The sequence below is a fragment of the Desulfosporosinus youngiae DSM 17734 genome (assembly GCF_000244895.1).
GTDB lineage: Bacteria > Bacillota > Desulfitobacteriia > Desulfitobacteriales > Desulfitobacteriaceae > Desulfosporosinus > Desulfosporosinus youngiae.
This window is the reverse complement of sequence record NZ_CM001441.1, coordinates 5,478,354-5,536,024: the sequence shown is the minus strand read 5'-3', so window position 1 is coordinate 5,536,024 and position 57,671 is coordinate 5,478,354. Positions and strand designations below refer to the sequence as shown.

Here is a 57,671-nt window from a genome sequence, read left to right as displayed (position 1 = left end):
TATTACCCGGAGGTTTGGCGGAGTCCCGCACCGGCGAGTGGGTGAGCCTCGGAATGCTGCGGTGAGCGGATGTGGGCGAAACTGCCCGACCCGAGGGACCTATTTTCATCCTCTGCTGGTGCTATAGCAACAGCATGAGCGACCACTCTAAAAAACAACACAGTATTTACCAAGTGAGGACATCCTTTTATGGATGTCTTTTTTTGTTGAGAATGCATATAAATGTACTACAGTTGTGGACGAAGGAGGGCTCTGCGTGCAAGAATACATACGCAAACGGGTGCTCGATATTGGGACTTACATATTAGAATCGAGTGCAACCGTTCGGCAAACGGCTGATGTCTTCGGAGTATCAAAAAGTACAGTTCATAAAGATGTCACAGAACGTTTACCATTAGTCAATGAAAAGTTATCCATGGAAGTAAAGCATATCCTTGAGACGAACAAAGCAGAAAGGCATATTCGGGGAGGAGAAGCAACTCGGAAAAAATACCAAGAAAGCTAGAGAAAGGAAAAACTTGGCTGAAAAAGGGTGAAGAAGATAAGTATTTCAAAAAAAACTTAGAAAGCAAAAGGGATTAGGGATTTTATCACGAATGAATCTATACGGATGATAAGTAGCGAATCTCCCGAGAGGGAGATTATGCTATTTGTTTATAGTATTATATAAATGGACAAGCTATTGATGACGAAAGGGGTATCTTCGGCAATGTTTGGAATCGATTTTGGGATAGATTTAGGAATAGATTTAGGTACGGCGAGTGTTTTAGTTTATGCAAAAGGAAAAGGGATTGTTTTACATGAACCTTCCGTAATTGCGATTGACCGAATTACGAATAAACGAATTGCTGTTGGAGAAGAAGCCAGGCTAATGATTGGCCGGACTCCAGGTAATATTGTAGCCGTACGACCAATGCGTGACGGGGTCATTGCAGACTATCAGACGACAGAGCTGATGTTAAAATATTTCTTGGAGAAGGCAGGCGCTAAGAGATGGCCATTTTTCAGAACGCGTGTTGTTGTTTGCATTCCTTCGGGAGTAACAGAAGTAGAGCAGCGGGCAGTTAAACAGGCAGCCTACCAAGCCGGAGCCAAAGATGTAAAAGTGGTCGAAGAACCATATGCCGCCGCCCTGGGTGCCGGTTTGGATATTTCCGGGCCGACTGGCAGCATGGTGGTTGATATAGGTGGCGGAACAACAGATATCGCGGTTCTGTCCCTGAACGGGATTGTCGCAAAACGCAGTCTTCGAGTTGGCGGAGACAAGTTTGATGAAGCTATTAGCCGTTATATTCGGCGGGAGCATAATCTTATGATTGGAGAACGCACTGCTGAAGAAATAAAGATAGCAGTTGGTTCCGCTGTTTCTGAGGGTAAGCCGTCCGCATACATTGATGTCCGGGGACGGGATCTGATCTCGGGTTTGCCCAAAACGATCAATGTGAATTCCCATGAGTGTTTCGTTGCCCTTGAAGAATCGATTGATGCGATCGTCGCTGGAGTTAAGGAAGTTTTAGAACGAACACCACCGGAATTGTCCTCAGATATTCTTGACAAAGGAATTATTATGACGGGCGGAGGAGCCATGATGTACGGCTTTGACACACGTCTGTCTCGCGAAACAGGGCTGCCCGTCAGCTTAGCTGAGGATCCAATTTCCTGTGTAGCCTTAGGAACAGGTAGGGTATTAACAGGAAAGTTTTAGGTGCAGTGAAACGATAATAATCAGATATGAATTAAACAGTCCGAGGTTACTAGTCAATCCGAATACAATTCTTTCGGATGTGGACTCTTTCCTTGGACTTTAACATTAGAGCCGGGATCCAAGGAGTTTGTGCAGGTGAACATCGGGAATCATGTGTAAAGCGGAAAGGAAAGAAATTATCGTGAGGGTCGATATTCTTGGTATCACCGTAGATAACTATTCTATGCAAGAAACCATTGAGAAAATCAGTAAGGCGGTTGAGGAACATGCTGCAATACGTGTGGTTACCGCCAATCCTGAAATGATCTATGCAGCCGGCCGGGATCAACAGCTTAAGAAAGTCATCAATTCGGCAGATATCGTAACAGCTGATGGGATAGGTGTCGTTTGGGCTGCCGGCTGGTTAGGGAACCCCCTAAAAGAACGAGTGACTGGAATAGATCTGGTTCAAGCTTTATTTCCCGCAGCGGATCAGCATAAATGGCGGATTTTCTTTTTAGGCGGGAAACCGGGGGTAGCTCAGCGTGCAGGAAACCAAGTTGCCCGGAACTATCCCGGAATCATTTGGGAGGAGTTCCACGGTTATTTTAACTTGAAAGAAGAAGTGCAGCTCTTGGAAAAGATCCGATGCTTTCAACCAGATATTCTTCTCGTCGGATTAGGTGCTCCGCGTCAGGAATATTGGATTGCAGAGCATCTCGAATTAGCAGCTGTAAGTGTGGGGGTCGGCGGCAGCTTGGATGCCCTGGCAGGGGATGTTGTTCGAGCACCTGAACGGGTTCAAGAGTACAAGCTGGAATGGCTGTATAGGTTGTGGAAAGAGCCCCGGCGCTGGAAACGTCAAAGCGTGTTACCCCGCTTTGTGATAAAAGTACTTTGGCAGAAGTTGATGCCTAAGACCCCCTAAAAGAGAGAATTTGTTTCGTAGAGGTGAGTAGGAGGAAAGAAAACATGCCAGAATGGGAAGATGGATGTTCTTGGCAGCGTTTGAAAGAGGACTCAGAAGCCAGAGAGGCTTTCTTAGCCGAATCTCAAGCGTTTATTCGTCATGTTGCTAGCCAAGCATGTTTTCGCTCTCTGGAATGGGGTCGAGATGACGAATTATCAGAAGCGTTGATTGCTTTTAATGAAGCGATTGACCTATTTGCAGAAGATAAAGGAGTACCCTTTTTAGCCTATGCACGGGTATTGATGAAGCGAAGGCTAATTGATTATTATCGAAGGCAGCGTTTGCGGCAGTCAATATCTCTCGATCAAGATGATATTGGGCGCCGGGTCGATGTTCATCTTGGTTTAGATGATTTTCGAGAGCAAGAACAAAACTTTGAGCGAGCGGAAGAAATTCGACAATTTTCTAAAGCATTGGCTGTTTTTCAGCTTAACTTTCAGGATTTAGTAGAAGTATCCCCTAAACATCGAGATTCCCGTGAGACATTACTGAGGGCAGCTAGAGAATTGGCCTTTGATCCTGAGCTGTGGCTTCAGGTGGAACGTAAAGGAAAAGTTCCTATGCAGGCCTTAGGGCTGAAAACCCAAATTCATCATAAGGTATTGGAACGGGGGCGGAAGTATATTTTAGCGGTAGCCTTACTTCTTGCGAACCAAAATGATTATGTCTATTTACGGGAGTATGTCCTCCCGCGGGAAAAGGGGGCGATGGGATGAGTAAAATAAAAGCTGTAGTTTTAGAAAAATCCGGATCCCGTTATACAGTCCTCGATAAAAATGGAACATTTCGTCATGTTAAAAGAAAACAAGATGCAGAGGTAGGAGAAGAAATTGAACTGAAACTTGGCTTTGAGTGCTTTAAAGGATGGCGTGCCTGGGTTGGAGTTGCGGCAATTTTTCTTATGGTTTTAACGACAATAGTTGGCTGGAACTTGTATCAAGTGCCCACTGCAGTAGCCTTGCTTTCAGTCGATATTAATCCCAGTTTGCAATTTACGATAGATGGCAAGAGGAATGTACTTGAAATTAATACTCAAAACGAGGATGCTGAGCGCCTGATAAGTAAGATTGACCTAAAAGGAAAACCCATTGATGAAGTCTTGGGACAGATTGTAACCGAGGCCTACAATCAAAAGTTTTTAAAGCCTGAACAACCTTGGGTTGTAGTGGGTTATTCTTCGCTGATTGATGACGGTTTAGAGCAAGCCGCTAAAGGTCTTAACGAGAATCAAATCATCTCTTGGCTGTCAGTAAATACTAAAGAAAATGGATTTACCCCGCAGGTTGCTTTCTTCTCTGTAACAACTCAAGATCGGGAGCTTGCCGAAAAAGGAGATCTGACCATAGGTGAGTATGCATTATGGCAGACTGCTGTAGAAGCGGGAGTAGAGACTCAACCGGAAAAATTAAAAGAGACGACAGAACGGGTCCGGTTGCTTGAAGACTCAAAAGTTCGTGCTAAGGTTAAAGAGAAGAAGGAGACAGATGCCTATGCTGCTTTATCTAAAAAGCAGATTCCTGAGCAGGATAAGGCTAAGTCTAAGGATGCAGTATTGCAGAAATACAAACAGGGGATAGATCAAAGAAATAAACGTGACAAAGCTAAAGAGGAAACTAAAGGAAACGGGATAAATAGAGATAAGAAAGCCGACAGGGATAAGGACAGAGACAGCGACGAGGATAAGCAAAGATCCAGGGGAAGCCAGAGAAACGATAACAAAAATAAGGGGGAAGACTCAGAGAGAGGAAAGGAAAAAGGACAGGAGTCTAGGAGAAAAGAACCGGAGTCTATGAAAAGAGAGCAGGAATCCAAGAAAAAAGACGTTCTGATAAACACGGGTGATAAAGCAAGAAACCCTTGGCTTAATGATCAAAGCTTCTCTAGAGAGAGGGTATCTCCCATAATCCCGGTTCCTAAAACTTCAGATAAGAAAGGTAGCATTGGAAAAAACTCTCAATTGAGATGGGAAACTTCAAGATCCCAAAAGACCTACGGTCAAACCAGGTAGACTATCTCCCAAACCGAGAATGGCCAATGGGATTGGCCTTAGCAGAAGGAATATGACTGCATGTCAAAAGGTTGAGCAAACAGCTCAACCTTTTGACATTTTAAGAGCATCTCCCCGAAATCTTCTTAGCTGACCGGCTGTGCTCAGGTCAGGGAGCTGTCTTAGCAAGCATACGAGTGTATACTTGCTCTGTTGCTCTGACCATACTATCTATAGAAAACATAGGCCAGCGGTTTTGCCCCCCATGAACAAGAGACTCAGCCAAAGCAGGATTCTCAAGAATAGAAGCACATGCTGCGCTTAATTTCGGTACGTCCCCTGGGGGAAAGAGCAGCCCGTCTACGCCGTCGCGGATGAGCTCCGGAATTCCTCCGACAGCACTTGCTGCAATCGGGACCCTGGCTTGCATTGCTTCGAGCAAAACCAGCCCCATACCTTCACTAACTGAAGGCAAAACAAAAAGGTCCATGGCGGGTAGTGCTTCATAGGCTGAAGGGAGATAGCCGGTAATGGTATGGGGAAGATTACTCTCTTGTAGTGCCCGGGTTAAGTTTTGGCGCAGGGGACCATCTCCTATGAGCAAGAGGTGGAGGTTGGGAAATTTAAAGCGCAGTTGACCGGCGGCCTGGATCAGATATAGTTGCCCTTTAGTGGGATGAAGGCGGCCGATGGTTCCCAGAACAAGAGCATCCGTCGGGATACCCCATTGCCGGCGAAAACGATGTCGGGAAGAAGAGGGGTCGTCAAAGGTAAGGGAGGGATGACCATTATAAATGGTTAATGGATTTCTCCCGCCTCTCAAAGCAACTTCTTTTGCCAGGTGCTCTGATACAGTGATAATCCCGGATGTTAAGGGGAGAGTCAGACGATCAAGAAGCAGAGCTATTTGAGCAGACCAAAGAGAGAGGTAATCGTGAGCTAATGAACTATGAACGGTGGTTAAGCTGGGGATACCTAACCATTTAGCACTCAGGCGCCCGAGAAGATTGGCCCGGGAGCCATGGGTGTGAATCAGGTTTATGCCTTGTCTCCTTGACCAGCGAATGAGGGCGGGAATGGGAGAAATGTCAAGTGGGAAGCGCATCGGGAACGTATGGGTTGGGATCTTATGATCAATGGCCAGGTCAGAGAAAGGACCTTGAGTCAGGCAGACAAGATAGGGATCAAAGCGAGTTTGGTCTATACCATTAAGCAGAGATAACACATGTTGTTCCGCCCCACCAATTTCTCCGCCGCCAATAATATGTAGAATCTTGTATTTTTTTTCATACACCGGCTATCTTCCCTTCAGGCCAAAACTTGGATATACTGTTTTCATGAGTTAAATGCCTTGTATATACAATCATCATAAGACATAATGGTCCATATCTGCAAGCCGTACTCGTGGCTTGAGGTTTGAGGTTAATAAGGAGGAATTTTTCAGTGTTAGAAAACCAAGAAATTCAGGAGATTATTCCACATCGTTACCCCTTTCTATTGGTCGATCGAATTCTAGAAATAGAAGTAGGTAAAAGGGCTGTAGGAATTAAGAATGTTACCATAAATGATTCGTTCTTTCAGGGACACTTTCCGGGTCATCCTATTATGCCAGGAGTTTTGATTATGGAAGCACTTGCTCAAGTCGGATCTGTCGCGATCCTTAAACAACCGGAATACGAAGGCTGCTTAGGGTTGTTTGCCGGCTTAGATGATGTTAAGTTCAAAAGGCAAGTCATTCCAGGAGATCAGCTTCGCTTAGAAGTGGAACTCGTCAAGTTAAGAAAGACATACGGAGTCGCCAAAGGCGTTGCCTATGTCGGAGATGAGCTGGCGGCAGAAGGAACCCTTAAATTCTTCCTGGAGAGGAAGAAGACTGCCCAGTGATTGGGTTATCATTACAACATGACAGCAGAGCTAGGAGCAGTAAAGCACGCCTCCTGGCTCTTTTTTTAGGATTTAGTGTTTTCATACACGGCCTATATTACCCCCAGGAATGGCTTTTATTTGGATTTGTTCTATCGGCTTACGCTCTATGGGTTCATCTGCCTAAAAGGTCAGATCTTGGCTTAAAGAAACCGTTTGCGTTTGGCCAGACAGATTATCTGTTTTTAGGACTGCTTTTTTTTTCGTTAGTGGGAATTCTTCATCCTGTCAGACTTGTGGATGGACTGCTTGAAGCCTTGCAGTGGGGAATTCTTTGGTTGGTCTATCGTTTGGGGATTCAAATTTCTTCCGACGAAACCGTAAAGAAGCAGCTAATGCAATATATTGAGTGGCTTGCTGTTGGGATAGCTCTTATTGGCTGGCTGCCTTGGGTGAGCAAAGTAGGGGGCAGATTAAGTTCTGTCTTTGGTTATCCCAATGCAGCTGCTGCATTCCTGGGAGCGGTGCTCTTAATTCATCCACGCAGAAGGTTAATTTTTATCTGGCTGGCAATTTCTCTTTTAGGAACAGGATCCCGCGGGGCAGTTGGCTTGTTCCTTATAGTTTTTATTGGGCGATTGTGGATTGGCCGGACATTTCAGAGTAAAGTGACAGGAAGGATAAACTATTTTAAAGGGATGGTCAGACTTTTAGTGGGGGGCGCAGGAACAGCTCTTATGCTCTGTTATTATAGACCAGCTTGGGAGAATCTAACTGCTTGGGGCTTTTCTACTTCAAGTTGGCAGGAAAGACTTATTTATTTTAAAGATGGGCTTAAGCTGGCTTGGAATTCCGGTGGTCTTCCCCAAGCCGGTGGATGGTGGGCGTTCCCTACAGTTCAAACCTTTCCATATTGGACAGCGGATCCCCATTCGGGTTTTATCCATATTTTGCTGAACCAGGGAGTTCCCGGACTTATGGGGGTAGGGATCTGGGGTGGTCTTGTGTTGGCTCAGGCTTGGATGACCTGGAGAAATAATCGAATGCCGGCTAACTCAAGGCTGGAATTGGAAGAATCTAAAACTCGTCTTCAAGTATGCAGCGCTTTAATTTTTTTAGTATTACATAGTTTGGTCGATGCAGATTTTTCCTTTGGTGCTTTAGGAAGTTTGTTTTGGCTGCTTTTCGGCAGTCTGCAGATAGGAAACGATCCTTTTAAAACGAATTTTTCAAAACCAAACCAATTACTCTACTCAGTTGGCAAGATGGGGATTTTAGGCCTGAGTCTGACCGTCTTTCTAAGTTGTGGGGCCGGCCTTTTGAAGCCGGCACTCCTAAAGAGTGCACAAATTTGGAATGCACAGGCCGTTCAATACGGCGAGCAGAACCCTAACAAAAGCAGCGAACTTTGGGGCAGAAGTTTGAAGTGGGATCAAACTCAAATTGAGGCGCGTCGGGAGGTTGCAGAGTACTTACTTCAAACAGGGAACCTGGAGGCCGGATTAGAAAGCGTCAAAGAAGTTCTTAGCTGGCAGCCTTTCGAGTTAGGAGCGTATGAATGGGGCCAGTCAGTCGTTTGGGATGCTGCGGAAGTATATCGTCAGGAGCATCCCGAAACCGTAATGCTCCTTTATCGCTGGGTTGAAAACGTGCCCGGAACGATTGAGGGGAGGTTGGTTAACCTCAATAGTTCGGAGCGAAGGCTTTGGCAGGGACACAAGAATTTTTTGCCCTCTCAACATATACAACTTCTTGCAGAATATGCTCGGCAAAGACAACTCACACAACTCTTGCCCTGACATAAGTTGTGAGCAGGGGGTGAGAATTTGATGTTTTGGATGGGATTTGTCATAGTTTTAGCAATTCTTTCCTGGACAGTGGGCCCATCTTATGAGTGGGTAATCCCGCTAAAATGGCAAACATCCATTGAGGGATGGAAGGAAAGGTTTAGCAAGAGATCCTGCAGCTTAAACTTCGTTTGGAAGCTGAGTCAGGAGAATGGGGAGCTGGAGAAGCGGGTTTGGCTGCTGAGGAAAGAGCTGCCTGGCCTCCAGAAGATGAACAGGCTCCCGTTAAACGTCGAAGTTCAGATCTGTTCTGATTTGTCCCTTAGCCGTTTGGAGAGATACATAGCTTGTCTGCAGCGTCGGTTCACGGAAATAACGATTTGTGTGTGCCCGTGCAAGAGTAAGGGCGACAATGGAGGAACCTGCTAAGACCAGTGGGGCACATAGAAAGAGAGGAATAGTTGTGCTCTTTTATCTGACGTTAAAGGAAAACCATGACGTCGGTTTTTCTCCGTTTCAGGAACAGGACAAGTTGGGGGCGGGAGTTATCGGCTATCTTAGTGCCCCGCTCCCTTTATCAATGATTCATAACGTTCAGCATCGTTTGTCTGGTAAGAAACCAATGATCGTCTGGAATAGAAAAGATAAGTCGGAAAGCATTAAACGTCATATAACGAAGATAGTTGAAGATCTCAGTTGGGATACAAAGAACATGACCTGGAAGGAGGTAAGGGGGTGTTCATCTTCTGGTGAAAATCCACTCGATTTGGGTCGGGATAAGAGGAATGCATTTTGGCAGGCTATTAATCAGCGGCTCTTAGGAAGGCAGCTTTCAATTCGGGATTTTCAAGGACTCGCCCAGGAACTAACGATTGAAGAGGATGAGATCATAAAACTTGCCCATTATAATGTAGAGCAAGGAAAGGCACAATGGGTTCCTTCAGTGGAACGGACAAAAAGAGGGTGGCAGTGTCAGCGTTGTGGAGAAAAGGATGTAGAAGAATGGTCCGGTTTTTATGGACCGGCTGCAACCTGCCGAACTTGCGAGAGCATTGGCACCAGTACATCTTTAAAGGCCCTTTATCGAGATAAGCGTTCACTTTTGGACGGTCCTTCTATAGTTTCATTTGAGCCTCGCTGGGTCTTAACAGAGGCACAACGTCAGGCAAGCGAACAAGTAGCCGACTTTATCAAGGGTACATCTAGAGACAGAGCACTTCTATGGGCAGCATGTGGAGCCGGAAAAACCGAGGTGTGTTTTCCGGCCGCTGCCTGGGCATTGAAAGAGGGAAAATCGGTTCTTTTTGCTGCACCACGTCAAGACGTGATTCTTGATATTGCCCCGAGACTTAAACGAGACTTTCCAAATTACCCGATTCAGGTATTGACTGGGAACACTTCGGTTAAATTTCAAGTGGGCGGCATGGTACTGGCAACAACTCACCAAGTTCTAAGATTTTGGCAGTCCTTTGATGTGGTTTTCATGGATGAGATGGATGCCTTCCCCTATCATGGGAGCAGGGCCTTGGAATGGGGTTTGCACCAAGCTTTGCGTCAAGGGGGGAAACTCCTTTACTTGACTGCTACTCCTTCCCGGGACGGATTAAAGGCCGTTCAACAGGGGGAGATGCTGCTTATTCGGCTTCCTGCCCGGCATCATCGAAGGCCATTGCCGGTTCCCATATGGATAAAGTCCCGTAATCCGCCGGACCCTAATGGCTGTACAGGGGTATGGGCGAAACAGATTGAATTATTAAGACGACAGGGACCCGTACTGGTCTTTGTCCCGAAAATTTCTTGGGTTGACCCTTGGATTAAATGTTTCAGCAACGAATTTCCGGGTTGGCAGGTTGGGGGAAGTTACAGTGCAGATTCGGAACGTGGGGTCAAAATCAGGAACTTACAAAAGGGGGTGTATGATATCTTTGTGAGTACGACCATCTTAGAGCGGGGTATCACGCTCCCAGGAATTCAAGTAGTGGTCATTGGGTCAGATCACCCAATGTTTGATGAACGCAGTTTGGTGCAAATGGCTGGACGAGTAGGACGAACCAAAGAAAACCCTGAGGGAGGAATTCTGTTTTTGTCCAAGCAAATGACCTGCTCCATGAAGACTGCAGTACAATGGATAAAGGAGCAGAACAGGCGCGCTTTGGAATTAGGGCTTATTGACTGACCAAAGGAGAAAGAAGGGAGACGTCTTGAAGAGGTTCTGGAGAGAAGCACTTAAGATCACTGGTGCGCTGTGGTATGAAAATGAAGAGGTTTGTGTATTTTGTAATGAGGAGCAAGGTCCAATTTGCTCAATATGCAGCTTGAAATACCTTCTCCCTGAGTTGAGACGCTGTCAAGGGTGCGGGAAATTAATCGAGTCAGAGAACCTAAATTGTCTTGATTGTGCCGCAGGCAGAGGCCCTAAGCAGCTGGATCGGGTTACGGCTTGGGGACATTACTCCGGAGGGTTGAAGGAGTTTATTCAAACCGTCAAATTCAAAGCACATCCACGTCTGATCAAAACGATCTCCCGTCCCTTTTCAGACTGGGCGATTGGTCAGCTTCCCCCAGTTGACGGTATTGTGGCAGTCCCCATGCATATGAGCCGGCTGGCAGAAAGGGGTTATAATCAAGCGGAGGTTATCGCATCCGGCTTACACTGGGAGTTGGGATTGCCGGTTCTTTCCGGAGTTGAACGGCTTGAGGCAAGATCGCCCCAAGCCCTGCTTTCCCGTCAGGAGCGGTTAAATAACCTGAAAGGTGTATTTGCAGTGAGGCAGCCCGAACATTTTCTAGGAAAAAGCGTTTGGTTAATAGATGATGTAACGACAACCGGAGCAACCCTTGAAGCAGTTGCAGAAGCTCTGAGAGAAAGCGGAGTTCAGGAAATTTATGGTTTATGTTTAGCAGCAGGTATTGAAAAAAGACTTGTGCCTTTTGGGTATTAGAGGTATAATTACAAGTGGATGGGCACCGCCTGTTACATTTTTTTACGTAAGGGGAATATCTTTCATGGCCTTTGAAGACAAAGATCTAGTGTGTAAAGACTGCGGAGTGACTTTTATTTTCACAGTTGGGGAGCAGGAATTCTATGCTGAGAAAGGTTTCGAAAATGAACCTCAGCGTTGCCGTGAATGCCGCAACATTCGCAAACAAAACCGTAATAACCAAGAAGGAAGATCACGTGAGATGTTTACGGTTATTTGCGGGGACTGCGGAGTAGAAACACAAGTTCCTTTCCAACCTACATCTGATCGTCCAGTATACTGCCGTGAGTGCTATCAGCACCATCGTCCAGCTCGGGATCAATACTAATTCAAAGATTTTTGAATTAATTAATTTGACATTGACAAGCATTGGTAGACAGTTCGTCAGCCAATGCTTTTTATTTTGGAAGATTAATCAACAAGGTTATCCACAGTCTTTTTTCAAAAAAACAGGCTAAAAAGGATACTTATCCACATTATACACATACTCCTGTGTGTAACTTTAGGGGATAACCTTAATACTTGATAAAAAATTCATCCAATAGTAGTAGAAAATGATAAATTGAGGTTCTTGCAGCTTCAGGAAGAATAAGTGCTAAAATTGAAAAAATAAGTTGTATAATTATTCGCGAATGAGTATAATCGAAATCAAAAGGATAAGCTTAAGCAAGAAACCATAGCGTTTTCAGGAGGTTTTTTGCTAATAACGTCCAAAAGAGAGGGGAATATCTATGTTTAAATCAAAATTGCGTTTTGTTTTAGCCGGGCTACTAAGTTTAAGTCTCTTGACCCTTGCCGGCTGCGGCAGCAACGACGCGCCCAAACAATCGGATTCCGCACCTACCGAAAAAGTCCTGAGGGTTGGCTCGGATATTGCCTATGCGCCGTTTGAGTTTATGGATGAAAAGCAGCAGGCAACAGGGTTTGATATCGAACTTATTCAGGCTCTCGGGGCAGATATGGGATACACAAAGGTGAATATTGAAACAGCTGCCTTTGATGGCTTAATTCCTGCTTTGCAAGCCGGAAAATATGATGCGGTCATCTCGGCGATGACAATCACTGAGGAGCGTGCTAAGAGTGTCCAATTTAGTGACAAGTATTTCTTAAGTGGTCAATATATCGCTATGAAAAAAGGTGCCGGTTATAAATCATTAGAGGATTTAAAGGGCAAGAAAATTGGCGTACAGCTCAATACAACAGGGCAATATGCAGTCGAGGCAAAAGGAATGGACACCAAGAAATATGATACAACACCCGATGCTATGAACGCCCTGATAAGCGGCGGAGTAGATGCTGTTGTTGCTGACTCTCCGGTTGTACTTTGGTTCCAGGCCCAAAATCCTGATGCTCAAATTGAATCCGTCAATGCAGACTCTGGTGCAGAGTACTATGGAATAGCTATGAAACTTGGAAATACTGAATTATCGGATAAAATGAACGCTTCATTGAAAAAACTCATGGATAATGGAAAATATAATGAGATTTATAAGAAGTGGTTCAAAGAAGACGCTCCTAAATTTTAAGATTCTTTCTTACACACCTTTGAGCGTTTAACTAAAGGAAGGCACTGAGATGTAAAGTGCCTTCCTTTAATGTTACCTTTGAACTACAGGAAAGTTATGGACATGTTTTCTACTTGTAAAAATTTGCGGTAAACTATATAATTTTAGGGCGATATATTATGAAATAGCTGAAAAATGAGATTTCACTCACGTTACTTGATTTGTGGGTTGGTATACAAGAATAAACGATAGGAGGAATATTGTGGGAATGAACTGGCATGTCGTAATAGATAATATGCCTATTCTCGCCAAAGGGGCACTGCTAACTCTTGAGCTGACGGCTGGTGCTGTTGCAATCGGAGTCGTTATCGGTCTATTTATGGCCTTAGCAAGGCTATCCAAGCACAAATTGGTTCGTGCTGGAGCGATTGCCTATATCGATTTCTTTAGAGGGACTCCACTACTGGTACAAATCTTCTTAGTCTATTTTGGAATTCCGATGCTTCTTAAATGGCAGACTATGCCTGACAACTATCAGTATACCGCCGGAATATTAGCAATGGGCCTTAATTCGGGTGCTTACATTGCTGAGATATTCAGAGCGGGCATTCAGTCAATAGACCGGGGTCAGACAGAAGCAGCACGGTCATTGGGTATGACTCAGATTCAGGCTTTGCGGTATATTGTTCTTCCCCAAGCGTTTAAACGGACGATTCCTCCTTTAGGTAATGAATTTATTGCTTTGCTTAAGGATTCCTCGCTATTATCAATCATTGCGATACAAGAGCTTTTTTATACCGGAAAGATTATTGTGGGAAGAACCTATCAGCCGCTCCCCATGTATCTGGCAGTTGCTTTATATTACCTAGTAATGACCCAATTGATTGCCCAATGGGTTGCCTATATGGAGAGGAGGCTAGGTAAGAATGATCTTGGTTAAGAATTTGCACAAATCATTTGGCAAGCTCGAAGTTCTCAAGGGGATCAATTGCCATATAAGTGAAAAAGAAGTAGTTGTCGTTATCGGACCGAGTGGTTCCGGTAAGAGTACGTTCTTGCGCTGTTTGAATAAATTAGAAGAGCCAACCAATGGAGAAATTATCGTGGACGGAATTCCTCTTAACTCAGACGTAAATGTTAACGCGATTCGTCGGGAAGTAGGAATGGTTTTTCAGCGCTTCAATCTCTTTCCGCATATGACAGCCATTGAAAATATTGTACTTGCTCCGGAAGTTGTGCGAAAGACAAATAAGAAGGAAGCACGAAAGATTGGCATGGAGCTTTTGGCTAAAGTTGGGTTATTTGATAAAGCTGATGAATATCCGGACCGCCTTTCCGGAGGACAGCAGCAAAGGGTTGCTATTGCTCGGGCCTTAGCCATGAAACCTAAAATAATGCTTTTCGATGAGGCTACTTCCGCTCTTGATCCGGAAATGGTGGGAGAGGTATTATCCGTCATGAAAGACTTGGCACGTGAAGGAATGACCATGGTTGTCGTAACTCATGAGATGGGATTTGCTCGTGAAGTTGGAGATCGGGTGATCTTTATGGATGAAGGAATTATTTTAGAAGAGGGAAAACCTAACCAAGTCTTCGAGAGTCCTAAGAACCCGAGGACCCAGGCGTTTTTGAGCAAAATCTTATAAGCCTTTGTACATTCGCTGAGCATTGCCCAAGCAACTTCGAGGATCGAGCTTTGAGCTTCGAGTGAGGTTTAAAGTTAGGTGATGTTGGTTATCCTCCTTAGTATGAGTCAAGTTGGGATTAATTTCAGAACTTGGACAATTCAAGGAGGTTTTTTTTAAGTGGTAGGCAAAGTCAAATGGTTTAGCAAACAAAAAGGTTACGGATTTATTGAGCAAGAAAATGGGCAAGATATTTTTGTGCATTTTCAATCAGTCGTTGGAGACGGATTCCGTACTCTTGAAGAAGGTCAGAATGTGGAGTTTGATGTGATTCAAGGTCCGCGTGGAGAGCAGGCTTCTAATGTGATGGTCCGTTAATCTAATTCACAAATCGGCTGGAGAGAGAATTGTTGGTATTATATCAGCGATTCTCTTTTTGGGAATTTTAAGAGAAACTATCAAGATCCTTAACATTATATTAATATTAAGCAGGATTTTTTGTGTAAATCGGGAATATTACTTATATATCAGCATAGAAGGGGGTTGAATTAATGAACATTAATATTCGTGGTAAACATATCGAACTTACAGACGCCCTTAAAGAGTACGTTATGAAACGAGTGGGTAAGCTAGCTAAATACTCAGATGAGTTTATGGACGTTCAGGTAACCTTGCTTGTCGAACGTGATCGGCATCGGGTGGAGGTTACGGCTCCGCTTAATGGCATGATCTTACGTGGCGAAGAAGAAACTGAAGATATGTACTCGTCCATTGACATGGTTGTTGAGAAATTAGAACGTCAGATTGATAAATATCGGACTCGGATTAATAAGCGGATGCGTACCAAGGTCTTAAAAGATCACGATTCTAAGCATCCGGTTGCTGCGGCGGATGAACCGCGTGAGGAAGTCGTCCGGCATAAAAAGTTCTCTGCGAAACCCATGTCAGTAGAAGAAGCCATTATGCAGATGAATCTCGTAGGTCATTCGTTCTTTGTGTTTACCAATTCAGAGAGTCAAGAGATGAATGTAGTTTACCTCCGTAATAATGGCGACTATGGGCTGCTTCAACCCCAGACTTAATTCAGTCAAGAAGCGTGGCAAATTGCGTGGCGTAATCGGACTGAGCCCTCGCTTTAATAATCAGGCGAAAGGCCCGCATATGCGGGCCTTTCTACATAAGTAATCAGGAATGATCATAGATTCTACCACAACGTTTCGGAAACAGAAATGGGTATCCTATAAGTAAATCCCCACGTCAAACGCATGAGAAATAGCTAAAAGAGCGAAAGGATGGTAAACTTTCCCCAAGAGAAGAGGGGGAGTTTATGATGAAAGAGCTCTTTGCAGAAATCGAACGAATCAATGACCCAAGGCAAGCCTATAAAACCAAGCACAAACTGATTGACATCGTAGTCATTGTGTTGATTGGAATGTTAGCTAATGCGGATACTTGGGAGGAAATCCAAATCTTCGCTGTTTCTAAACAGACCCTTTTGAGGAAGTATCTGGACCTTCCCCATGGCATTCCTTCGCATGATACCCTTCAGCGTGTCATGGCGCTTATACATCCGGAAGCTATGAGGCAGATCCAAATGGCTTTCAACCAAATGCTAAGCCAAGAAGAAGGAAAAAGCCTTCAGAAGATCATCAATATTGACGGAAAAACGATGCGTGGCACTGCGGTGATTGAAAAGCGCCCTCTGCATGTCGTCTCAGCCTGGTGCAAAGAAGACGGAGTCTGTTTTGGTCAAACGGTCGTCCATGAGAAAGAGAATGAAATCATAGCCATTCCTGAACTCCTTAAAACCTTAACGATCAAGGGATCTATTGTCACTCTAGACGCGATGGGGACACAAACTAAAATTGCCGAACAAATCATCAAGCAAAAGGGAGATTATGTGTTAGCCCTCAAAGAGAATCAAGGGAATCTGTACAAAGATGTGGTCTTGTATCTTGAAGATAAAGAATTCCGAACAAAAGCAGCCTATACCCAAACGATAGAAAAAGCACGAAGTCAATTAGAGAAACGCCAATATTATCAGAGTGATGATCTATCGTGGCTACTGGATCGGCAAAGATGGAAAGGGCTAAAAAGTATAGGAATGGTCGTTAAAACGATTGAAAAGAAAGGTCGAATTAGGGAAGAGACGAGATATTATATCAGTAGTTTGCCGCTGGATGTGGAAACGATGGCGAAAGCGGTGAGAGGACATTGGGCGATTGAAAGTATGCATTGGCAGTTGGATGTGACCTTTCGAGAAGACGGTAACACGACGTTGGATAAAAATGCGGCATTAAACCTAAACATCTTACGCAAAATGTGCCTGCCTCTTTTGAAACGATTAGACATAGGAATGAAGGCCTCGTTAAAGGGGAAACGATTTGCTTTTTGTTCTGATCCAGTCAAGTACATTGAACAAATCATGCAAATGTAATTTTTGAAATTCACGTTACAAGTTTTATCAGAGTGAATGCTTTCATGCGTTTGACGTGAGTAAATCCCCTAGCTTGGTTGCAGTCGTATCATAGGGATGTTAGAATTAATGAATATAGGATTGAGAAAGGTGGACATAATGGGGTTTTTAAATTTATTTGATGACAATGCGCGTGAAATACGAAAATATAAAAAACGCGTTGCGGTGATTAATAGTCTGGAACCGACGATCCAAGCTTTGAGCGATGACGAATTGCGTGGTAAAACCGCTGAATTCCGAGGACGTTTAGAGCGGGGCGAAGATCTAAACAGCCTATTGCCTGAGGCTTTTGCTGTTGTCCGGGAGGCCGGCCGCAGGGTGATTGAACAGCGTCACTATGATGTCCAGTTAATCGGAGGAATGGTACTCCACGACAGCCGGATTGCGGAGATGCGTACAGGGGAAGGAAAAACCCTCGTAGCTACGTTACCGGCCTATTTGAATGCTTTAACAGGAAAAGGAGTCCATGTTATTACCGTCAATGATTACCTGGCCCGACGTGACAGCGAATGGATGGGACGAATTCACAAATTCTTAGGGCTATCTGTGGGTTTAGTGGTTCATGGCTTAAACTATGAGGAACGTCGGAACAGTTATGCTTCAGACATTGTTTATGGTACGAATAATGAATTCGGGTTTGATTACCTTAGGGATAATATGGTTACGCGGCCTGAGGCTTTAGTTCAACGTGAGCTTCATTATGCTATCGTGGACGAGGTAGACTCGATTCTTATTGACGAAGCACGGACCCCGCTTATTATTTCGGGTGAAGCGGACAAGCCGACGGAGTTATATTTCAGAGTGGCTATGATTATTCCGCGCTTGAAACCTGAGGAAGATTACAAAGTTATTGAAAAGGAACGAGTTGTCACCCTTACAGAAAAAGGCGTAAGTCGAGTTGAGAGTATGTTGGGAGTCGACAACCTTTATGAGGATATTCATACCGAGTTGGCCCATCACGTCAATCAAGCCCTGAAGGCGCACACCCTCTTCAAACGGGATCGGGATTATGTGGTTAAAGACGGAGAAGTCATTATTGTTGACGAGTTTACCGGACGTCTGATGTTTGGGCGTCGCTACAGTGAAGGTCTGCATCAAGCCATTGAAGCCAAAGAGGGCGTAAAGATTGAAAAAGAGTCTCAAACACTGGCTACGATCACCTTCCAAAATTACTTCAGAATGTATGATAAACTTTCAGGTATGACCGGAACGGCTATGACGGAAGAACCGGAATTCCGGAAAATATACAAACTGGATGTTGTGGAGATCCCAACCAACAAACCTTTGCTGCGTAAAGATGAACCAGATGTTATTTATCGCACTGAGGAAGGGAAGTTCTTAGCGGTTGTCGATAGTATCATTGAAAAGCATGCCAAAGGACAACCACTTCTTGTAGGAACGGTTTCGGTCGAAAAATCCGAACATTTAAGCAAACTCTTAGAACGACGCGGAGTTCCGCACCAAGTTCTTAATGCCAAATTCCATGAAAAAGAAGCTGAAATTGTTGCGCAAGCCGGACAACACGGCATGGTTACGATCGCTACAAACATGGCAGGCCGGGGAACCGATATTATTTTAGGTGAGGGCATAGCAGAAATAGGCGGCTTACATATTATTGGGACAGAACGGCACGAATCCAGACGGATTGATAATCAATTGCGGGGACGTGCCGGACGTCAAGGCGACCCCGGATCAACTCAGTTTTTTATTTCGTTAGAAGATGATTTGATGCGCTTATTCGGTGCGGAAAATATTATGGGAGTCATGGATAAATTAGGAATGGATGACAGCATACCTATTACCTCAAAAATGATTTCCCGTTCTATTGAAACCGCGCAACGGCGGGTTGAGAACCGCAACTTTGATATTCGTAAACATGTTCTTGACTATGATGATGTCATGAATCAACAACGTGAGGTTATTTATGCCCAGCGCCGGGCAGTGCTCATGGGAGAAAACCTGTATGACAATATTATGGACATGTTAGAAAAAGCAGCCAAAAACAGTATCACTATGTTTAGTGGAGAAAGCACCTTTCCGGAAGAGTGGGATTTGGCTAGTTTAGCAGATTATGTTGAAGGCTTCTTTCTGCCGGGAATTCATTTATCTCCCGAAGAATTAGCCGATCTTTCGGCCGAGGAAATTGAAGAAATGCTGATTGATAAGGCCAAAGAACTTTACAAGAGCCGCGAGGAGATGTTTGGTGCCGACCTGATGCGGGAAGTTGAGCGTGCTGTGATGCTTCAAGTTGTCGACAGCAAATGGATGGATCATCTTGATGCCATGGATATGCTGCGGGATGGCATCGGCTTACGTGCCTATGGTCAGAAAAACCCGCTCGTTGAATATAGACGTGAAGGGTTTGAAATGTTCCAAGGGATGATTGAGTCCATTCAGGACGATATAATCCGTTATGTCATGCGGGTCACACCACAGGTAAGGGAAGAAGTCGCTGAGCAGCCGCGTAATGTGACGGAAAACCGTTATGAGGGTGAACCTAGCAAACCAATTCACACAGGAGACCAAATCGGTCGTAATGACCTCTGTCCTTGTGGAAGTGGATTGAAATATAAGAAGTGTTGTGGAGCAAAGAAAAAGCAACGCTGATAAATTCAGTGAGCTGTTGCTTTATAGATAGATAATAATCTAGAAAGCAAACTGAATTGGAAAGGGTGATAATGGATGCTTTCTGATTGGAAAAAGGAATTAGAAACATTAGAAATGTCTTTGGCAGATTTGAGGGTTTCCCTTTGACGTTGCTAAGCGTCGGGATAAAATCAGTGCTTTAGAAACAGAATTTCATAGACCGGATTTATGGGATGACCCTGTGAACGCCCAAAAGATCATGCAGGAGCTATCCTTGCATCAAGGCAAAGTTAAAACCTATGAAGAGCTGAAGCAGGAACTTGAGGAAACTTCCACCCTTTGGCAACTAGCGGTAGAAGAAGACGATGTAAGCCTGGAACCCGACATCGAGCAAGGAATAGAGGCGCTTAAGCAAAGGTTTGAAGCTTTGGAATTAGAATTGCTGCTTTCCGGGCCCTATGACCGGAATAATGCTATTTTGACCCTTCATGCGGGAGCAGGGGGGACAGAAGCTCAAGATTGGGTGCAAATGCTCTACCGGCTTTATATTCGTTGGGGAGAACGCCACGGATATAAAGTCGAAACCCTTGACTTTCTGCATGGAGAGGAAGCAGGTATTAAAAGTGCAACCTTGTCCTTTAGTGGGGAAAATGCCTACGGCTATGCTAAATCGGAAAAAGGTGTGCATCGCTTAGTGAGGATTTCCCCGTTTGATGCATCCGGACGTCGTCATACTTCATTTGCCTCCGTGGATGTAATACCCGAAGTTGCTGAGGACAATGATGAGATACCCATTGATGCTGAAGACTTAAGGATCGATACTTATCGATCCGGCGGAGCAGGCGGTCAGCATGTTAACAAAACCGATTCTGCCATTAGAATTACCCACTTACCCACCGGTATTGTCGTCCAGTGTCAGAGTGAACGTTCGCAAACTCAAAATAAAGCCGCGGCCATGCGGGTTTTGCAGGCTAAGTTGTTGGAGCTTAAACGTAAGGAACAAGAAGCGGAGATATCTGAAATCCGGGGCGAGCAGCAAGAGATTGCCTGGGGCAGCCAAATACGTTCTTATGTCTTCCATCCTTACAGCCTGGTCAAGGACCACCGTACCAATGTGGAAACAGGGAATGTCTCGGCAGTGATGGATGGGGAAATTGATGCATTCATCGCAGCGTTTCTACAGAAGACTAAAACAGTGCATTGAGCCAAATGTTAAAGGAGGGAATTGGGCGTGATCAAAACTGAACTAAAGCGAGTCGCAAATGTTATTCGTCAAGACATCATATCCATGCTTGCCGCCGCAAAATCAGGACATCCCGGCGGAAGCTTATCCGCTGCAGATATCGTGGCGACCTTGTTCTTCAATGAGATGAAAATTAATCCCCAAGAACCTAATTGGGCGGATCGGGATCGCTTCGTCCTCTCTAAAGGGCATGCAGCTCCCGTGCTTTATTCCGCTCTTGCGGAAAAGGGATATTTCCCCAAAGAGGAGTTGCAGGGGCTTCGCAAAACAGGCCATCCCTTACAGGGACATCCGGATATGAAAAAGACCCCTGGAGTCGATATGTCGACAGGTTCATTAGGGCAGGGGCTATCAGCCGCTAATGGCATGGCCTTGGCAGGCAAGCTGGATGGCAAAGATTACCGGGTATATGCCTTGTTGGGCGATGGTGAAATGGCAGAAGGGCAAATTTGGGAAGCAGCTATGGCGGCAGCTCATTATAAGCTCGATAATCTCACGGCGATTATCGATTATAACGGATTGCAAATAGACGGCAAGACGGACAGCGTCATGTGTTCCGCTCCCCTTGCCCAGAAATGGCAGGCATTTTGCTGGCATGTGATTGAAGTTGACGGGCATGAGATAGATGCTTTGCTCTCAGCCTTTGCTGAGGCAAAAACAGTGAAAGGAAGGCCTACGATGATCATTGCCAAGACAGTGAAAGGGAAAGGAGTTTCCTTCATGGAAGATCAAGCAGGCTGGCATGGGAATGCTCCTTCGCTTGAGCAAGCAGACCAGGCCCTAAAAGAACTGCGGGAGGAGGCGGCGAACCTTGGCTGATAATTTAGCGACACGTGAAGCATATGGTAGGGCTCTCTTAATTTTAGGAGCCGAAAATCCCAACGTTGTTGTGTTGGATGCCGATTTATCAAAGTCAACCAAGACCGCTGACTTTGGTAAAAACTATCCGGAACGTTTCTTTAACATGGGGATTGCTGAGGCAAACATGCTTGGGACTGCCGCAGGGTTAGCTGCCGCAGGTAAAATCCCTTTTGCCAGCACCTTTGCAATTTTTGCGGTTGGACGGGCCTTTGAGCAAATCCGTAATTCGATTGCTTATCCTAAGCTAAATGTGAAAATCGCAGCGACACATTCCGGAATTACAGTAGGAGAAGACGGCGGTTCCCATCAGGCTATTGAAGATGTGGCGATTATGCGCGCTGTTCCCAACATGGTTGTTCTGGTTCCGGCTGATGGGGAAGAAACCCGTCAGGTAATTTTAGCTGCTGCCAACTATTACGGCCCTGTTTACATTCGTATGGGCCGCCTGGATGTACCGCTCCTTTTTGGCGATGACTATCAGTTTGAGATTGGGAAGGCAAATGTCCTGAAAGAAGGAACCGATGCAGCCATCATGGCTAATGGGGTTATGGTTTCGATGGCCCTGGAAGCCGCTGCTGAACTTGCCGCCGAAGGAATAAACGTCAGTGTGGTTAATGTGGCATCGGTCAAGCCGCTGGATGAAGAGACAATTGTGCGTATTGCCAAAACGACCAAAGCTGTAGTGACAGCAGAGGAACATAACGTTATCGGTGGATTGGGAAGTGCAATCTCAGAAGTTCTGGCAGAAAAACAGCCTACTCCGATCGTCCGTGTTGGTTTGAAAGATACCTTCGGAGAATCAGGGAAACCCTCGGAGCTTCTTGAAAAGTACGGGTTAACCAAAGGTGACCTGGTGAAAGCGGTTCATGAGGTACTTGCTAAAAAACAGGGGTAACTATATCAAAGCAATTAAGAACTGGATTATGTTGTCAGGAAAAAGGGATCAGCCTAGGCTGGTCCCTTTTTTGAACTTATTTTTTGTCTCTGAGAAAACGTTGGATTGTTTTAGCTATATAGACAGGAAATCCACAGCTGGTGTCGAATAAACTAAGGGTTATGGAGAAAAAGGGCGTGGCTTAAGAAAATCAAGGAGGACAAGATGATTCAATTGACAAATGTGTCCAAGATTTATCCGAATGGTGCCAGGGCCCTTGTCGATGTCAATCTGAAAATTGGCAAAGGGGATTTCGTTTTTCTGGTGGGGCCCAGCGGGGCCGGTAAATCGACCCTAATAAAGTTATTATACCGTGAAGAGACTCCGACACGTGGACAGGTTCAGATCAATAGCAGAAATTTGGTGCGAATGAGAGAACGGGAAGTGCCCTATTTGAGACGTGGTATTGGGGTTATTTTCCAGGATTTTAAATTACTTCCCAATAAAACGGTTTTTGAAAACGTTGCCTTTGCCCTTGAAGTTATCGGAGTGGCTAAGCGTGAGGTTAGAACCCGTACGCTTGCAACCATAGAACTGGTTGGACTTAAGGCCAAGGAAAATGCCTATCCCCATGAACTATCCGGCGGGGAACAGCAGCGCGTCTGTGTAGCTAGAGCAGTTATTAATAATCCGGCCTTGCTGGTGGCAGATGAACCTACCGGCAACCTTGATCCGGAGACAGCATGGGACATCATGGATTTACTTTATAATATCAACAAACGAGGAACGACCGTCGTCATGGCCACTCACGCCAGGGCGATTGTCAATAAAATGCAAAAACGAGTTATCGCTATAGAAAACGGCCGGGTTGCTCGCGATGAAGAAAAAGGAGGTTACGGCTATGATGCTTGATTCCTCTGGCTATATTCTTCGTGAAACACTAAACTCTATGAGACGCAATCCTTGGCTTAGTGTTGCCTCCGTGATTACTGTCATGGTTTCACTGGTCATCCTGGGGTATTCGATCTTTTTCTTAGCCAATGCTTCGAATATGGCAAGATCTTTTGAATCTGAGTTAGAGATTGCCACATTTGTGCAAATGAGCGCGACCCCGGAAGAAGTCCAAGCTTTACAAAGTAAGATTCAGGCAATGCAGGGAGTCGAATCAGTGACCTGGGTAACCAAGGAGCAAGCCCTCGAGGATTTCGGCAAAACAATGGGAGGGCAGGAAAAGGATATACTGGCTGATTTAGGGGGAACAAACCCTTTTCCCGATAAGTTGACGGTCAAGGCAGCCGATCCCCAGAATGTTATAGCTTTGGCTGAATCTGTGGAAGCCCTTCCTGGAGTTGAGAGAGTGCGTTATGGGCAGAATTTTGTGGAGCAGCTCTTAAAATTTACACAATGGCTGAGATGGATTGGCTTTGGTGTAGTCGCTGCCTTTGGTGCTGCAGCGGTTGTGCTTATTTCCATTAATGTTAAAATGAACGTCTTTTCTCGCCGCCGGGAAATCCAGATCATGAAATTAGTGGGTGCAAGTAATAGCTTTATCCGTTGGCCGTTCCTTATTGAAGGATTAGCATTAGGTCTTGTTGGAGGTGCACTGGCAGCGATCATTGTTGGATTAGGTTACAATTCCATCGTTATGTATGTCCAATCATCATTAACTTTTTTGCCGGTTGTTCAGAATGAACTTCTCTTTCGTCAGGTTTCGGTTGGTCTATTGCTGGCGGGCATGGCGATGGGTGCAATAGGAAGCGGATTTTCTCTGCAGAAATTCCTTCGTACCTAGGAAGCGCAGGCAAGTTGGGGGACGGTTCCCGACTTGCAGGCAGCTTACATATGACGGTTTAGGTATTTGACACATAGAAGCTCGTGTTTAAAGGGACAAGAATTTTAGGTAAGGATGGTGGAGCAGTTTGTTTGGGAAGAAAGTCATACCAACCGTGCTGGTTAGTCTTCTTTTGCTTGGGAACATGGCATCGCCTTCCCGGGCCGATCAGCTTGGAGAAAGTATTGAACAGCAGCAGGACATTCAAAACAAGAAAGATCAAGCTCAAGGGAAGCTAAACAAGCTTACCTATACGTCCGACATAATGAAAAATCAGCTGGCTAAATTAGAAACTGAAGTTGCACAGGCTCAAACAGATTTGAATCAGAAGAAGCTTGCTTATACACAAGCACAAAACCAGGTCACCTTAGCCCAAAAGGAATTGGAGCAAAAACAAGCGGAACTTGAAGACCGTCGGCTGGCCCTGGGAAAACGAGCCCGGGGAATTTATGAGAGTGGGCAGATTAGCCATTTGGAACTGCTCTTCCAGTCCTCAGACCTTAGCGATTTCATTACACGTATGGAATATTTCACCAAACTAGTGGACAACGATCGTCAATTGTTGGCGGGTATTGAAGAGCAAAAGGTTCAGATTAACCAGAAAAAGAGCGAGCTGCAAGTCAAAAGGGATCAAGCTGCCAAGATTCAAGCCCAGGCGGCTGCAGTCAGCATGGATCTGGAGAAGAAAAAATCCCAGCAGCGAGATGCTTTAGATCAGAATCTTAAAGCCCAACAAGCGGCGTTTGATGAGGTTGATCGGCTGGAAGCCGAGTCTAAAGCCCTGTCAGAAAAGATTCGCAAATTGCAGGCGGCCCAGGCCGGTAAAGGAAAGAGCGGGAATGGCACAATTTCAACTTGGCCGGTACCCGGCTATTATCAGATTAGCAGCCCCTTTGGCTGGCGGACTCATCCGATTACGAAAAAACGCAGTTTGCATACCGGTACGGATATTGTCGCTCCGACCGGGACTAAGATTTATGCCGCCGGAGCAGGAGTTGTCATTGTAGCCGGATGGAATACGGCTTACGGAAATATGACAATTATTGACCATGGCAGTGGGATCTCGACACTCTATGGGCATCAGTCCCGCCTGGATGTCAGTGAAGGTCAAGCCGTTGAGGCCAATGAAGTGATTGGGGCTGTGGGCTCGACAGGATGGAGCACAGGTGCACACTTGCATTTTGAAGTCCGAGTGGGCGGAAACACGACTGACCCTCTGCAGTATTTTCCTAATTAATGGATAAGCAGTATTTCTGGATAAGTATAAGCATATAATAGAAGCAGGTCTAAGAACGTTATATTTCTGGCAGTGTAAGAAAGGGAAGGGGTTTAATAGATTGCAAGAGTGGAACATGAAACGAGTTGCCAAACGTGTTGGAGTCATCTTCCTGATTTTTTCTGTTCTGGTGACCACGTTGGTAAGTGGGATTGTAATTGCTAACGTCAATAACGTGGGGCGGCTAGTGCATGTTGTACAGCTTATCCGCCATGATTACTTAGAAAATGTATCGACATCTCAGCTAGTGGAAGGTGCGACAAAAGGGATTGTAGAAATCTTAGGAGATCCATACTCCACATACATGAATGCTCAAGAGAACAAAGAATTGTTTGAAATACTTGAGGGAAAGTTCGGTGGGATAGGAATTGTTCTGAGCCTCAAGGATCCCAAAAAGCTAGTTGTATTACGCCCCATTAAGAATTCGCCGGCCAGCAAGGCTGGAATCCAATCGGGTGATGTGGTCAGTAAGATTAACGATGCCGATACAGCTGGGATGGACCAGGATAAAGCAGTAGGGTTGATGCGTGGGGAGCCCGGCACAAAGGTAAACCTGGCAGTCTACAGAGAGAGCACGAATAAGACCTTCACAGTGAGTTTAACCAGGGAAAACATCACTGTTCCGACCGTTGACGGGCAGGCCTTGCCCGGGCACCCGGACATAGCCTATATCAGTATTACCCAGTTTGGCTCCGATACCGGTACGGAACTTAAGGACACCTTTAATACAATGAATATCAAGCAATTTAAAGGACTCATCCTGGATATGAGGTATAACCACGGCGGAGAGCTTAATGCGGCCGTACAAGTTGCCAGTTACTTCATTCCCGACGGTCCGGTTGTTTATATAGTTGATAAACAAGGGAACGTTGATACAAAGATGGCAACAGGTACCTATCTGGGAATGCCGATGGTCGTACTTGTAAACGAGGAAAGCGCTTCTGCCGCCGAGATCGTTGCCGGAGCGATCAAGGACAAAGGAACGGCAAACCTGGTGGGAGTAAAAACATTTGGGAAAGGGATTGTGCAAACGATCTTCCCTTTAGATGGAGGGACCAGTGTTAAACTAACAACGGCTAAATATTTAACCCCTAATAAGTTGGATATCCACAAGAAGGGAATCGAACCCGATATCGTGGCTGAGCTGCCCAAAGGACAACAAGCCACTATTACTCCTCAAGACACCAATTTTGACCCTCAACTTCAAAAGGCGCTGCAGACTCTGCGAGAGAAACTCAAATAGAACTTATATTATGGATGTGTAACACTAAATGTTGTTGCACATCCTTTTGTTTTAATTAATTGAAATTTTTAGTTCGAACCCTGAGCCTAGAACCTCGGACCACGATTTTGCATAGACTACGCTGACTGAAAAAACGACGGGGGTAATAAGCATGAAAAATAAGAACGGGGTGCGACATTACTTTGCCGAGGGGCTAACTACAAGGGGGTACATATCCTTATTACCCAACATGATGCCGAATTGGCAAAGAGCTTATGTTCTGGTGGGAGGACCCGGGACAGGAAAATCGACGATGATAAAAGTTATTGGCTTAGAATTGTTGGATCGGGGATATGACGTTGATTTTTTAAGGTCAGTACGCGACCCGAATTCTATGGCAGGTTTTGTCATGCCCCGGATGGGTTTAGCAATGCTGGATGCCATGGAGGTTTCTCCGCTTCGTTGGCAAGCTCCGGGTGTCGTTGAGAAATTCGCGGATTTCAGTCTGTTTTGTAATGAACTAAAATTAGAGAGGCAGCGTGCGTCAATAATAGAGATTGAGAAACGGTTGCTGGATTTGCAAATAAGGTTGGAAGATGAGCTGGCTTCAGAACTAAGCTCGGTGATAGGCGCCAGGGGCTCAAAGCGGTCTAGGGAAAAAGGAACTATGTCTTGGATATTGGGAAATTCAGCTCAGTTAAAAGTAAAGAAAGAAAATAGCGGCCCTTGGCCGCTGGCTGAAAATGCTCTGAAGCTGCTGCAAAAGAGTGTCATCAACCCGTTTTTCCTGCACGGCTTAACTGCAGAAGGGTGGTTGAATCTTGCGCCCCATTTCCTGACGGATTTTGATCAAATCCGGCTGGAAGGGGATGAAACCTTAGACGCCTTAGATTGGGTTCTGCGCGAAGCCCAGCAATTAGGACAGCTGATTGAGATCGTTCTGCATCCCCTCAATCCAGATGAAGTAATCGGGATTGCCTTTCCTGAGCGGCATTTAGCAATCTGGCAAGGAAATCCGGAGAACTTGAAAGATCAAGGTTTGGATCGGCCTTTAAGTAATACATTAAAAGAGACCTTGGCGTCTTGGCAAACGAACAGGTCTCAGCTTAAAGGGATTTATATGGAAGCCGTAAATTTTGATCAAGTGGATAGCTATAGGGAAACCTTAACTAATCAAATTTTATGTGATTTACACATCAAAAGTTGATTCTATTTAAGCTTAACTAAATAGGCTCGGATCGACAAGAAATTCTCCAAGGTCAGCCAGCAAATATTCCAGATCGGTTTCCTCAAGGGATAGTCGATCAAGTGCTTCCTGTTGTATAGGATTTAGCAAACTATCCACGCCGCCGCCGATTCCCAGTAAATTGGCCAGCCCATTAGCAACATGAACGACACTGGCAAGTTCAGGATAACTTGGGGCAAGTGAAGGAGAATGGTGGTAAGAAATTGGGGAAACAAGATCTTCCGGCAGAAACCAGCTTCTTGCCAGGAAGCCGCCGACAGCAGCATGGTTATAGCCTATAACTTTTTCCTCAAGTTCAACATAGGAAAGCTTTACCTCCTTTACTTTCTCGACCAGAAAACTGCCTACTTCCTGAACATAAACAGAGATCACCAGTTTTCCGATATCATGAAGCAAACCTGCAGTAAAGGCGGTGTCTCCATAAGGAAGTTTCTTATATTGACAAAGACGTTTGGCGGTCATGGCAGTCAGCATTGAATGCTTCCAGAGGCCCTCTTGTTCGATCTCATAACCTAAAAGATTGGTTTTAAGTAACGGGGCGACGGCAGAAGCCATTGCTAACCCTTGTGTCACCTGAAAACCAAGCATGACGATGGCTTCTTGGAGAGATGAGATTCGCCTTGCATAGCCGTAATACGCAGAGTTAGCTTGTCGTAAGATCCCTGCAGCGAGTGAGGGATCCTGACTGATCACGGTTTCCAGATCTTTTACAGTTGTGTCAGGGTTTTTAGTTAAGGCAATAACCCGTAAAGCAGATGTTGGCAGAGGAGGAAGAGCTTGTACACGCTTTAATACGTGTTCCAATTTAATAGGCAAATAAAAGCCCTCCTTAATAGTTGTGAAGCAGTAAAGAATTTATATACTGCATTTTTTAAGGCGACGAGGGAAAACTAATTTCAAGAATTGCGTGAGAGCCCCGAAAGGAGTGTTGACATGTCAAAGAAGTTGCGATTCTTATTCATCTTTTTTCCTCTATGTCTTAGTTTAACCATAAGTGGCTGTGGTCTACAAGACCTTTTAGGAAAAAATAAAAATAAAACTTCAGCTAAGACTCAGGATCAAACCATTATTGCAGTTTCGCTAAATAATGAGGACCCTAATAAGTTACTTATTTCTAAAGGGATTGAAGATCTGGCCAAGAAAGAAGATGTACAAATAAAGTATATGGACAGCGAATCGGAAAAAGAATCCCCTTTGAAGGACGCCAAGATTCTAATTTATCAAGGGGGAGATACGAGTATTTTACAAAAATCCCAAGCCGAAGAGATACCTGTTTTAGCCTTAACTCAGCTTCCGTCCGGAGTAAAGCCTGAAGGAATAATAATTCCGGACCAAGAAAAAGCCGGTGAGCTTATGGCCCAAACATTGGTAGGTAAAACGAGCGAAGGTCAAGTCATTGTCCTACAGGGAGACCCGAACGAAACCGGCTCTCAAGAACTCTTAGCAGGCAATACGGCAGTTCTGAGCAAGTATCCCAAGCTCATAGTACACACCATCGCTACTCCAAAAGGCTCCGAATCGGTTGCCAGGACAAGCCTGATAGACTTTCTTCAGAAAAATCCGGATACGGTTCAAGGGATTTTGGCTCATAATGAAAAGTTAGCCGTGCAGGCCAGTGAAGTCCTCAAACAAATGCAGCTGGACAAAAAAATAAGTCTGATTGGCGGACAAGCTAGTATCCCATCGTTGGATAGGATGTCCAAGGGCTCTCAAAGCGGGGATATTGATACCGCTCCATATTTGCAGGGGGCTAATGCTTATCAATGGGCGCAGAAGGTTATTAAGAAAGAACCTCTGGAAGTAGAGCATTCACTTACCAGCGAGCAAGGAGAAATACCGGCTAAGGTTGTAGCGGTTAAGGCAGTTACTCCAGCTAATCTGGCGGTCACTCAGAAAAGTTATACGACAACGATGCAAAGCGCAGAGCAAGATAAAAAGAAAAAGGAGCAAGCCTCGGATAAAGGTTCTAAAGAAAAGGAGCAAAGCAAAGACGAAGAAAAAGGGCAGAATGATACAAAGAAGGAAGAGGGACAGTCCGGAGATCAGCAAGGCGGCCTTCCTCAGGGGGTTGAAAAAGTTACGGAACGGGTGAAAACAGAAACAACACGAGATTATCTGGATGCTGAGGGGAAAGTATTAGGCACGGAGAAAACCGTAAATGAACAAGTTAAAACGGTTCCTCCGGAAATGTTAAAGCAACAAGCAGAGCAATCTAAAGACGCTTCGAAAGAACAGGGGGATCAGGCTAAGGATAAAGGGAAAGAAGAGGGAAAATAACGGTTTATTTATAGTACTGGGTGTAAACTAGTTTGAGCACAGTTTAAAAAAGAAATGATATTGCTTAAGCCGAATATATGTTCGGCTTTTTGTTTGTTTTCGTCAGATTACACTTAATAGCTAAGTCTCTTTCGATTTGTATAAGCGCTTGGGTAGATGTAAAATACATTTAGTAGATCGGAGTTTAGCAATTACACTGAGTGATTATACTTATACATAACTCATTTATAATAGCCAGCCATTTTAAGAGATTTTTATTATTGAAAGGAAGAGCGGAGCATGGAATTTCGGATACATGCCCCATACCAACCCGGTGGGGATCAGCCCCAGGCCATTGATGCCTTGGCCGCAGGTCTAAAAAATGGCAGTAACCACCAGACATTGCTGGGAGTTACTGGGTCGGGTAAGACATTTACGATGGCAAATATTATTACCAAGGTGCAAAGGCCAACCCTAATACTGGCCCATAACAAAACCTTGGCTGCCCAACTTTACAGTGAGTTCAAAGAGTACTTTCCTGAGAATGCCGTGGAGTACTTCGTGAGCTACTATGATTATTACCAACCCGAGGCTTATGTTCCTTCGAGTGATACCTTCATCGAAAAAGATGCCTCCATTAATGAGGAAATTGAGAAATTGCGTCACTCCGCAACTGCCGCGCTGCTGGAGCGTCGTGATGTGATTGTAGTAGCCAGCGTTTCCTGTATTTACGGTTTAGGTTCTCCGGAGGATTACCGAGACCTTGTCCTTTCCCTGAGACAGGGACAAGTTATTGATCGTAATGAGATTTTACGTAAGCTGATAGGGATCCAATATGACCGCAATGATATAGCATTTACCCGGGGAACCTTTCGGGTACGTGGAGATATTGTGGAGATTTACCCCGCTTCCTCCAGCGAACGAGTGATTCGTGTCGATATGTTCGGAGATGAAATTGAGCATATCTATGAAATTAATATGCTGACAGGGGAGATCCTGGGGGAACGGTATCATGTCTCCATTTTCCCGAATTCACACTATGTCACTGCTCAAGAAAAGATTATGCTGGCGGCAGAGAATATCGAGATAGAACTCGAAGAACAATTGAAAATCTTGAATTCCGAAAACAAACTTATTGAAGCCCAGCGCCTGGAGCAACGAACCCGCTATGACCTTGAAATGCTTAGAGAAATGGGTTTTTGTAATGGTATTGAAAACTATTCCCGTCACTTGACCTTCCGTGAACCAGGAGAAACTCCTTACACCTTACTTGATTATTTCCCGGAGGATTTTATTCTTTTTGTGGATGAATCCCACGTATCCCTTCCTCAGGTAAGAGGGATGTACGAAGGGGACCGCTCACGAAAGACCACCTTAGTGAACTACGGGTTTCGCCTGCCCTCTGCTCTGGATAACCGGCCCTTGACCTTTGCTGAGTTTGAACGGAAAATTAAACAAAGCGTTTATGTCAGTGCCACGCCAGGACCCTATGAATTGGCACATTGTCCGATGCTTGTCGAGCAGATCATTCGCCCCACGGGGCTATTGGACCCGGAAGTTATTCTCCGTCCGACCAAAGGTCAGATTGATGACTTGTTAGGAGAAATTCGCCAACGGATCGAGAACGATGAACGTGTCCTGGTCACAACCTTAACCAAAAAAATGGCTGAGGATCTGACGGATTACTTTATCAACTTGGATATCAAAGTAAAGTATCTTCATTCGGATATTAAGACTCTTGAACGGGTGGAAATCCTCCGCGAACTTCGCTTGGGCGAGATCGATGTCGTAGTAGGGATTAACCTTTTGCGGGAAGGACTGGATCTGCCGGAGGTTTCTCTCGTGGCGATTCTTGATGCGGATAAAGAAGGGTTTCTTAGATCGGATCGTTCCCTCATTCAGACCATTGGTCGTGCGGCGCGAAATGCCGAAGGTAAAGTTATTATGTATGGAGATAAAATCACTCAGTCGATGCAGAAGGCTCTTAATGAGACAAACCGGCGCCGGGCAATTCAAATGGCTTGGAACGAGAAATCAGGAATTACTCCGCAAACCATCCGCAAGGCTGTATATGCCGGGCCGGAGGCTACGAAAGTGGCCGAGGCGCAAAAGGCTTATGGGAACAAATTACCTCCGGACGAGCTTGCTCAGTTAATTGAGAACTTAGAAGCCGAAATGCGCCTCGCGGCCCGGGACTTAGACTTTGAGCGGGCGGCCGAAATCCGGGATGCTATGATTGATTTAAAAGGAGAAGAAAACAAATACAAAATGACCAGTCAACAAGGAAAAGGCAGGAAAAACACCCGCTATGACCAAAAAGCGCACAGGAAACAAGGCTCTGCCCGAAAACGATGACCAAAAGGAAGGACAGGGATGGTACTCTTAGGGGATTAAACAAAGTACAAGCTAAGCAAGTTAAGAACCGTCTCCGCTTGCATTTATCAGAAGCAAGAAAGTGCAAGTAGAGAGCGGTCCCCAAGCTTAAACATATAATAGCAAGAAATGAGGCAAGACATGACCCAAGATTATCTACGCGTGCGTGGAGCACGTGCCCATAATTTAAAAAACATTGATATTGACATTCCCCGTAATAAACTAGTCGTTATCACGGGGTTGTCCGGCTCGGGAAAATCATCCCTGGCCTTCGATACAATTTATGCTGAGGGACAGCGGCGTTATGTAGAATCACTTTCCGCCTATGCACGGCAGTTCTTGGGTCAAATGGACAAGCCGGACGTAGATTCTATCGAAGGGCTTTCCCCGGCGATTTCTATTGACCAAAAAACGACCAACCGCAACCCCCGCTCCACAGTCGGTACGGCAACTGAGGTCTCAGATTATCTTCGTTTGCTCTATGCAAGGATCGGTCATCCCCATTGCCCAAAGTGTGGTCAAGGGATTACTCAGCAGACAGTTCAACAGATGGTGGACCAATTAATGAGTTTCCCGGAACGGACAAGACTGCAGATATTAGCCCCACTGGTTAAAGGGAAAAAAGGAGAACATCAAAAGGTCTTTGAAGATGCTCGTAAAGCGGGGTATGTTCGGGTGCGGGTTGACGGGGAGGCCCGGGACCTTAGTGAGGAAATCCTGTTGGCAAAAAATAAAAAGCATTCTATTGAAATTGTGATTGATCGCATTTCTCTGAAACCTGAAGTTGCGGAACGTTTGGCGGATTCTTTAGAAACAGCCCTTAAACTTGGAGAGGGAAATGTCATCGCAGATATCATTGATGGAGACGAGCTGCGTTTCAGCGAAAACTTTGCCTGCCCGGATTGCGGGATTGCTCTCGAAGAAATCTCACCGCGTCTTTTTTCCTTCAATAGTCCCTATGGAGCTTGCCCGAAGTGTACAGGATTAGGGGCAAATCTGGTGGTGGATATTGACCTGATCATTCCGGATCGTTCCCTGTCTTTAGAAGCAGGAGCAATAGCGCCCTGGGCCAAGTCCAGCTCAGTTTATTACCCGAAAATGATGCAGGCCGTGGCCCATAACCTTGGTTTCGGGATGGATACTCCGATTCAGGAACTCAATGAGAGCCAGTGGAAGGGGTTGCTCTATGGAACAGAGACCCCCATAACCTTTCAGTATCAAAATATATTTGATCAGGAAAAGACCTACAATACCAATTTTGAAGGACTGATTCCCTTTTTTGATCGCCGTTATCGTGAGTCAACCTCTGATTATGTGCGCTCTGAAATAGAAGGGTATATGAGTGAACATCTTTGCCCGGCATGTCAGGGAAAACGACTAAAACCTGAAGCTTTGGCGGTGAAGGTTGGCGGAATCTCGATTGATGATTTGTCCCGTCTTTCCATTACAGAGGCGATTAGTTTTGTGAATTCTCTTGTGCTTACGCCTAAAGAAGAAACCATTGCCCACCAGATTTTAAAAGAAATCAAAGAACGGCTGGGTTTCTTAATGAATGTAGGACTGGATTACCTGACCATGGCACGTGCCGCAGGCACGCTTTCCGGCGGAGAAGCACAGCGGATTCGCCTGGCAACTCAGATTGGCTCAAGTTTAATGGGTGTCCTATATGTCCTGGATGAACCGAGCATCGGCCTCCACCAACGGGATAATGCCCGGTTGCTGGCAACCCTTAAGCGGTTGCGGGACCTCGGAAATACCCTGATCGTAGTAGAGCATGATGAGGATACGATGGTTGCTGCCGACCATATCATTGATATCGGTCCCGGTGCAGGGGCTCATGGCGGGCGAGTGGTGGCCGAAGGACCGATCGAGGAGATTAAGTCCAATCAGGAATCAGTAACGGGTCAATATTTAAGCGGTGCCAGGCAGATCACTGTACCTAAGGAACGGCGGCAGCCGAATGGTAAGTGGCTCGAAGTGTTGGGCGCCCGGGAAAACAACTTAAAAAATGTCGATGTGCGTATTCCTTTGGGTATGTTTACCTGTGTGACCGGAGTTTCAGGTTCGGGAAAAAGCACATTGGTCAATGAGATTATATTTAAGGGATTAGCGTCTAAATTTGGCCGGGCCCGGGTCCGCCCTGGAGCACACGAGGAGTTAAAGGGACTGGAGCATCTGGAAAAGGTAATTGAGATTGATCAGTCTCCCATAGGACGGACCCCCCGTTCAAACCCTGCAACCTATACGGGCGTTTTTGATTTTATCCGCGAACTTTTCTCGATAACTCCGGAAGCAAAAATGAGGGGGTACAAACAAGGACGGTTTAGCTTTAACGTCAAAGGGGGGCGCTGTGAGGCTTGTAAGGGAGATGGAATCATTAAGATCGAGATGCATTTCCTGCCTGACGTCTATGTGCCCTGCGAAGTTTGTGAGGGAAAACGCTATAACCGGGAGACCTTGGAAGTGCGCTATAAAGGAAAAAACATTTCTCAAGTCCTCGATATGACGGTCGATGAAGCGGTTGATTTCTTCCAGGCAGTCCAAAAGATTGCGCGCAAACTTCAGACCCTTCAAGATGTGGGGCTTGGCTATATACGCCTCGGTCAACCCGCAACCACTTTGTCGGGAGGAGAGGCTCAGCGCATTAAGCTGGCTACAGAATTGAGCCGGCGCAGTACAGGGAAAACAATTTATATTCTCGATGAACCGACTACAGGTTTACACACGGCAGATATTGATAAACTTCTCCAGGTGCTTCACCGCCTAGTGGATGGGGGAGACACCGTTCTCGTCATTGAACATAATCTGGATGTCATCAAAACCGCGGACTGGCTGGTTGACCTCGGTCCTGAGGGCGGCAATCGGGGTGGAGAGGTGCTGATTGCGGGGAGACCGGAGGACATTGCGGATTTTCCGGCCTCTTATACAGGGCAGTATCTAAAACGTTATTTGCTTAACGAATAGGGTTTGAATCAGAGGAGGGGTGAGGGCTTTGACGATTCGTTTAGTAGCTATGGATCTTGATGACACATTGCTGAGGGATGATTGGACAATCTCTCCGCGAGTGGTGGAAGCAATTCAAAAGGCTAAGGCGCAGGGGGTAAAAGTGACGATTGCCACCGGGCGGATGCCTATATCGACACGACCTTATGCCAAGCAATTGGGACTGGATGTTCCAGTGATCACCTATCATGGGGCGATGACTCAGCAGGCTGTCAGCGGAGAAATAATTTTTCGGTGTGTAATTCCCAGCACTCTAGCCTCTGAGATTATTCAGGATGTCAGCCGGCAGGGAATTTATGCTCAGATTTATCTCAAGGATCGAGTGATTACGCAAACATTCAATGAATGGTCACAGGAGTACGCGCGGATCGCCAGTGTTCGAATTGAGGAAGCTGACCTGTCGAAGCTGCTTTCTCAGGAACCGGAAGGGGTGGAGAAAATCCTCTGTATCGCGGCGGAGTCTGATCTGGATAAATTAGCCCCCTTCTTGCGTCAGCATTACGGAAACAAGGTGCATATTACCAAGTCCAAACCCCATTTTCTCGAAATAATCGAAGGCTCTGTGAATAAAGGAGTTGCCTTGGCCGCTTTGGCGGACCGTTTTGGAATTCAGCAGCAAGAGGTAATGGCCATTGGAGATAGCTTCAACGATTTAGAAATGATTCAATATGCCGGCCTTGGGGTAGCCATGGGAAATGCCCGTTCGGAAGTAAAGGAATTAGCGGATATTGTAACTGTCACAAATGAAGAAGACGGAGTGGCGGAGGCTATTGAACGATTTGTGCTAAACATTAATGTTTAAAAAGCTTAAGTGGAGGTAGCTATGAACATCAGAACAGTGCGCGAAACAGCGCGGGAAAAGCTCAAAGGGTTTTGCAGGGTTTGTCCGGAGTGTAATGGCAAGGCCTGTGCCGGGGAAGTTCCAGGTATGGGCGGAATGGGAACGGGGGCATCCTTTAAAAACAATGTGGAGGCATTAGCAGCCTATCGCATTAATCTGAGGACACTGCATAGTGTCAAAAAGCCCGATACAACCCTAAAACTCTTCGGCCTGGAACTGAAAACTCCGATTCTCGGTGCTCCTATTACAGGGAATAACTTTAACATGGGTGGAGCTTTGAATGAAGAAGAATGGGCTGAAGCCGTAATTCAGGGCTGTCTTACTTCAGGCGCCTTAGGATCCACCGGAGATGCGACGGACCCGGCAATGTATAAGGCTGGTGTTGAGGTAGTTGCTAAAGCTCAAGGCCGGGGCATTCCCTTTATGAAGCCCCGTCAATGGGAGGAAGTGGTTAATTATCTGCGGCAAGCTGAGCAAGCAGGAGTTATTGCTGTGGGTATGGATGTCGATGCAGCGGGTCTGGTAACCATCCCGGTCAGTCCCAAGAGTAAAGAGGAACTGAAAGAGATTATCGGCAACACCTCATTGCCGTTTATTGTTAAAGGAGTTATGACCCTGGATGAAGCTGAAATAGCCGTCGAAGCAGGTGCTGCTGCTATTGTCGTTTCTAATCATGGCGGAAGGGTGATTGATCATACGCCAGGAACGGCGGAGGTTTTACCGGAGATAGCTGCGGCGGTGGAGGGACGGATTCCGGTGATCGTTGATGGCGGAATTCGAACGGGGCTTGATGTCCTAAAAATGTTGGCGCTTGGTGCTGATGCTGTTATGGTTGGGAGACCCCTGATCATTGCAGGTTACGGTGGAGGTGCAGAAGGGGTTGCCTTAGCCATAAGGAGAATGACGAACGAATTAAAACAGGCTATGGTCTTAACCGGATGTTCAACGTTGGGGGATATTAGCATGGACGTGTTATTTTAACCGCATGCGTCCGGGATACACTGGCCTGGTAAAGCGGAGCAGTTCAAAATAGAAAGTAAGTCGTTCAAGCTATTGCAGGGGTAGGGGTAATTCATGAATTGCCCCTACCCCTGTAGGTTTTCTTGTTGTTTAGTTAAACGACACACTCTCCGAATAATAAACGAAATAGTCAGAAATACCTATACATATGGTTCCCTCAAACTGGCATAACAATTGCATTAGGGACGTTAAACAGATATACTTAGGACAAAGGGAGTTGTCATTCTTGCGTGTTCTTTTAGTTGCTCTTAATGCAAAATTTGTTCATACTAATTTAGCTCTTCGTTATTTGCGAGAAGGAGTTCGTACGGTTTACCAGGACGTCTTACTTAGGGAATTCAGCATTAACGATCATTTGGATCGGATTGCTGCGGAGATCTACGAAGCTAAGGCGGACGTCGTTGGTTTCTCGTGTTATATTTGGAACTTAAAAGAAGTTATAGCGGTTATCAGGCAGCTTCGCCCGGTCTGCCCGAAGGTACGATTTGTCATAGGGGGCCCTGAGGTATCCTTTGAGGCAGAGGAGTTTCTTCGGGAACATTCAGAGGTAGATGCTCTTGTTATTGGTGAGGGCGAAGAGTCCTTTTTAGAACTGCTGCAGACCTGGCAGGATGGACGTGACCCTGCTCACGTTCCGGGTCTGGCTTGGACAAAGGGCGGAAAAATCATGATTAACCCTGCTCCGGTAAAGGCCCTTAGTTTAAATGATCTGAGCTTCCCTTATGCTGAAGATGAAGACTTTACCGGACGGATTGTCTATGTTGAGACGACCAGGGGATGCCCGTTTAACTGTCAGTACTGCTTGTCCTCAACCTTTCAAGGGGTTCGGTTTTTAGAACCGGAGAGGTTTCGCAAGATATTTTGTCAGTTACTGAAAAATGGTGCCCGTACTATAAAGTTTGTAGATCGAACCTTCAATGCCAATAAGCGGCACGCTCTAAAGATTCTGGACATTGTGAAGGAAGAAAGTATTATACACCCAGATGTTAAGCGGATACGAGTTCACTGCGAAATGGCTGGGGATTTATTTGATGCAGAATGGATGGACTATTTAAAAAGCTATCCTCAGGGACTTATTCAATTGGAAATTGGAGTACAATCGACGTACCAGCCAACCCTCAAAGTCGTTTCCCGACCTCAAAATTTTGAAGAGTGGAAAAAGTTTGTGCCCGAAATGCAGTCATTTGGGATCCCGCTTCACCTTGATTTAATCGCCGGGTTACCTGAGGAAAGCTGGGCAGACTTCCGAACCTCATTCAACGATGTATACGGAGTAAATCCGGATATGCTTCAGTTGGGATTTCTAAAAGTACTTAAAGGATCGGGACTGCGTTTGCAAAGCAATCGTTATGGCCTCCTGTTCAACCCTGATCCGCCCTATACAATTTTAGAAACTAACGTCATGTCACATTGTGGACTGCTCCAATTACACCGCATGGAAGATGTTCTTGATAAATACTATAATTCAGGGAAGTTTACGAACGCTGTACGTGAAGTTCTTAAGCTTTTTCCAACTCCGTTTGATTTTTACCATGGGTTTGCGGAGTTTTGGCAGGAAAAGGGTTGGTTTCACCGTCAATGGCAAGGCAAAGCCCTCTTTGATAAACTGTGGGAATTTCTCGAAAAGGTTCATACTCCTGAAACAAAGGAGGGAACAGACACTGTCTCTTGGAACAGAATCCGTGACGCCCTAAGGTTTGATTATTACATGTGGGAGCGTCCGAATATCATCCCGGACTTTCTCCAGAATGAAGTCAGCTTGAAGGGAGAGGAGAAAGCGGGTCAGTGGAAAGCAAAGCAGGAAATGATCCGCAAGCAGGCTTATTGGGAGACGGTAATTCCCGGGGTCAAGGGTATGGACCGGCGACAGTGGCACCGCAATACAGCTGTTGCTTACTTTACGACAGATATATTACAAGCTGATGGATCAGACAGACCTTGTTGGTATCTTTTTCACTATCAACAAGGGAATGTAAAGGCCTATCGGTATGAAGGCTCATGAATGGAGTGCAGTAAAATGCTAAGCAAAATCCTATGGCGATGCTTTTATATAGCTATTTGTTTTATTGTTGTCACTGGGTGTTCCTCAGCACCACAGACAGGACAACCAGGCGGACCCGCTCCTGCCGTAGTGGATATCTGGCATTCTTTACAGGGTGCAGAGGCAGAGGCCTTACAAGGCCAGATGCAAATGATCACCGAAAATCATCCTGAGGTGATTGTCAAACTAAACTATGTTCCCGAACAAAACTTTGCGGCTTTTTCTTACCAAGCGGAAGCGGGAGGGGAAGGGCCGGAGATCTTTATAGCTTCAAGGGAGATTATTCATCAGCTTTATGGACAAGGGGCATTGGCTCCTGTCGCCTATACCGATGAGGAAGGGTTTCCTGCAGCCTTAGCCTGCTTTCGATTTGGAGAGGTAAGTTATGCTCTTCCTTGGCTGACAGATATTCCTTTGCTGTATTTTAGAACAGATACAGCCGAAGTGCCTGTTAATTTATCAGGTCTGTTCTCGGGCAAAGGGCTGTCCATCCCCGCTGCTGATACCGCCACACTTTCGGCATGGTGGAATGGACAGGGCGGGCGGTTGATGAATAATGGAAATGTAAGCCTAAATGATCCGAACAATGTTGCCTTTCTTCAACAATTGTCGGCTTGGCGGAGTGCCCAGGTCCTGCGTATCGACCCGGCGGCGCTTACTGCGTTTACCAATGGAGAAACCCCTTTTGTTATAGCCGGGGCCAGTGCTGCCAGACACTTAACCCAATTAAATGTTCCTTGGGGGAGCATTCCTCTTTCCGATTTGTTGGCAGGCCAAGGGCAATCCCTTATAGGCAAGACACTGGGAATCGCAAATTCAGCCATTAAAACGACTCCAGATATGAAGGAAGCCATTCAAACCGTTCAAAAAGCACTGCTCACTCCGGAAGCGGAGGGTGCGTTGCTGGAAGCGGGAAGTCTCCTTCCGGCAAATATGAGTTATTATAAACGTCCGGAAGCCCAGAAAGGGGTCTTTCCTCAGGCGAACATGGCCCTTGCTAAAGCTTGGGTGTTGGAAGGGAATGCGCCGGAGTGGAAATTAATTGCTATACAGGATTCGGCATGGACAAATGTACTGGCAGGGAATGCAACTCCTGAAGATGAGTTAAACACTGCCCAGGAGCAAGCCGAAAAAGCCATATTGGTCAAGAGTCAGCCATAATATAGAGGAGGAGGTGAAAAAAATGAATAAACAAGGATTAGAACTCATTGTTATCACAGGATTATCCGGAGCCGGAAGAACTCAGGCCATGCAAAGTCTGGAAGATCAAGGTTTTTTCTGTGTCGATAATTTACCCCCTACGTTCCTGGTCAAATTCGCCGAACTTTGTGCCCAGTCTCGAGGAAAGGTCTCCAAAGCAGCGATTGTTTGTGATTTGCGTGGGGGAGAATTCTTTTCTTCTCTGAGTGAAGCCTTAAGCAATTTAGAGAAAGAGGGTTTCCGCCTGGAAGTGCTCTTTCTCGATGCTTCAGATGAAACCTTAATCCGTCGTTATAAAGAATCCCGGCGCAGGCACCCCCTTTCCCCTCATGGGCGTGTCTTAGACGGAATTCAGGCCGAACGCCAGCAGTTGGAGGAGCTGAGGTCCCGAGCGGACAGCATTATAGACACCTCTAACTTAAGTTCACAACAACTTCGCAGCCAAGTAGCGGGGCTTTTTTGCAAATCCCAGGGTTTGGGACAAATGGCGGTTTCTGTAGTATCCTTTGGCTTTAAATATGGAATACCGATGGATGCCGATCTGGTTATGGATGTGCGGTTTCTTCCCAATCCATTTTACGTAGAGGCATTACGTCCTTTAACCGGAGAGAATGAATTAGTTCGGGAATATGTCTTTGGGAATCAAATGGCTCAGGATTTTATGGAAAAATACTTGGATTTACTGGAGTATATTCTTCCTAATTATATTAAAGAGGGAAAAACTCACTTGGTCATTGGAATTGGTTGTACGGGAGGGCAGCATCGTTCCGTAGCCATTGCGGAAAAGGTCGGAAACTTTTTAAAGCAACAGAATTACGCCATTACGGTTAAACACCGGGACGCCACAAAAAACCAAAAGCGTGGAATAGCGCAATGAACCCAAAAAGGTACGAAGTAATACTTCGCTATCTGAAATGGCTTTATCCTGATTTAAAAGTGAAACGCTGGTTTTTGCTGGCAGTTCTGGGGATTTTCCTTTTCGCAACGGGTTTTTCGGTTATGAATGATGGTGTGGCGATTGGTTACGTGGAGTTACAATTCCGGGAGGTTATTTATCGGTTGACGGGAAGCACGCGGCATATAACCGTGCCCACGGGTGCCATCATCAGTGCCTTGGGGATCTTCGCAATTATACTTGGATTTAAACGCATGCTTTATTCGATCATATCGTCTGTGCTTCCCGAAAATGAAGTAAAAATTGTTGATAGAATTTATTCTCGCCATCATCTGCGCAGAGGACCGAAGATTGTGGTGGTTGGCGGCGGGACTGGGCTTTCTGCCCTTCTGCGGGGGCTAAAGCAATATACCTGTAACCTTACTGCTATTGTTACAGTAACCGATGATGGGGGAAGTTCGGGGAAGCTGCGGGATGAATTAGGCATACAACCCCCGGGGGACGTGCGCAATTGTCTGGTTGCTTTGGCAGAGACAGATCAGATTATGGACACCCTTTTCTCTTATCGCTTTGAAAGCGGTGCCCTCAAGGGACATAGTTTAGGAAATTTGCTTTTGGCAGGACTAACTGACACCTTTGGGGATTTTCAAAAAGGAATTGAACAGGTCAGTAAAGTATTTGCTCTTCGTGGGAAGGTCTTCCCCACTACCTTGGATCAAGTAGTTCTGATGGCCGATTTGGAAGATGGCACCCGTGTCATTGGAGAAACCTCGGTTCGGGCCACGAAGGGGAAAATTGACAAAGTCTATCTGGAACCCAGTGATTGTACTCCTTTACCTGATGCTATACAGGCAATTGAAGAAGCGGACCTTGTTGTTTTGGGGCCGGGAAGCCTCTACACAAGTGTTTTGCCGAATCTATTAGTTCTGGGTCTCAGGGAAAAAATCCGAGAAGCAAGCGCTCCGGTTGTTTATGTATGTAATGTTATGACAGAAAAAGGAGAAACGGATGGCTATAAGGTCTCGGACCACCTGCAGGCTATTTTAGATCACTGCGGTGAAGGCTTTGTCGATGCAGTACTGGCCTCTCGCGGAGAGATTACTGAGCCGCTTTTAAAACGTTACAGTCAGGAAGAAGCCGTTCCGGTTGTCTCTGATCCTAAAGTAGTTCAGCATCTGGGTGTCAAATATTTTGAAGCAAATTTAGTCCAAGAGGGGAATGTAGTGCGCCACGATTCGGACCGCCTGGCGAAGGAACTCATTCGTTTGCTCTTTCGTTTAAAACCGATTGGAGAGCGTATTGCTCTGGTCGATGCTTATTTGCTCACTCGCAAGCTCCGAAAAAATCCTTAAACAATTCTATAATTATTCAGTATTACCTTCTGATTTAACCGAACTCATCTAAGGGTTAAAAAATGTTCGATGCGTAACGCTTGATTTGCGTATTCGAACCTCGTGCCTCGTGCATCGAGCCTCGATATAGAAAGGAGGCTGGAGAATTGTCCTTTAGTGCTGTTACAAAAGAAGAGCTTGCTCGCTTAGGCGACCAGAAATCTTGTTGTGATTTGGCGGAACTCGCAGCTTTGGTTCGAATGGATGGAACACTTCAAATTAGTGCAAATCAACAGTACACCTTGAATGTGATTACGGAGAGTGCACCAGTGGCCCGCAAGATTTATCGATTGGCCAAGGATGTGTTAAAGCGTCGGGTAGATATTGTGGTTCGACGCAAACTGAGACTGCGTAAAAACAATTCATATTTAGTCAGAATCCATCCCCGCGGAATCGAAGACTTGCAGAACCTGGGTTTAGTTGATGCTAAAGGCCAGATTTATCCGGGAATTGATCCGGGGCTAATCAAAAGGCGTTGTAATCAAAAGGCCTATTTGCGAGGAGCTTTTTTAGCCGGAGGTTCGATAAGCAATCCGGAAGGCACCTATCATCTTGAGATTGTCAGTAATGATGAGCAGCATGCCAAAGCACTATGTCGATTAGTCAATCGGTTCAAATTAGGGGCCAAAGTAAGTATGCGTAAGCATTGGTATGTGATATATCTTAAAGAGAGTGAACAGATTGTGGCTTTTCTTGGCTTCATTGGTGCCCATCACGCCCTATTGGAATTTGAAAACGTTCGGGTTCTAAAAGATGTTCGTAATCAGGTAAATCGCCTTGTTAATTGTGAGACTGCTAATCTTGATAAAATTGTTGATGCTGCCGTCCGTCAGTTAGAGAACATTCAATTTATCGCAGATACTATTGGACTTCAGTCATTGCCGCCGCCGCTGCGTGAGATAGCAGAATTGCGTCTTGAGTATTCCGAAGCCAGCTTGAAGGAATTGGGAGAAATGTTGAAACCTAAGGTTGGAAAGTCGGGCGTCAATCATCGAATGAGAAAGATTGATGAGTTGGCAGAGCGAATCAGAAATCAAAAGAAAGTAACTTAAGTGAATCGTTTTATTCTAAACCCAATAGGGAACACTCAATTAGGAAGTATGTCTGGAAATGGATACTACGGCTGGGAAGGATAGCGTAAAATTGAGTATAGGGGGGAATTAGGTGCGGTTAGGTTACGGTCTGAGTCTTGAGCAAACCCAAAAACTCATTATGACTCCAGAATTGCGCCAAGCAATTACGATTTTACAGTTGTCCGCACTTGACCTTTCCACGTATGTAGAGGAACAGCTTTTAGAAAATCCTTTACTGGAAAATTTAGAAGAAAGTACGGAGATTAAGGGGGAAGCAGAGCCCCCTGCAGCAGAGGTGAGTTCCGCCGATGAAAAATGGGAAGTGGATTGGCAGGACTATTTCCATGATCAAGATGAAAATAGAGTCCGCCAGGAACGAGTAACAACAGACGATAAACAGCGGTTTGATCCCTTTATTACCGCAGCACCAACGCTTTTGGAGCATTTACTGGAACAACTTCATGTCCAAAAGCTCACAGCTTCATTAGATATTGCGGAATACATTGTTGGGAATTTGAATGACAAAGGATATCTCACCTTAGCATTAGATGATATTGCTCGTGAAATGAATGTCCGGCTTGCAAAGGTCGAGGAAGCGTTGACCGTTGTCCAGAGTCTCGATCCCCTGGGTGTAGGGGCTCGCAATTTAGAGGAATGTTTGTATTTGCAATTGCCGCTCATTCCAGACTATCCTCCTGAGTTGCCGGAGTTCCTAAAGCATCTTGAAGACTTGGCAGCAGGACGTTTACAACGAATTGCTCAAGCTTTGAAAATTTCATTAAGCCGAGTTCAGGAACTGGCTGATTTAGTACGAAAGCTCGACCCCAAACCCGGCCTGCGTTTTTCAGGTCCGGGGGAAGTACGTTATATAGTACCGGATGTAGTGATTGAAGAGATCGAAGGAGAATTCATCATCCTCGTTAATGATATTACGGTCCCTCGCTTAGGGGTTAACAAGACATACCGTGATGCCCTGAGTCAGGATGAGGGAACGGATACTCGTAAATTCGTTGAACAGAAGTTAAACGCCGCAGCTTGGCTTATCCGCAGTATTGAGCAGCGACGTCTGACGCTTTATAAAGTTGCCGATGCTATTGTGAAGTGGCAAACGGATTTTCTTCGCAATGGAATTCGTCATCTGAGACCGCTTACGTTAAGAGATATCGCAGAGGAAATCGGAGTTCATGAGTCCACAGTCAGCCGGGCGACGGCTCACAAATACGTCCAGACTCCGCGGGGGATTTTTGAATTTAAATTCTTCTTTGCCAATAGTATGGGCCGCGGGCATCAAAATGACTCAGGAGTCACTACAGATGTCATTAAAGTTGTCCTTCGGGATATTATTGCCTCAGAAAATCCGCGAAGCCCCTATTCCGATCAGAAATTAGCTGATCTGCTCAAGGCAAGAGGGATGGAGATCTCCAGGCGGACAGTTGCCAAGTACCGCGATGAACTAGGAATTCCCTCGACGTCAGTCAGGAAGAGGTATTAAGGGCGGAAAAGAGTGTTATACAAACAAACGATGGGTGCAGGAAGATTGATCTTCCTGCACCCATCGTTTATTGCGCAAAAAATAGTTTCGCTAAGGTTGAGTTGCTCAAATGTTCCAAATTAGTTACAGCCACAATCAGGGTCTTAGGTCAGAGTATGGAAAGCAGTTGTATAAAAATATTCCTTCTTCGCAGAATAAAGGGAATTGGCACACTATTGACAACTTTACATTCAAATGCTATGCTTATGCACAGATAGTGTGCAAATGCACACGATGATTATTCCATAGAAGTTTAAGATGTTGAGGTGAATGGGCAATGGATTTTTTGTTAAAAGTAGCGAGATTATATTATGAAGAGCATATGAATCAGCAGGAAATCGCGAAACATCTCAATATTTCGCGGGTTAAAGTTTACAGAATGCTGATGAAGGCTCGGGAGGAAGGAATCGTAAAAATTGAATTGCATGCACCTCCCCAGGATTTCAGTGAACTCGAAATAAAGTTAGAGAGAAATTTCGGGCTAAAGCAATGCATTATTCTGCCAACCTCAGATTCTATGGAGATTTTATACAGTGGGTTTGGGAATGCACTAAATTCGGTCATCGATAGATACTTTAAGAAAGGAATGAAAATAGGCGTTGGCTGGGGACGGACGATTAAAGGTACCGTAGAAAAAATGACGGCCACTCAAGAATACAGCATGAAGATTTTCCCGGCAATTGGCGGATCCGGTCTGATTTCCAATGATATTCATGCTAATGCTATTGTATCCTCACTCAGCAGCAAATTAGGTGCCACCGGGTATATCTTAAATTGTCCGGCTATCCTCGATTCTCAAGCCAGCAAAGAGATCTTTTTAAAAGAAAGCATTATCAAAAAGATCGTTGACCAATTTGAAAGTTTGGATTTAGTAATAGTACCTATTGGCTACATAGATTCCGATATAACGATCTATAAAACAAAGGAAATTACGGTTGAAGATATAGACTACTTAAAGAGTTTAGGTGTTGTGGGGGATATCAATTCCAACTTCATAGATGTTAATGGAAACCTGGTACCAAACAAAATTCAGGATCGAATCATTAATGTCAGCATAGAGTCCCTTAAGAAAATTAAAAATACGGTGGCAATCTGCAATGGTGAAAAAAAGATTTGTGCAACCCGGGCTGCTCTGAAGAGTGGGGTGATTAACACTCTGATAACGGATACTAGTATCGCTAAGAAATTGTTATTACCGTAAACCTTAGGTCTCCGTAGTTTAAAAAGTGCAAAAGTTAATTTAATTTAGAGAAAAGATTCTCGAAATAAAAATTTAGGGGGTTTTTGCAAATGAGCGGACATTTAACCTTAGGAATCGATATCGGAACAACCAATGTAAAGGCTTGTATTCTTGATACAAGGACGAATACTGTAGTTGCTTCAGGCTTTCAAGAACACCCGCTGTTCCTGCCAAAACCAGGGTATGCCGAACAAGAAGGAGATAATTATTGGAAAGCAGTGGTAGCAGCCATCAAGCAATGCCTTGAGCAAGGTCCTTATGCAGAAAATATAGCCGCCGTTGGTATCTCGGGATTAGTGGGTGTTACCTTGCCAATCAGTGAGGACGGAAGACCTATTCGCCCTGGCATGATCTGGATGGATTCCAGATCAGAAGCCGAGTGCCAGGAAATTCGTACTAAAGTTGGCGAGGATAAGATCAATTTCAATAACGGAAACAGAATCGCTCCCTGGTTTATTGAACCAAAAGCTCTTTGGATGAAAAACCATGAACCGGAACTATTTGAGAAAACTTATAAATTCTTATCTCCGGCCGGTTATTGCACATATAAGTTATGCGGCGAATTTACAATTAACACGGGAGATGCGGGACTCTTTTATCCTTACGATTATCAGAATGAACGATGGAATCCGGAAATAGCCCATGCTATCGGGATTCCAATCGAGAAATATCCCAAGATTTATCGTTCTTATGAGGTAGTCGGAGAGGTCACCTCTGCAGCCGCCTCAGAAACAGGACTTAAAAAGGGAACTCTGTTAGTGGCAGGTGGAACCGATATAAGTTCGGCTGCATTGGGGAGTGGGGTTACGGTTGCCGGACAGGCATTCTACTCTATGGGAACAGGATCTAACCTGGGCATTATTATCCCTACTGAACAGAGAGTACATGAGTATAGAATCTTAAAATGGCCTCACGTTATACCAGGTTTAACCATGTTTGATGGTCCAATGGCTTTCACCGGCGCTTCCCTTAAGTGGTTTGCAGACATGTTTGGCGATGACGAGAGATTAATTGCCAACCGGGCGGGCATCAATGAATATGACTTGCTGACCAAGCAGGCAGATAGGGTTAGCCCAGGTGCAGATGGTCAGCTCTTCCTGCCCTTCTTAGGAAATACCTTATCCCCTAACTGGAATTCAAATGCCAAGGGCGTCTTTTTCGGGACAACCCTTAGAACAACGCGGGCCCATATGATCAGGGCAATCATTGAAGGCATCGCCTTCGATCTTTACTCAAACGTAAAAATCGCCATCGGAGCCGGGGTGAAAATCGATAAGCTGATCTTAAATGGCGGACCAACCAAAAGTGCTTTTTGGAATCAGATAACAGCAAACGTCATCAACATTCCTTTAGAAACAACGAACATAAATGAAGCGGCTCCCCTGGGAGATGCAATTCTGGCAGCCAAAGGAGCAGGAATTTATGATAATATTATCGATCCGCTCAAGGACATTGTTAAAACCACAGGCACTATAGAACCGGATCAAAAAATCCACGAAATGTATGAAGAGTTCTTTGCCATAAGGCAGCGTGTTTATCAAAATCTGACCAAAGAGATGGATGATCTTCACGCGCTTTTATACAAGTATCATGTTCAATAACGATTAAATTCGAAAATCAACTAGCTTGGAGGATATCAACATGAATGCCAAAGAACGAGTTCTAATGTCACTCAATCATCAAGAACCGGACCGGTGCCCGATAAATTTTAGAGCCACGGATAAAGTTATTGCTGACGTATGTAACTATTACAAAAAGGATTATTATGAATTGCTTGATTATTTAAACGTTGATTTTCGGGAGGTTATTCCGGATTATATCGGACCAGCACTCAAAAAATTGGACGATGGGACTGAACTGGATATTTGGGGGGTTGGTCGCCGGGAGCTGATTACGGAAATAAGTCGGGATGTCTATGTTAATTATTCACCCTTCAGTGACGTTGATAAGGTTGAAGAGGTTAGAAATCACAAATGGCCGACTGTCGATTTGTATGATTTTAGCCAGATAGAAAGTAAGTGTTATCAATTTGAAGGGTATGCGATTTCCACTCCAGGAATACACGCTGAAGGATACCATGGTGTATTTCACTTGCTGACCTATTTATTTGGCATGGAAAAAACCATGATAAATTTAGCGTTAAATGAAGAGCTGATGTTAGAAACAATCAACCATATAACTAAGTTTTTAGTTGACTATTATGAAAAGATGCTCCAACAAGCCAACGGGAAGATTGACTTTTTATTTTATAAAGATGATTTCGGAACCCAAAACAGTCTTTTAATTAGCAGAAACATGTTTCTTAAATTTTTTGCCCCCAGTTTAAAACAACTAACTGAGCTCGCCGACAGATATGGTGCTACCTTGATTTTACATTCGTGCGGCAGCGTCATTAGCTTGATTCCGGATTTCATTGATTTAGGTGTTAAAGTTTTGGATCCGATCCAAACGTCTGCCAAAGATATGGACATCAAGATATTGAAAGAACGGTTCGGGGATAAATTAACCTTTCATGGTGCGATAGATACTCAAATGGATTTACCCAAGAGCAGTTCGGCAGAGATAAGAGAACTGGTGAAGAAAACGATCGATGTTTTGGGCAAAGGGGGAGGGTATTTCTTTAGTCCTTCACATAGGATTCAGCAAGATACTCCTTTGGAAAACATTATTGCTATGTATGAAACAGTGAACAACTATTGATTTGATCGAATGAGACGCCAAAGCCTGGAAGCTGCAGCATTAAACTATGGATCTTGCGCGGAATCAAATCCGAAATATTTTAGTAGGAAAGATGTGAAGAAAGGGGCGTGGTAAGAGCAGAGAGAGTTCTCTTTCGTCACAGAATGTTCCTTTTATGAGAAGGACTTTGGCGAAAGTCTTGGTGTTCAGGTTTAGCTGAACAAGTTACTAGGCTCAGTGATTCTTAGGAAATTAAAGGGGGGGCGTTAAAATGAGAAAAAAGGTTCTTTCAATGGCTTTAATTGCAGCGCTGATGATTGTGACAATGTTCTCTGTGGCAGGCTGCGGGCAAAAAAGCAGCTCTGGAGATGCTGACAAAGGGAATGGCCAAACATCGGAACAACTTGCTTCATCAGGGAATGAAAAAATTGATCAGCTGTATAAGGAAGTCGCCAATCTTCAAGGAGAGGAAGCTCTTAAGTTTTTCGAAGGGCTTAAAAGCAAAGGACTGAACGATGCGGAAATATTGAAGTTCTTTATAGATCTTCCTTTATCCCAGGCCAATAAGCAGATTGCCCAAATCTATAAAGATGAGGGCTTCGAAATGTACAGCAAATCCTACCCTAAAGGCGAAACCTATCAGGATTTTGAGTGGACAAAAGGTTCGGGGACTAAAATTACGGGACCATTCAGTAAAAATGACTTAAAATTAGCATTCACTGATTATATACCCCTTCCTGAAGGACCGGTCGGGGATGCCAATAAGAAATACAATATTGGAGTTGTGTTTCACGGCTTCAGTCATCCGTGGCTGATAAACTGGGCGGATTCCGCCAAATGGGAGGCCGATAAACATTCCAATGTTCAATTAAACGTACAAGATGCAGAGTTTGACAACAATAAATGGGCGTCAATTATGGACACCTTTATTGCTCAAAAAGTAGACGGTATCCTTGTTTGGCCAATGGTTGAGGCCCCTACAGGACCTCCGGTTACCAGGGCTTTGGAAGCAGGCATTCCTGTGGTAAGCGTTGATAGAACCACTGGTTCTAAAGATATCACGTCCAGAATTACCGGCAACTTTCCGGCCAATGGAGCCCAAGCAGGCATGTATGCTGTATGGAAATTAGCCCAAGAAGGGGACTTAAATGCCAAAGCAATCATGCTCAGGAAACCATTGGGGAGTACTGCTGATGCCGTAAGAACCGGCCATTTCTTAAAAGTGTTAAGTTATTTCCCCGGCATCGAAATTCTCAAGTCCTATCATGACACGGATTCCAGAGAAGAAGCCTTTACCAACGCCCAGTCCGCACTTCAAGCATTCCCTGACGTTGATATGTTCTTTGGAACCGGAGATCATGAAGCTCTTGCGGCTCTAGAGGCGGCCAAGATGGCCAACAGACTCAACAGCAGAAAAGATGGTAAGAAGATAATCTTCTTAAGCATCGACGATTCTAAAGAAGCTGTAACCCAAGTCAAAGATGGATTATTTGAAGTGAATACACCCTACACTCCGCTGATCGCAGATATTGGTATGCGGGTACTCCTTAACATTGTCTCCAAAACAGGGGAAATGCCTCAAGATGTAATTACCCCCAATATTCCAATGGTTACGCAAAAAGGTGATGTTATCTTCGGAATGCAGACCCAAACACCCGAACAATGGTATGAGTATACCTTTGGGCCCGCTCTTAAATAAACATTGACCATCTCGTACCTTCTCTGCTGACTTGCGGAGAAGGTACGACAATCCATCGGGTAAACTAACCCGTTTCCGACAGATACAGGAATTACTTATAAATATTCATTTATTCGCTTTATTTCATACGAAAATAAGGAGAGTCAATATGACTAGTAATACTGCTTCAATTAAGGGGAGAACTGGAACTGGGGCAAAGTTGATCATTGATAATATGCTAATCATAATTCTGATATTCGAGTTGATGATAGGCGCAGTTCTTTCACCAGTCTTCTTAGGAAAAACGAATATTGAGGGTATTTTGATCAATATCACAATTTATGGTTTGTTGGCGATCGGACAGTCATTGGTGATGCTCGTTAAAGAAATTGATTTGTCCTTAGGAGCCTTAATGGCCTTTGCTCCGATAGCGGCCATAGCGCTGACTAAAAAGATTTTAGCGGTTTCCGGCTCTGACGTAATCGTGGGCGGAAATTACGTAGTAGACGGACTGCACCTTATCGTTTTATTCGTCCTGGTTATCAGTGCCTTGATAGGAGTATTAAACGGAATCATTAGTGTAAAAGCCCAAGTTCCTTCATTAATAGTCACCTTAGGCATGTTATACGTGCTGAGCGGTTTATCCTACATTCTTTCAGGCGGGTATTCACTTTATCTTACTAATTTGGAAGGTGCAAAATGGCTGGGGAGCAGCAAGCTTGCCAGTTTACCCGTAAATTTTCTTTTGTTTTTAGTGGTCGGGGTATTAGTAATATTTGTTCTGAAGTATACGAAAGTCGGGCATAGGATTTATTCCACAGGGGGTAATGAAAAAGCTGCCACTTACTCCGGCATTAATGCAAAGTTCTGGAAGGTGACTGCTTTTGGATTAAGCGGATTATGTGCGGGCATCTCTGCACTGGTATATAGTTCTCGTTTGGAATCGGTGGAGACAACTCAAGGGAGCGGCTACGAATTAATAGCCATAGCGATCGCGGTCATTGGGGGTATAACCTTGGAAGGCGGCAAGGGTAAGATCTTCAATACAATTATCGCCAGCGCTATTCTATGTATCATGTTGAACATATTGTCACTGATAGGCTTAGTAGCCTGGTATAAAACCATCGTGATCGGGTTGATTATTATTGGGGCGGCATCCCAGCGTGTTTTTTCACGCAAATAGGAATGATTACCCCTGGTCGATAAGGAAGGTGAACGATAGTTATGCAGAAGCCTTTATTATTTCTGAAAAGCATTCACAAAGAATTCCCGGGAGTTAAGGCTTTAAGAGGCGTAGACTTTACCCTTGAGAAGGGGCAGATTGTATCCTTGGTAGGGACGAACGGGGCGGGCAAGTCAACATTATCCAGCATTATTGCAGGTATTTGCACTCCTGATCAGGGGGAAGTTTTTATAGAAGGCAACAAAGTCACCATATCTGACCCGAATGTTGCGGAAGAACTAGGTATAGGAATTGTGCATCAGGAACCGACCTTGGTGCCTAACATGACCGTTGTGGAAAACATATTTCTTAATAAAGAAATTACCCGCAAAGGGATTGTTTTAGACAAAGAGAAAATGAAGCAAGAAAGTTTAAAGGTACTGGAGTTTTTGGGCTTTCAGATTGACGTTGATAAAAAGGTTGAAGATTTATCCTTAGTCGAAAAGGAAGTTGTGGAAATTGCCAAGGCCATGTTTCTTAAACCGAAAATTTTGATCCTTGATGAAGTCACTGCCCCGTTGAATAAGAGCGAAGTCGATCATCTTTTTAAAATAATGAAGGACCTGAAAGCCAATGGGATGGGCATTATATTTATCGGACATAAACTCCAGGAAATAATCGAGATATCGGACTCTATCGTGGTGTTTAGAGATGGCAAAAACGTTGGTGAACTTATGCCAACCGGGGAGTTGTCGGAAAAAGAGATCATTGCCTTAATGTTAGGAGTAACTCTTAATGAGGATCTGGGGACAGGTGAACAAGATCCCGAATTCGAACAGGGACAAGAGGTTTTGAATCTGGTTAACCTTACAAAGCATGGGATCTACAAGGACATAAGTTTCAAACTTAATAAAGGTGAACTCGTTGGATTTGCAGGCCTGAAAGGATCTGGAATTACGGAGCTGCTGCTGTCAATCCAAGGAATTGACACATTTGATGAGGGTGAAATGTATGTAAAAAGTAAACGAGTTAAATTTAAGAATCCCAAGGATGGCATAGACTCAGGAATAGGGATGATTACCAATGACCGGCAAAAGGAGGGGCTGGCTTTAACCCTTGATGTTAAAGAAAATATTGCAGTAAGCTCTCTTGAATATATATGCAATAAATTAAAGCTTATTGATACGAAAACATTAAAGGAAAATGCCCAAAAATATGTTAAGGCCCTGTCGATTAAAACCCCGACCATCCATCAATTTGTCCAAAATTTATCCGGAGGTAATCAGCAAAAGATAGTCATTGCCAAATGGCTCTTAAGAGATTTAGATATTATCCTTGTGGATGAGCCAACCCGGGGAGTCGATGTAAAAGCAAAAAATGAAATCTATAAACTGCTTATTAATGAAAAGAATAACGGGAAGAGTTTATTAGTGGCCTCCCCGGAGATAAGAGAACTCTTAAGCATCTGTGATAAAATTCTCATCGTTATTAATGGCAGTATTGTTTCCGAAGTGCGGAGAAACACCAGAGAGTTTAATGAAGAAGATATCCTTAACATTATTCACTCGGCCGATCATCATTAACCTACTGCTTGAATAATACGTTGATCGAATAGCGGGAAAGGGGTTATGACATGGAAAACATGGTGATAACCAATGACATTAACAAAGCAAGTTTATGGAAAGCAATTTTAAAGAATCATAACTTTATTTTATTGGCGATTCTAGCCGGGTTAATGATTATTGGAGGCTTTTTTGTCCCAGCACTCGTACAAAAAGATAATCTGCTCAATGTCTTAAGGTTAGCGGCCATCGTGGGATTGGCGGCCATTGGGTCAACCGTGGTTTTATTAGTCGGAGAGATCGATTTATCCATCGGTTCTATCATGTCTCTATCTCTGGTAACCGGCGGGCTGATGGTCGGATATGGATCGGGACCGGCATTAGTTGTTACCTGCCTTACGGGAGTACTGCTTGGAATCATTAATGGATTGCTGGTAACCAGGTTGAAGATTAACTCATTAATGGTAACCTTGGGAACTATGTCAATTTTCGGAGGGCTTGCCAACGTAGTTACCCGAGGACAATCAATCTTTCTTTATGACCTGCCTTTCTACTTATGGCTGGGACGGGGCCAAATCGCAGGTATACCTGTTCCAATCATTCTATTTCTTTTGGTTGGAATGGTACTTTCCATATTCTTGATGTTCACCAAAACCGGAAAGGAAATCTATTTCACGGGCGGCAATAAACGAGCTGCCTGGATATCGGGTATTAATATCAACAAAATTAAGCTGATGGCTTACGGAGTGGCGGGTTTAACAGCTGCCATGGCGGGACCGCTGTTAAGCAGTCAGACGAATCGGATAACGCCTATCCAGGGAACAGGCTTTGAATTGTCCGCCATTGCGGTAGCAGTGCTGGGCGGCACCTCTCTTATCGGCGGAAAAGGAACGATTATCGGAACTGTACTTGGAGCAATCATGTTCCAGCTATTATTGAATGTTCTAACGTTGTCTGGTGTGGGTACTTACATGGAGCAGGTTCTTAAAGGGTTCTTGCTAATCGTCATAGTAGTGGTTTATCAGGTTATCGACAAACCAAGAAGATAACGTTTTACCCCTTCTTTCGGCTAGCTTGGAAATATCAATTCTATCATCAGGAGGAATAATATGGAGATCTTAGACGGAATCAGAGATGCAGTTGTTGCAGGTGACGCACTTGAAACCAAGGAATTGTGCCAAAGGGCTATAGAAGAAGGATGCAGTGCTTCTCAAATTCTTGAAGAAGGACTTATCGCCGGAATGAATGTCATTGGCCCCAGGTTTAAAAATAACGAAGTTTTCGTGCCTGAGGTTCTTATAGCAGCGCGGGCGATGCACTCGGGTATGGATGTCATCAAAACTCTAATAGTGAGTTCCGATGTTAAAGAAAAGGGCACCATTGTTATCGGAACAGTCAAAGGTGATCTGCACGATATTGGCAAAAACCTGGTAGTTATCATGCTTGAAGGATCAGGGTATAAGGTGATTGATCTGGGTGTAGATCTTGCAGCAGAAAAGTTTGTGGAAGCAGTTGAACAATACCAGCCGCAAATCGTTGGCTTATCAGCTTTGCTGACCACGACAATGGGGCAAATGAAAAATACTGTTGACACTTTGCGCACACTGAAATTAAAGCCAAAGATTATGGTTGGCGGTGCTCCGGTTTCTCAGGAGTTTTGTGATCAAATCGGTGCCGATGCTTACGCTGCGGATGCAGCAAGTGCTGTTGAAATCGCCAATGCTTTGATAGCGTCTGACTAAAGTACTGCTGTACGGCTGGAAGAATTCAAGAGGCCGCCAGAGATCTCGGCCAACATGGGATTATTAGCCGGGATGGATTGGCGGCTTTTGATATTTGGGGGAGATAAAATGGTCGACTATTGGGCGGAAGTGATCATTATCGGAGGAGGAGCAACCGGGGTCGGGCTTCTGCGTGATTTGAGCATGCGTGGTGTGACTGCGCTGTTGTTGGAACAGGGGGATCTGGCCCATGGGACAAGTTCCCGCTTTCATGGACTTTTGCATAGCGGCGCCCGTTATGCAGCTAAGGACCCTTTGTCCGCTGCGGAATGTGCTGTGGAGAATAGTATTCTGAAACGGATAGCGCCAAGTTGTATTGTCGAATGTGGTGGCTGGTTCGTTCAAATGGCTGAGGATGATCCGGAGTACACAGAAAATTGGCTGCAAAAATGCGCAGAAGCCTCCATTGACCTGCGGGAGATTCCCTTACAGGATGCCTATGCTCAGGAGCCTCTTTTAAGACGGGATGCTGTGCGGGTCTTTGAAGTGCCGGATGCAGCAGTGGATGGGTTTAAATTAGTGTGGGCCAATGCCCATTCGGCGGCTGCTTATGGCGGGGTCTATAAAACCTATCATCAGGTCGAAAAGCTGGTCCGGGAAGGAAATCGTATCACGGGTGTGTGCGGACGATTAGTGCGGACAGGGGAACCCTTTAAAGCAATGTCTGCCGTGGTGGTGAATGCTGCCGGAGCATGGGCGCCGGAGTTAGCGGCTACAGTTGGAGTGACCCTGGATGTCGTGGCTGATAAGGGGACATTGCTGGCTTTTAACCAGAGGTTGTTCCAGAGGGTTATTAACCGGCTGCGTGCGCCTGGAGATGGGGATATATTTGTTCCTCACGAAAGTATTACTGTCTTCGGGACAACATCGCAGTCCGTTAACTCCCCGGGGGATAATGTGCCTGCCGTGGCTGATGTAGAGAAACTTATGAAGTTGGGCGAAGGTTTATTGCCTGAAATAGAACGCTTCCGGGTCATTCGGGCCTTTGCCGGAGTGCGGCCTTTGTATAAGGAAACCCAGAGTGACCCTAAAGCACCGGATAAGGGCCGGGAAGTAAGCCGGGGTTTTGCCATAATCGATCATCAAGAACAAGGGGTTTCGGGCTTTCTGAGTATTGTGGGGGGCAAATTTACGACTTATCGGCTTATGGCAGAAAGAACCGCGGATCAAGTGACCCATAAGTTAGGCAAATTTCTTCCCTGCCGCACAGCTGAGGAAACTATTTTGCCTGAAATATCCCCTGCTCTCAAGGAGCTTGCCCAGAAGGTGCTGCCCTGGGGAGCGGTAACCAAGATGCTGGAAAGAGCCGGCTCGGAGGCTGAGGGCATTTTGCATGACATAGAGTCAGATTCCGCTAAAGGGCAGATGTTGTGCGAATGTGAAATGGTTAGTTTAGCCGAGGTAGAAAAAACCGTAGCGGATGAAGATGTACATTGCCTTTCAGATATCCGGCGCAAAACCAGATTAGGTATGGGAACTTGCCAGGGTGCTTTCTGTGGTTACCGGGCGCTGCCTTTGTTGAGGCGGGAAAAGAATAAGTACGCACCTTTTCGTGAAGAACTCCGGAGCTTTTTGGATCAGCGCTGGAAGGGAATCCGTCCGGTGCTCTGGGGAGCGCAGCTGAGGGAAACTGAGTTGGCCCGAGGCATATACGGCGGACTCCTTCGTTTTGGAGAAGGAAGTACCTGCCCAAGGGATCGGAGGAAATGATAGTGTGGGATGGAATTATTGTTGGCGGAGGACTAGCCGGTCTAGTGGCGGGTATAACAGCGCTTGAGCGGGGAAAGAAGGTTATTCTGGCAGCCGAAGGGGCAGGCAGTCTGTCCTATGCTTCCGGGATTTTGGATTTTGGGGATTTTGCAGCTCTTAGAGATCACCTCGGGCATCCTTTTTCACTGATTTCAGAAGCTCAGGCCCTTGAATCCCTA

50 protein-coding genes (2 of these 50 cut by a window edge) are annotated in these 57,671 nt (G+C 45.1%); 48 read left to right on the top strand and 2 right to left on the bottom strand.

All coding sequences use genetic code 11. From position 1 onward, the window contains the following. The 6 genes from DESYODRAFT_RS29675 to DESYODRAFT_RS26810 all read left to right on the top strand — a co-directional run. A protein-coding gene (locus DESYODRAFT_RS29675; RefSeq protein ID WP_282433041.1) for a hypothetical protein crosses the window boundary here: on the top strand, positions 1–65 show its 3' end. Its footprint begins 67 nt before the window's first position; 65 of the gene's 132 nt are visible here — the last part of the coding sequence; the start codon falls outside the window, past its left edge; it ends in the stop codon at positions 63–65. Positions 66–256: 191 nt separating this feature from the next. Then, positions 257–505, top strand: a complete 249-nt coding sequence (spoIIID, locus tag DESYODRAFT_RS25800; protein ID WP_007787557.1) for a sporulation transcriptional regulator SpoIIID — start codon at positions 257–259, stop codon at positions 503–505. A gap of 204 nt (positions 506–709) precedes the next feature. Then, positions 710–1,705, top strand: a complete 996-nt coding sequence (gene mreB, locus DESYODRAFT_RS25795; RefSeq protein WP_042339166.1) for a rod shape-determining protein MreB — start codon at positions 710–712, stop codon at positions 1,703–1,705. Between the two features lie 181 nt (positions 1,706–1,886). Further along, the gene (locus DESYODRAFT_RS25790) at positions 1,887–2,612 is read left to right on the top strand and encodes a WecB/TagA/CpsF family glycosyltransferase (protein WP_007787553.1); all 726 of its coding nucleotides are present in this window, start codon (positions 1,887–1,889) and stop codon (positions 2,610–2,612) included. 44 nt (positions 2,613–2,656) lie between these two features. Continuing rightward, positions 2,657–3,370, top strand: a complete 714-nt coding sequence (gene sigI, locus DESYODRAFT_RS25785; RefSeq protein WP_007787552.1) for an RNA polymerase sigma-I factor — start codon at positions 2,657–2,659, stop codon at positions 3,368–3,370. Further along, positions 3,367–4,662, top strand: coding sequence for an anti-sigma factor domain-containing protein (locus DESYODRAFT_RS26810; protein WP_007787550.1), 1,296 nt, complete (start codon positions 3,367–3,369; stop codon positions 4,660–4,662). The genes sigI and DESYODRAFT_RS26810 overlap by 4 nt, the downstream gene beginning before the upstream one ends. A 148-nt stretch (positions 4,663–4,810) precedes the next feature. Here DESYODRAFT_RS26810 and DESYODRAFT_RS25775 read toward each other — a convergent pair whose 3' ends face one another. Beyond that, complete coding sequence (locus DESYODRAFT_RS25775) at positions 4,811–5,935, bottom strand: glycosyltransferase (RefSeq protein WP_007787549.1); 1,125 nt, start codon at positions 5,933–5,935, stop codon at positions 4,811–4,813. A gap of 149 nt (positions 5,936–6,084) precedes the next feature. On the opposite strand from DESYODRAFT_RS25775, the gene fabZ reads away from it, so the two are divergent. The 21 genes from fabZ (at position 6,085) to DESYODRAFT_RS25670 (ending at position 27,978) form a co-directional block, all read left to right on the top strand. Further along, on the top strand, positions 6,085–6,525 hold the full coding sequence (gene fabZ, locus DESYODRAFT_RS25770) for a 3-hydroxyacyl-ACP dehydratase FabZ (protein WP_007787548.1): 441 nt from the start codon (positions 6,085–6,087) through the stop codon (positions 6,523–6,525). Further along, complete coding sequence (locus tag DESYODRAFT_RS25765; RefSeq protein ID WP_007787547.1) at positions 6,522–8,303, top strand: O-antigen ligase family protein; 1,782 nt, start codon at positions 6,522–6,524, stop codon at positions 8,301–8,303. Before fabZ ends, DESYODRAFT_RS25765 begins: the two co-directional genes overlap by 4 nt. A 27-nt stretch (positions 8,304–8,330) precedes the next feature. Then, positions 8,331–8,720: a hypothetical protein gene (locus DESYODRAFT_RS25760; protein ID WP_157137253.1), complete on the top strand. Its 390-nt coding sequence runs from the start codon at positions 8,331–8,333 to the stop codon at positions 8,718–8,720. Continuing rightward, positions 8,704–10,467 carry a DEAD/DEAH box helicase family protein gene (locus DESYODRAFT_RS25755; RefSeq protein WP_007787545.1) on the top strand — a complete coding sequence of 588 codons (1,764 nt, stop codon included), beginning with the start codon at positions 8,704–8,706 and terminating at the stop codon, positions 10,465–10,467. The genes DESYODRAFT_RS25760 and DESYODRAFT_RS25755 overlap by 17 nt, the downstream gene beginning before the upstream one ends. Positions 10,468–10,492: 25 nt before the next feature. Next, a complete protein-coding gene (locus tag DESYODRAFT_RS25750) occupies positions 10,493–11,233 on the top strand; it encodes a ComF family protein (RefSeq protein ID WP_007787544.1) in 741 nt (246 codons plus the stop codon). 64 nt (positions 11,234–11,297) lie between these two features. Further along, positions 11,298–11,600: a zinc-ribbon domain containing protein gene (locus DESYODRAFT_RS25745; RefSeq protein WP_007787543.1), complete on the top strand. Its 303-nt coding sequence runs from the start codon at positions 11,298–11,300 to the stop codon at positions 11,598–11,600. Between the two features lie 403 nt (positions 11,601–12,003). After that, positions 12,004–12,798, top strand: coding sequence for a basic amino acid ABC transporter substrate-binding protein (locus tag DESYODRAFT_RS25740; RefSeq protein ID WP_007787542.1), 795 nt, complete (start codon positions 12,004–12,006; stop codon positions 12,796–12,798). 247 nt (positions 12,799–13,045) lie between these two features. After that, positions 13,046–13,717: an amino acid ABC transporter permease gene (locus tag DESYODRAFT_RS25735; protein ID WP_007787540.1), complete on the top strand. Its 672-nt coding sequence runs from the start codon at positions 13,046–13,048 to the stop codon at positions 13,715–13,717. Then, the gene (locus tag DESYODRAFT_RS25730) at positions 13,704–14,423 is read left to right on the top strand and encodes an amino acid ABC transporter ATP-binding protein (RefSeq protein ID WP_007787537.1); all 720 of its coding nucleotides are present in this window, start codon (positions 13,704–13,706) and stop codon (positions 14,421–14,423) included. The genes DESYODRAFT_RS25735 and DESYODRAFT_RS25730 overlap by 14 nt, the downstream gene beginning before the upstream one ends. Before the next feature lie 159 nt (positions 14,424–14,582). Beyond that, positions 14,583–14,780 (top strand): cold-shock protein, encoded by a 198-nt coding sequence (locus tag DESYODRAFT_RS25725; protein WP_007787536.1) that lies wholly within the window; start codon positions 14,583–14,585, stop codon positions 14,778–14,780. A gap of 173 nt (positions 14,781–14,953) precedes the next feature. Beyond that, complete coding sequence (gene hpf, locus DESYODRAFT_RS25720; protein WP_007787535.1) at positions 14,954–15,484, top strand: ribosome hibernation-promoting factor, HPF/YfiA family; 531 nt, start codon at positions 14,954–14,956, stop codon at positions 15,482–15,484. 245 nt (positions 15,485–15,729) lie between these two features. Further along, positions 15,730–16,839, top strand: a complete 1,110-nt coding sequence (locus DESYODRAFT_RS25715; protein ID WP_007787534.1) for an ISAs1 family transposase — start codon at positions 15,730–15,732, stop codon at positions 16,837–16,839. Positions 16,840–16,977: 138 nt separating this feature from the next. Next, complete coding sequence (gene secA / locus DESYODRAFT_RS25710; RefSeq protein WP_007787533.1) at positions 16,978–19,485, top strand: preprotein translocase subunit SecA; 2,508 nt, start codon at positions 16,978–16,980, stop codon at positions 19,483–19,485. Between the two features lie 75 nt (positions 19,486–19,560). Then, a protein-coding gene (prfB, locus tag DESYODRAFT_RS25705) for a peptide chain release factor 2 (protein ID WP_007787532.1) occupies positions 19,561–20,668 on the top strand; the annotation gives its coding sequence in 2 pieces (ribosomal slippage) (positions 19,561–19,629 and positions 19,631–20,668; 1,107 coding nt in all). A gap of 27 nt (positions 20,669–20,695) precedes the next feature. Beyond that, a complete protein-coding gene (locus tag DESYODRAFT_RS25700) occupies positions 20,696–21,526 on the top strand; it encodes a transketolase (protein WP_007787531.1) in 831 nt (276 codons plus the stop codon). Further along, positions 21,519–22,463 (top strand): transketolase family protein, encoded by a 945-nt coding sequence (locus tag DESYODRAFT_RS25695; RefSeq protein WP_007787530.1) that lies wholly within the window; start codon positions 21,519–21,521, stop codon positions 22,461–22,463. Before DESYODRAFT_RS25700 ends, DESYODRAFT_RS25695 begins: the two co-directional genes overlap by 8 nt. 204 nt (positions 22,464–22,667) lie before the next feature. Next, entirely contained in the window at positions 22,668–23,354 is a 687-nt protein-coding gene (gene ftsE / locus DESYODRAFT_RS25690) for a cell division ATP-binding protein FtsE (protein ID WP_007787528.1), read from the top strand. Next, positions 23,344–24,234 carry a permease-like cell division protein FtsX gene (gene ftsX, locus DESYODRAFT_RS25685; RefSeq protein WP_007787526.1) on the top strand — a complete coding sequence of 297 codons (891 nt, stop codon included), beginning with the start codon at positions 23,344–23,346 and terminating at the stop codon, positions 24,232–24,234. Before ftsE ends, ftsX begins: the two co-directional genes overlap by 11 nt. A gap of 127 nt (positions 24,235–24,361) precedes the next feature. Then, on the top strand, positions 24,362–25,510 hold the full coding sequence (locus DESYODRAFT_RS25680; protein ID WP_007787525.1) for a murein hydrolase activator EnvC family protein: 1,149 nt from the start codon (positions 24,362–24,364) through the stop codon (positions 25,508–25,510). Between the two features lie 100 nt (positions 25,511–25,610). Then, the gene (locus tag DESYODRAFT_RS25675) at positions 25,611–26,792 is read left to right on the top strand and encodes a S41 family peptidase (protein WP_207636357.1); all 1,182 of its coding nucleotides are present in this window, start codon (positions 25,611–25,613) and stop codon (positions 26,790–26,792) included. A 151-nt stretch (positions 26,793–26,943) separates the two neighbouring features. Further along, the gene (locus tag DESYODRAFT_RS25670) at positions 26,944–27,978 is read left to right on the top strand and encodes a hypothetical protein (RefSeq protein WP_007787521.1); all 1,035 of its coding nucleotides are present in this window, start codon (positions 26,944–26,946) and stop codon (positions 27,976–27,978) included. A 12-nt stretch (positions 27,979–27,990) separates the two neighbouring features. On the opposite strand, the gene DESYODRAFT_RS25665 is transcribed toward DESYODRAFT_RS25670, so the two are convergent. Next, on the bottom strand, positions 27,991–28,833 hold the full coding sequence (locus DESYODRAFT_RS25665; RefSeq protein ID WP_007787519.1) for an HDOD domain-containing protein: 843 nt from the start codon (positions 28,831–28,833) through the stop codon (positions 27,991–27,993). A 117-nt stretch (positions 28,834–28,950) separates the two neighbouring features. Between DESYODRAFT_RS25665 and DESYODRAFT_RS25660 the strand changes: the two genes are divergently transcribed. From DESYODRAFT_RS25660 to glpB, 21 genes are all read left to right on the top strand, one after another. Beyond that, on the top strand, positions 28,951–30,294 hold the full coding sequence (locus DESYODRAFT_RS25660) for a sugar ABC transporter substrate-binding protein (protein ID WP_007787516.1): 1,344 nt from the start codon (positions 28,951–28,953) through the stop codon (positions 30,292–30,294). A gap of 279 nt (positions 30,295–30,573) precedes the next feature. Further along, on the top strand, positions 30,574–32,628 hold the full coding sequence (gene uvrB, locus DESYODRAFT_RS25655; RefSeq protein ID WP_007787515.1) for an excinuclease ABC subunit UvrB: 2,055 nt from the start codon (positions 30,574–30,576) through the stop codon (positions 32,626–32,628). Between the two features lie 159 nt (positions 32,629–32,787). Then, positions 32,788–35,610: an excinuclease ABC subunit UvrA gene (gene uvrA, locus DESYODRAFT_RS25650; RefSeq protein ID WP_007787512.1), complete on the top strand. Its 2,823-nt coding sequence runs from the start codon at positions 32,788–32,790 to the stop codon at positions 35,608–35,610. Between the two features lie 28 nt (positions 35,611–35,638). After that, the gene (locus DESYODRAFT_RS25645; RefSeq protein ID WP_007787511.1) at positions 35,639–36,451 is read left to right on the top strand and encodes a Cof-type HAD-IIB family hydrolase; all 813 of its coding nucleotides are present in this window, start codon (positions 35,639–35,641) and stop codon (positions 36,449–36,451) included. A 21-nt stretch (positions 36,452–36,472) separates the two neighbouring features. Then, entirely contained in the window at positions 36,473–37,471 is a 999-nt protein-coding gene (locus DESYODRAFT_RS25640; RefSeq protein WP_007787509.1) for an alpha-hydroxy-acid oxidizing protein, read from the top strand. Between the two features lie 265 nt (positions 37,472–37,736). Continuing rightward, the gene (locus DESYODRAFT_RS25635) at positions 37,737–39,512 is read left to right on the top strand and encodes a B12-binding domain-containing radical SAM protein (RefSeq protein WP_007787508.1); all 1,776 of its coding nucleotides are present in this window, start codon (positions 37,737–37,739) and stop codon (positions 39,510–39,512) included. A 15-nt stretch (positions 39,513–39,527) separates the two neighbouring features. After that, positions 39,528–40,712 (top strand): extracellular solute-binding protein, encoded by a 1,185-nt coding sequence (locus DESYODRAFT_RS25630; protein ID WP_007787506.1) that lies wholly within the window; start codon positions 39,528–39,530, stop codon positions 40,710–40,712. Between the two features lie 22 nt (positions 40,713–40,734). Then, positions 40,735–41,628, top strand: coding sequence for an RNase adapter RapZ (gene rapZ, locus DESYODRAFT_RS25625; protein WP_007787504.1), 894 nt, complete (start codon positions 40,735–40,737; stop codon positions 41,626–41,628). Continuing rightward, entirely contained in the window at positions 41,625–42,998 is a 1,374-nt protein-coding gene (locus DESYODRAFT_RS25620; protein ID WP_007787502.1) for a gluconeogenesis factor YvcK family protein, read from the top strand. The genes rapZ and DESYODRAFT_RS25620 overlap by 4 nt, the downstream gene beginning before the upstream one ends. Before the next feature lie 146 nt (positions 42,999–43,144). Next, positions 43,145–44,089: a DNA-binding protein WhiA gene (whiA, locus tag DESYODRAFT_RS25615; protein WP_007787500.1), complete on the top strand. Its 945-nt coding sequence runs from the start codon at positions 43,145–43,147 to the stop codon at positions 44,087–44,089. 112 nt (positions 44,090–44,201) lie between these two features. Further along, positions 44,202–45,602 (top strand): RNA polymerase factor sigma-54, encoded by a 1,401-nt coding sequence (gene rpoN, locus DESYODRAFT_RS25610; RefSeq protein ID WP_007787499.1) that lies wholly within the window; start codon positions 44,202–44,204, stop codon positions 45,600–45,602. A gap of 316 nt (positions 45,603–45,918) precedes the next feature. Then, positions 45,919–46,842: a sugar-binding transcriptional regulator gene (locus DESYODRAFT_RS25605; protein WP_007787498.1), complete on the top strand. Its 924-nt coding sequence runs from the start codon at positions 45,919–45,921 to the stop codon at positions 46,840–46,842. 89 nt (positions 46,843–46,931) lie between these two features. Further along, positions 46,932–48,482 carry a xylulokinase gene (locus DESYODRAFT_RS25600; protein ID WP_007787497.1) on the top strand — a complete coding sequence of 517 codons (1,551 nt, stop codon included), beginning with the start codon at positions 46,932–46,934 and terminating at the stop codon, positions 48,480–48,482. Between the two features lie 40 nt (positions 48,483–48,522). Continuing rightward, positions 48,523–49,581, top strand: coding sequence for a uroporphyrinogen decarboxylase family protein (locus tag DESYODRAFT_RS25595; protein ID WP_007787496.1), 1,059 nt, complete (start codon positions 48,523–48,525; stop codon positions 49,579–49,581). Positions 49,582–49,831: 250 nt separating this feature from the next. Beyond that, entirely contained in the window at positions 49,832–51,259 is a 1,428-nt protein-coding gene (locus DESYODRAFT_RS25590; protein WP_007787495.1) for a sugar ABC transporter substrate-binding protein, read from the top strand. Positions 51,260–51,407: 148 nt separating this feature from the next. Further along, complete coding sequence (locus tag DESYODRAFT_RS25585; RefSeq protein ID WP_007787494.1) at positions 51,408–52,421, top strand: ABC transporter permease; 1,014 nt, start codon at positions 51,408–51,410, stop codon at positions 52,419–52,421. Positions 52,422–52,462: 41 nt separating this feature from the next. Next, positions 52,463–53,983: a sugar ABC transporter ATP-binding protein gene (locus tag DESYODRAFT_RS25580; protein ID WP_007787493.1), complete on the top strand. Its 1,521-nt coding sequence runs from the start codon at positions 52,463–52,465 to the stop codon at positions 53,981–53,983. A gap of 50 nt (positions 53,984–54,033) precedes the next feature. Next, complete coding sequence (locus DESYODRAFT_RS25575; RefSeq protein ID WP_007787492.1) at positions 54,034–55,011, top strand: ABC transporter permease; 978 nt, start codon at positions 54,034–54,036, stop codon at positions 55,009–55,011. Positions 55,012–55,071: 60 nt separating this feature from the next. Further along, positions 55,072–55,704 carry a corrinoid protein gene (locus DESYODRAFT_RS25570; protein ID WP_007787490.1) on the top strand — a complete coding sequence of 211 codons (633 nt, stop codon included), beginning with the start codon at positions 55,072–55,074 and terminating at the stop codon, positions 55,702–55,704. A gap of 108 nt (positions 55,705–55,812) precedes the next feature. Next, a complete protein-coding gene (gene glpA, locus DESYODRAFT_RS25565; RefSeq protein WP_042340132.1) occupies positions 55,813–57,453 on the top strand; it encodes an anaerobic glycerol-3-phosphate dehydrogenase subunit GlpA in 1,641 nt (546 codons plus the stop codon). A gap of 2 nt (positions 57,454–57,455) precedes the next feature. Continuing rightward, positions 57,456–57,671, top strand: partial view of an anaerobic glycerol-3-phosphate dehydrogenase subunit GlpB gene (gene glpB, locus DESYODRAFT_RS25560; RefSeq protein WP_007787486.1) — the 5' end (the start) only. 984 nt of this gene lie beyond the right edge of the window; the window shows 216 of its 1,200 coding nt (coding positions 1–216); its start codon is at positions 57,456–57,458; the stop codon falls past the right edge of the window.

What these genes read in the sequence shown, in the direction of transcription:
- mreB (WP_042339166.1), top strand. Translation starts at nt 710, where the DNA reads ATGTTTGGAATCGATTTTGGGATAGATTTAGGAATAGATTTAGGTACG.
- sigI (WP_007787552.1), top strand. Translation starts at nt 2,657, where the DNA reads ATGCCAGAATGGGAAGATGGATGTTCTTGGCAGCGTTTGAAAGAGGAC.
- DESYODRAFT_RS26810 (WP_007787550.1), top strand. Translation starts at nt 3,367, where the DNA reads ATGAGTAAAATAAAAGCTGTAGTTTTAGAAAAATCCGGATCCCGTTAT.
- DESYODRAFT_RS25755 (WP_007787545.1), top strand. Translation starts at nt 8,704, where the DNA reads ATGGAGGAACCTGCTAAGACCAGTGGGGCACATAGAAAGAGAGGAATA.
- DESYODRAFT_RS25745 (WP_007787543.1), top strand. Translation starts at nt 11,298, where the DNA reads ATGGCCTTTGAAGACAAAGATCTAGTGTGTAAAGACTGCGGAGTGACT.
- DESYODRAFT_RS25740 (WP_007787542.1), top strand. Translation starts at nt 12,004, where the DNA reads ATGTTTAAATCAAAATTGCGTTTTGTTTTAGCCGGGCTACTAAGTTTA.
- DESYODRAFT_RS25735 (WP_007787540.1), top strand. Translation starts at nt 13,046, where the DNA reads ATGAACTGGCATGTCGTAATAGATAATATGCCTATTCTCGCCAAAGGG.
- DESYODRAFT_RS25730 (WP_007787537.1), top strand. Translation starts at nt 13,704, where the DNA reads ATGATCTTGGTTAAGAATTTGCACAAATCATTTGGCAAGCTCGAAGTT.
- hpf (WP_007787535.1), top strand. Translation starts at nt 14,954, where the DNA reads ATGAACATTAATATTCGTGGTAAACATATCGAACTTACAGACGCCCTT.
- DESYODRAFT_RS25715 (WP_007787534.1), top strand. Translation starts at nt 15,730, where the DNA reads ATGATGAAAGAGCTCTTTGCAGAAATCGAACGAATCAATGACCCAAGG.
- secA (WP_007787533.1), top strand. Translation starts at nt 16,978, where the DNA reads ATGGGGTTTTTAAATTTATTTGATGACAATGCGCGTGAAATACGAAAA.
- ftsE (WP_007787528.1), top strand. Translation starts at nt 22,668, where the DNA reads ATGATTCAATTGACAAATGTGTCCAAGATTTATCCGAATGGTGCCAGG.
- ftsX (WP_007787526.1), top strand. Translation starts at nt 23,344, where the DNA reads ATGATGCTTGATTCCTCTGGCTATATTCTTCGTGAAACACTAAACTCT.
- DESYODRAFT_RS25670 (WP_007787521.1), top strand. Translation starts at nt 26,944, where the DNA reads ATGAAAAATAAGAACGGGGTGCGACATTACTTTGCCGAGGGGCTAACT.
- DESYODRAFT_RS25660 (WP_007787516.1), top strand. Translation starts at nt 28,951, where the DNA reads ATGTCAAAGAAGTTGCGATTCTTATTCATCTTTTTTCCTCTATGTCTT.
- uvrB (WP_007787515.1), top strand. Translation starts at nt 30,574, where the DNA reads ATGGAATTTCGGATACATGCCCCATACCAACCCGGTGGGGATCAGCCC.
- uvrA (WP_007787512.1), top strand. Translation starts at nt 32,788, where the DNA reads ATGACCCAAGATTATCTACGCGTGCGTGGAGCACGTGCCCATAATTTA.
- DESYODRAFT_RS25640 (WP_007787509.1), top strand. Translation starts at nt 36,473, where the DNA reads ATGAACATCAGAACAGTGCGCGAAACAGCGCGGGAAAAGCTCAAAGGG.
- DESYODRAFT_RS25630 (WP_007787506.1), top strand. Translation starts at nt 39,528, where the DNA reads ATGCTAAGCAAAATCCTATGGCGATGCTTTTATATAGCTATTTGTTTT.
- rapZ (WP_007787504.1), top strand. Translation starts at nt 40,735, where the DNA reads ATGAATAAACAAGGATTAGAACTCATTGTTATCACAGGATTATCCGGA.
- DESYODRAFT_RS25620 (WP_007787502.1), top strand. Translation starts at nt 41,625, where the DNA reads ATGAACCCAAAAAGGTACGAAGTAATACTTCGCTATCTGAAATGGCTT.
- DESYODRAFT_RS25605 (WP_007787498.1), top strand. Translation starts at nt 45,919, where the DNA reads ATGGATTTTTTGTTAAAAGTAGCGAGATTATATTATGAAGAGCATATG.
- DESYODRAFT_RS25600 (WP_007787497.1), top strand. Translation starts at nt 46,932, where the DNA reads ATGAGCGGACATTTAACCTTAGGAATCGATATCGGAACAACCAATGTA.
- DESYODRAFT_RS25595 (WP_007787496.1), top strand. Translation starts at nt 48,523, where the DNA reads ATGAATGCCAAAGAACGAGTTCTAATGTCACTCAATCATCAAGAACCG.
- DESYODRAFT_RS25590 (WP_007787495.1), top strand. Translation starts at nt 49,832, where the DNA reads ATGAGAAAAAAGGTTCTTTCAATGGCTTTAATTGCAGCGCTGATGATT.
- DESYODRAFT_RS25585 (WP_007787494.1), top strand. Translation starts at nt 51,408, where the DNA reads ATGACTAGTAATACTGCTTCAATTAAGGGGAGAACTGGAACTGGGGCA.
- DESYODRAFT_RS25580 (WP_007787493.1), top strand. Translation starts at nt 52,463, where the DNA reads ATGCAGAAGCCTTTATTATTTCTGAAAAGCATTCACAAAGAATTCCCG.
- DESYODRAFT_RS25575 (WP_007787492.1), top strand. Translation starts at nt 54,034, where the DNA reads ATGGAAAACATGGTGATAACCAATGACATTAACAAAGCAAGTTTATGG.
- DESYODRAFT_RS25570 (WP_007787490.1), top strand. Translation starts at nt 55,072, where the DNA reads ATGGAGATCTTAGACGGAATCAGAGATGCAGTTGTTGCAGGTGACGCA.
- glpA (WP_042340132.1), top strand. Translation starts at nt 55,813, where the DNA reads ATGGTCGACTATTGGGCGGAAGTGATCATTATCGGAGGAGGAGCAACC.